Below are 57671 nucleotides of genomic sequence, written 5' to 3' on the forward strand. Positions count from 1 at the left end.
GCCGAGCTTGCGCAGCAGCCCCATCGCCACCGGGCTGAAGTTGGAACGCGGCGACTGCAGCGATTCGCTGCCGCCGTAGCCGAGCAGCATGCCGTCGTCGCTGCTGAACTCGTTGCGCTTGGCGTGGCCGCCGAAGTCGTCGTGGTTATCGATCAGCAAAATGCGCTGCTGTTCGCCCTTCAGCTGCTGCCAGAAACAGGCGGCCGCCAGCCCGCTGATGCCGGCGCCCACCACCACCAGATCGAATTCTTCAACGGCGGGCACGCTGGCGAAATCAAAGGTTTTGCCGTCACGCCCCAACTGGTGCGCATGCTCGAACGAGCCCGGATGGTTGCCCCGCAGCCCGGTCAGCGCCGGCGGGTAGTACAGGGTTTGATTGGCGGTTTGCGGCGACGCGCGCAGGATCTGCAGCGGCGTCAACCCGGCGGCGATAGTGATCGCCACCCCGTTGAGAAAATCGCGTCGGGTGATACCCATATAGGCTTCCTTTCAGTTTTCCCCGTCGCCTTGCAAGCTACAGCGTTGTAGCCTGAAATTCATAGGGGAATATTATTATCATCGACCGGCCGAAGCCGGCCCAAAGGCCGCGCTATTGTGCGGATAATTATTGTAAAATCAATGTTTGAACATCACATGACGAATCGTCGTGTAATCCTCCAGCCCATACATCGACATATCCTTGCCGTACCCCGACAGTTTCTGGCCGCCGTGCGGCATTTCGCTCACCAGCATAAAGTGGGTGTTCACCCAGGTGCAGCCGTATTGCAGGCGGGCGCTTAAGCGATGCGCGCGGCCCACGTCGCGGGTCCATAATGACGACGCCAGCCCGTAGTTGGATGCGTTCGCCCAGGCCAGCACCTGTTCTTCGTCGTCGAACGGCGTCACCGTCACCACCGGGCCGAACACTTCGCGCTGCACGATTTCATCCTCCTGACGCGCACCGGCCAGCAGCGTCGGCTGGAAGTAGTAACCCGGCCCCTTCACCTTCTCGCCGCCGGCCACCACCTGCACGTGCGGCAGCGCTTTGGCCCGCTCGACGAAACCGGCGACCCGTTCCAGATGCTGGGCGGTAATCAATGGCCCCAGCTCGGTGCTCTCGTCGTCCGGCGCGCCGATCTTCAGGCTGGCCACCGCCTCGCCCAGCCGCTTCACCAGTTCGGGATAAATGCTTTTCTGCGCGTAGATGCGGCAGGCGGCAGTGCAATCCTGCCCGGCGTTGTAGAAGCCGAAGCTGCGAATGCCGTCCACCACCTGCTGCAAATCGGCGTCGTCGAACACCAGCACCGGCGCCTTGCCCCCCAGTTCCATATGGGTACGCTTAATGCCCGCGGCGGTGTGGGCGATGATGTGTTCACCGGTGGCGATAGAGCCGGTCAGCGACACCATGCGTACCTTGTCATGCCCGGTCAACCGATCGCCGACGCCGGCGCCGCGGCCGAACAGCACGTTGAGCACGCCTGGCGGGAACAGCCCGGCGGCCAGTTCAGCCAGTTTGAAGGTGGTCAGCGGCGTCTGCTCCGAAGGCTTGATCACCACGCAGTTGCCCGCCGCCAGCGCCGGCGCCAGTTTCCAGGCCGCCATCATCAGCGGGTAGTTCCACGGGGCAATAGAGGCCACCACGCCGAGCGGATCGCGGCGGATCATCGAAGTGTGCCCGGCCAGGTACTCGCCGGCCGCCATACCGTTCAGACAGCGGCTGGCGCCGGCGAAGAAGCGAAACACGTCGGCCACCGCCGGCAGTTCGTCGTTCAACACGCAGTGATAAGGCTTGCCGCAGTTGAGCGACTCCAGCCTGGCGAAGGTCTCGGCATGCTCGTCGATCAGATCCGCCAGCTTCAGCAAATGCTCGGCGCGCTCTTTCGGCGTGGTTTGGCCCCAGGTGGCGAATGCGGCGTCCGCAGCCAGCACCGCGCGATCGACCTGCTCCGGGCTGGCTTCCGCCACCTGCGCGATCACTTCGCCGGTCGCCGGGTTATACACCGGCTGGGTCGCGCCCTGGCCATTTACCAGTTGGCCGTCAATCAACAGTTGGCTTTGCATCGGGTTATCCTTTTATCAGAGGTCGGGTAAGGAAATTATTTGCCGCTGCCGGCGACGCTTTCCCCACCTTTAGTCAGGTAGTAAGCGCCGAGGATCGGCAGCATGGTCAACAGCATCACCGACAGCGCCACCACGTTGGTGATCGGCACGTCGCGCGGGCGACCGAGCTGGTTCAGCAGCCACAGCGGCAGCGTGCGCTCGTGGCCGGCGGTAAAGGTAGTGACGATGATTTCATCGAATGACAGCGCAAACGCCAGCATGCCGCCGGCCAGCAGCGCCGAGCCGAGGTTCGGCAAGATCACATAGCGGAAGGTTTGCCACCCGTCGGCGCCGAGATCCATCGACGCTTCGATCAGGCTGTACGAGGTGCGACGGAACCGGGCGATGACGTTGTTGAACACAATCACCACGCAGAACGTCGCATGGCCGACGACAATGGTCAGGATACCCGGCTCGATGTTCAGCGCCTTGAACGCCGCCAGCAGCGCCAGACCGGTGACGATGCCCGGCAGCGCGATCGGCAGCAGCAACAGCAGCGAAATACTGTCTTTGCCGAAGAAATCGCGCCGATACAGCGCCGCCGCCGCCAGCGTGCCGAGCACCAGCGCGATGGCGGTCGCCAGGCAGGCGACCTGCGCCGACAGCAGCACCGCGTCGATGATGTCCTGCCGCCCGGCGGCGACGTTGAACCAATGCAGCGTAAACCCCTTCGGCGGGAAGCTGAAGGCCGCGTCCTCGGTGTTGAAGGCGTAGATGGCGATGATCGCCAACGGGAAATGCAGGAAGATCAGTCCGCCCCAGGCGGCCAGCTTCAGCCCTAAGGGCGCGCGTTCAGAGTGCATCGAAAGCCCCCAGACGTTTGACGATGGAAAGGTAGATGGCGATCAGGACGATCGGCACCAGCGTAAAGGCCGCGGCCATCGGCATATTGCCGATTGCGCCCTGCTGGGCGTACACCATGCTGCCGATGAAATAGCCCGGCGGCCCCACCAGCTGCGGCACGATGAAATCGCCCAGCGTCAGCGAGAAGGTGAAGATCGACCCGGCGGCGATGCCCGGCACCGCCAGCGGCAAAATGACATGGCGGAAGGTCTGCGCCGGCCGGGCGCCCAGATCCGCCGAGGCATGCAGCAGCGAAGGCGGCAGACGCTCCAGCGCCGCCTGGATCGGCAGGATCATGAACGGCAACCAGATATAGACGAACACCAGAAAACGCCCCAGCCCCGAGGTTGACAGCGTGTTGCCGCCGACGCCGGGCACCGTCAGCAATGAAGCCAACAGCGGCTCCAGCCCTAGGTGCTGCAGGAACCACTGCGCCACGCCGTCTTTCGCCAGCAGCAAGGTCCAGGCGTAGGCCTTGACGATATAGCTGGCCCACATCGGCATCATCACCGCGATGTAAAAGAACGCTTTGACGCGGCCGCTGGTATAGCGCGCCATGTAATAGGCGATCGGGAACGCCAACGCCGCGCTGGCCAGCGACACCAGCACCGCCATCGTCAGCGTGCGCAGGATGATGTCGTAGTTGGCCGGGTTGAACAGCGCCGCGAGGTTGGCGAAGGTCAGATCCGGCGTTACCGCCATGGTGAAATCGTCGAAGGTGTAAAACCCTTGCCACAACAGCGTCAGCAGAGAACCGAGGTAGACCGCGCCGAACCACAGCAGCGGCGGCACCAGCAATAGCAACAGGTACAGCGTCGGCCGGCGGTAGAGCCAGGTCGACAGCGCGCGCACTTTACCGCCGCGCGCCGAGGGGGAGTCGATGCTCATGTCCATCTCACCTCTCCTCCAGCAGCGGCACCATCGCCGCACGCGGCCAGCAGGCGACGATCGGCTGGCCGATCTGCCGCTGTTGCCCTTCGGCGATCCACTGCGGATTGGCCTGGCTGACCAGCAGCTTTTCGCCGCCGTTCAGCGCGATTTCATACCGCGTGGCCGCGCCCTGGTAATGGATTTCCTGCAGCGTGCCCTGCACCTGGATCTCGTCCTGCACCGCGCCGCCGTGTTCCAGCAGGCGGATATGCTCCGGCCGGATCGAGAAGGTCCGGCTTTCACCGAGCAGCCGCTGCGCCAGCTCGCTGCGCACCACGTTGGAGGTACCGACGAACTCGGCGACGAACGGCGTCTTCGGCCGCATGTAAAGCTCGCGCGGCGTATCCACCTGTTCGATGCGACCGTTGTTGAACACCGCCACCCGATCGGACATCGACAGCGCTTCGCTTTGATCGTGGGTGACAAAGATAAAGGTAATGCCCAGCTGGCGCTGCAGCTTCTTCAGCTCGCCCTGCATCTGCTCACGCAGCTTGAGATCCAGCGCGCCGAGCGGTTCGTCCAGCAACAGCACCCGCGGCCGATTGACCAGCGCGCGCGCCAACGCCACGCGCTGACGCTGGCCGCCCGAGAGGTGTGCGGGCTTGCGTTCGGCGACGAAACCGAGCGCCACGCTCTCCAGCGCCTCTTGCGCCCGCGCCAGCCGCTCGCGTTTGGCGACGCCCTTCACCATCAGGCCGTAGGCGACGTTTTCCAGCACCGACATGTGCGGGAACAGCGCATAATCCTGAAACACGGTGTTCACGTCGCGCTGATACGGCGGCAGGTTGGCGGCTTCCTGGCCGTGAATGCGAATCGAGCCGGAGGTAAGTTGTTCAAAGCCGGCGATCAGGCGCAGGCAGGTGGTTTTGCCCGAGCCGGACGGCCCGAGCATGGAGAAAAATTCCCCATCCTGAATGTCGATGGATACCCGATCCACGGCGCGAACATCGCCGAAAGTCCGCGAAACATCGATGAATTGCACGGCAATGGTCATTTTCTGTGCTCCATACTGATGTAATTCGGGCGCAGCGGGCTGCGCCCCGCGGCTTAGCGGCCGCCCATGATGGCGATGTAATCCTGGGTCCAGCGGCTGTACGGCACGAACTTGCCGCCCTGCGCCTGTGGCGTTTTCCAGAAGGCGATTTTGTCGAACTGGTTGAAACCGTTGGTTTCGCAGCCCTTCTCACCCAGCAGCGTGCTAGCCTTGCAGCCCGCCGGCGAAGCCGGTACCGAACCGAACCAAGCCGCCACGTCGCCCTGCACCTTCGGCTCCAGCGACCAGTTCATCCACTGATAGGCGCAGCTCGGGTGTTTGGCGTCGGCATGCAGCATGGTGGTGTCCGCCCAACCGGTCACGCCTTCTTTCGGGAATACGGTGGCGATCGGCTGGCCCTCGCCCTTCAGGGCGTTGGCCTGATACGGCCAGGCGCTGGAAGCCACCACGCCTTCGTTTTTAAAGTCGCTCATCTGCACCGATGTGTCGTGCCAATAGCGGTGGATCAGCGCGTGCTGGCTGCGCAGCAGTTTCAGCGCCGCCTGATACTGCTCTTCGTTGAGCTGATAAGGATCGCTGATGCCGAGCTGCGGCTGGGTGGCCTTCAGGAACAGCGCTGCGTCGGCGATGTAGATCGGGCCGTCGTAAGCCTGCACCCGGCCCTGGTTGCTCTTGCCGTCCGACAGGTTCTGCTGCTGGAAGATCACCGCCCAACTGTCCGGCGGCGTCGGGAAGGTTTTGGTGTTATACATCAGCAGGTTCGGCCCCCACTGATACGGCGTGCCGTAGGTTTTGCCGTCCACGGTGTACCAGGCGCCGTTCAGCAAACGCGGATCGACATTCTTCCAGTTCGGGATCAGCGCGGTATTGATTGGCTGTACCCGCTTGCCGAAGATCAAACGCAGCGAGGCGTCGCCGGAGGCGGTCACCAGATCGTAGCCACCCTTGGCCATCAGGCTGACCATTTCATCGGAGGTGGCGGCGGTCTTCACGTTCACCGCGCAGCCGGTTTGCTTTTCAAACTGGGTGACCCAGTCGTAGTTTTTATCGGACTGGCCGCGTTCGATGTAGCCAGGCCAGGCGATGATGTCCAACCGGCCTTCGCCTTTGCCCAGCGACTGCGGCAGATCGGCCGCCTGGGCCAGGCCGCACAGCACGGCGAGACAGAGCGCGGAGACGGTCGTGGTGACTGCGGTAGTTTTTCTCATCGTAATTACCCCTGTGTTGCTTATCGGTGTACGGCAGGGAACGGCTGCCGCCTGATTTTTCTTTATAGAACCGCTAGAAGCTGGCTTTGAACTTCGCCATAACGTGCCTGACAACGCTGTAATCCTGCAGCGAATCGCTGGACAGATCCTTGCCGTAGCCGGAGCGCTTCAGGCCGCCGTGTGGCATCTCGCTCGCCAAGGTGAAATGGGTGTTGATCCAGGTGCTGCCGTACTGCAGATGGGCGGCGATGTGCAGCGCCCGGTCGATATTTTGCGTCCACACCGACGAAGCCAGGCCGTATTCCGAGTCGTTGGCCCACTCGACCGCCTGCTCCAAGTGCTCGAAGCGCGTGACGCTGACCACTGGGCCAAACACCTCGCGCTGAACGATTTCGTCGCTTTGCAGGCAGCCCGCCAGCAGGGTCGGCTGGTAGTAGAACCCCGGCCCGGAGTGGGCCGCGGCGCCGGTGATCAATTCGATATGCGGTTGGCTGAGCGCCCGTTCGACAAAGCTGGCGACGCGATCGCGCTGGCGGGCGCTTATCAGCGGGCCGATCTCGTTGTCCTGGTCGCGCTTGCGGGCGAAGCGCAGGCTGGCGACCGCCTCGCCCAGCGCGTCCACCAGTTTGGGATAGATGCCCGCCTGCGCGTAGATGCGGCAGGCGGCGGTGCAGTCCTGGCCGGCGTTGTAATAGCCGTAGGTGCGAATGCCGTTGACCACTTCGTCGAGATCGGCGTCGTCGCAGACGATCACCGGCGCCTTCCCCCCCAGCTCCAGGTGGGTGCGTTTGACGCTTTTGGCCGCCGCCTGCAGGATTTTTTGCCCGGTCACGATATCGCCGGTGACCGACACCAGCCGCACCTGCGGGTGGCCCACCAGCTGGCTGCCGACCCCTTCGCCGCCGCCGTAGACGATATTCAGCACGCCCGGCGGCAGGATCTCCTGCAGCGCCGGCACCAGCGCCAGAATGGTCAGCGGCGTATGTTCGGACGGTTTGAACACCACGGTATTGCCCGCCGCCAGCGCCGGCGCGATCTTCCACGCCGCCATCATCAGCGGATAATTCCAGGGGGCGATCGAGGCGACCACGCCGATCGGATCGCGGCGGATCATCGAGGTGTGGCCCGGTACATACTCGCCGGCCAGCTGCCCTTGCTGAGTGCGCACCGCGCCGGCGAAGAAGCGGAACACGTCGACCGCCGCCGGCAGATCGTCATTGAGCGCCTGATGCAGCGGTTTGCCGCAGTTGAGGGCTTCCAGCTGCGCCAGCTGCGGCGCCTGCCGCTCGATGGCATCGGCGATGCGCAGCAACAGGGCAGCGCGCTGAGCCGGCGTAGTGCGTGACCAGTGGCCGAACGCCTGCTGCGCGGCCTTCACCGCGCTGCCGACCTGCGCCGAAGAGGCTTCGGTAAGGGCGATCAGCGTCTCGCCGTTGGCCGGATTGACGATGCACTCCTGCTGGCCTTCGCCGTCGACAAGCTGACCGTTAATGAACTGCTGACAGGACAAACCTGAGAGAACCTGCACATCTGCCATCGCCTGACGCCCCTAAGTGACAAAAACGTTAACCAAATGTGAATAAGTTAGTTTTAATCAGCCTAAGCGAGCCTCTGGCGGGCAACAAATTCTAAATACTGAACGCCGCGTTCGATTAAATCGAATGCTTAAGCCCGGCGGCGTATTTACTGCCGTTCTCGCGCGCGATGGTGAGGAACGGCGTCACCAGCTCCGGCCGCGCGCTGCCGCGCCGCCATGCCAGCCCGATATCCAGCGGCTCCAGCAGATCGTCCAGCTTGCGCGCTTCGATCATGTTGCCCTCCAGCGACCAGGCACGGTACGCCATGTCCGGCTGGATGGAGACCCCCATTCCCGCCGCCACCAGGCTGCGCACCGCTTCGGTCGAGGCGGTCTTCATGGCGATCTCCGGCTTCAGCCCGGCGCGCGACCAGATACGCCGCGCGTGCACGTCCATTTCATCGGCGTTGAGCTGGATCAGCGGCTGTTTGGCCACGTCCGCCAGGCTGATGCTTTCGTGCTCCAGCAGCGGATGCAGCGGCGGCAGCCACAGGCGATACGGCGAGTGCATCAGCACCTCGGTCTGCAGCGCGTCGCGGTCTTCGATGTTCGACAGGATCAGCACGCCGATGTCGATCTCGCCGCTGACCAGCAGGTGCTCGATATACGGGCGCTCGTCTTCGACCACCTGCACGGTGACGTTGGGATAGGCCGATTTAAAGCGCGTGAGCAGCTCCACCAGGAAGTAGCCGGCCACCAGGCTGGTGACGCCGATGGTCAGCTTACCGGTCAGGCTTTCGGTGCCGATCTGCAGGCTGCGCTTGGCGTTGTCCACCGTCGCCAGGATCAGATACGACTGGCGCAGGAACTGATGCCCCTGATGGGTCAGCGTCATGCCCTTGGCGTGGCGATCGAACAGCCGCACGCCGATCTCGGTTTCCAACTGCTGGATCGCCAGCGTCAGCGAAGACTGGGAGACAAACACCGCCTGGGCACCGGCGGAGATCGACCCGGTTTCAGCCACCGCGATGAAGTGGCGGATTTGGCGTAACGTCATCATCCCCATCGCCTTTCAAGCCGCTGCGTTGTTGTCTGCGTTCTATTACGTGGCCCATCCGTAGGCCACGCCCTAACGGGCCGCTGCAAGCAGCGTTCAAATCTGCTCCCGGCAGATTTGTCCCCCCAGTCACTTACTTGAGTAAGCTCCTGGGGATGCACGCCCTTACCGCCTAGCCGCAACTTGAAATTCATTGGGGATCACCTCAATCAAGATAGTTAGATTGATTGTAGATCCCGCGAGAAAAGCGATCGGGAAAAGTGTCAAAAACGCGATAGCGTTCGCTTTTTTAGAATGCTAGTGATGAAAATGACCAGAATTATGGAGAGGTCGGGAGATGTTCACGGAGATTGAAGGCGTAGCGAGCGCCGGCCAGATTGGGCACGGCCAGCGCGCAGGGCCCGGAGCGTACACGGAGTACGTGAGGAGGCCGAGCACTGCCCAGGCTCAAGCTGGCGGTGCTCGGTAGACGATCACATTAAATCGCTTCTTCGTCCTGCTCGCCGGTACGGATGCGTACCACGCGCGCCACGTCGAAGACGAAGATTTTGCCGTCGCCGATCTTGCCGGTCTGCGCGGTCTGCATGATGGTTTCCACGCAGGTGTCGACGATGTCGTCGGCCACCACGATCTCGATCTTCACCTTAGGCAGAAAATCGACCATGTACTCGGCGCCGCGGTACAGCTCGGTGTGGCCCTTCTGGCGGCCGAAGCCTTTCACTTCGGTGACCGTCATGCCGGTGATGCCCACTTCGGCCAGCGCTTCGCGGACGTCATCCAGTTTGAACGGCTTGATAATAGCGTCGATCTTTTTCATCTTCTTTCCTCGCGCCTACCCACTAGGCTATTTTTCTGGTCATCTTGCGCCTGGGCAGCGCTCGGGCTCCTCACGTACTCCGTGTACGCTCCGGGCCCTGCGCGCTGTCCGTGCCCAAACTGACGGCGACAATGACGCCTATTGAATAGGCGTTTCAATTACCAATTTTTGCGGCCAAAACCGGATGTGATGGGATAGCGGCGGTCTTTGCCGAAGTTACGGGCGGTAATACGCGGCCCGACGGCGGCCTGACGCCGCTTGTATTCGTTGATGTCCACCAGGCGGATCACCTTGCGCACGATCGCTTCGTCGAACCCTTCGGCCACCAGATCGGCGACCGACTTGTCGCGCTCAACGTAACCTTCCAGGATCGCGTCCAGGATATCGTACGGCGGCAGGCTGTCCTGATCGACCTGATCCGGCGCCAGTTCGGCGGACGGCGGACGATCGATCACCCGCTGCGGGATCACGTAGGAGACGGTGTTACGGTATTCGGACAGCTTGAACACCAGCGTTTTCGGCACGTCTTTCAGCACGTCGAAGCCGCCGGCCATATCGCCGTACAGCGTGGCGTAACCCACCGCCATTTCGCTCTTGTTGCCGGTGGTCAGCACGATACTGCGGCGTTTGTTGGACAGCGCCATCAGCATCACCCCGCGGCAGCGCGCCTGCAGGTTTTCTTCGGTGGTATCGCGTTCGGTGCCGGCGAACATCGGCGACAGCTGGCCCATAAAGGCGTCGAACATCGGCTCGATGGAGACGATATCGAACTCCACGCCGAGGATTTCCGCCTCTTCCTTGGCGTCGGCGATACTGATATCCGCGGTATAGCGGAACGGCATCATCAGCGCCTGCACCTTGTCTTTGCCCAACGCATCCACGGCAATCGCCAGCGTCAGCGCCGAGTCGATACCGCCGGACAGCCCCAGCACCGCGCCTTTAAAGCCGTTTTTGGTCACGTAGTCGCGCACCGCCAGCACCAGCGCCTGGTACACCTGCGCCAGCTGCGACAGCTCAGCGGCCGGATCGGCCATCGGCGCCACGTTCAGTTCATTGAATTCCACCCGCGTGACCTGCTCAGCGAAGGCCGCCAGACGGTGGGTCATGGCGCCGGCGGCGTCGAAGACCTTGGAGCAACCGTCGAAGATCAGCTCATCTTGGCCGCCGATCTGGTTAAGGTACACCAGCGGCAGTTGGGTGCGCTGGCAGTGGCCGGCCATCAGCGTTTTGCGGATATACGGCTTTTCACGGTTATACGGCGAGGCGTTGATCGACAGGATGATCTCCGCGCCGGCCGCCTTGGCGGCGTCGATCGGTTCCGGGAACCACAGATCTTCGCAAATCAGCAGGCCCAAACGGTAGCCTTTCAGCTCCACCACACAGGTGTCGCTGCCGGCGTGGAAATAGCGCTTCTCATCGAACACGCCGTAGTTCGGCAACTGTTGCTTGAAGTAGCGGGTCAGCAGGCGGCCTTCGGAGAACAGCGACAGTGCGTTGTACAGCTTGTCGCCTTCGCGCCACGGGTGGCCGACCAGGATCGCCGTTTCGGTGGAGGCCTGTTGCAGACGCAGCAGCTGCGCGTCGCAGCGCTGGTAGAAGTCATTGCGATACAGCAGGTCTTCCGGCGGATAGCCGGACAGCGCCAGTTCGGTGAACATGACCAGATCGGCTCCCGCCTTCTGCTGCTCCTGCACAATTTGCAACATGCGTTCGGTGTTGCCTTCAATGTCGCCGACCAGCAGGTTCAACTGGGCCAGGGCGATGGAAAGTGATCTGCTCATTGTTTACGATCCCGCTTAATACGTTCCATAGTGCTTTACGCCGGGGCGCGCCGCGGCGAAGAGAACGGAGTGTAAATCATTCCGCCGGATTTGTTGAGAACCTGCGTGGCAGGCACCGGCGGGAAACTGTCATTCTTTAAAATCGTTGGCGTCCAGCTCGTGGCGCGACAGCAATTTGTAAAACTCGGTGCGGTTGCGGCCCGCCATGCGTGCGGCCTGGGTCACGTTACCCTTGGTGATCTGCAGCAGCTTGCGCAGATAGTGCAATTCGAACTGGTTGCGCGCTTCGGCGAAGGTCGGCAGCGCGGTGTTTTCCCCTTCCAGCGCCTGCTCCACCAGCGCTTCGCTAATCACCGGCGCCGAGGTCAGCGCCACGCACTGCTCGATGACGTTGACCAGCTGGCGCACGTTGCCCGGCCAACTGGCAGTCATCAACCGCTTCATGGCGTCGGTCGAGAAACTGCGCACGAACGGTTTATGCCGCTGAGCCGCTTCGCGCAACAGATGATTAGCCAGCAGCGGGATATCTTCGGCACGTTCGTTGAGCGCCGGGATCTTCAGGTTCACCACATTGAGGCGGTAGTAGAGATCTTCACGGAACTCGTTCTTCGCCATCGCCTTCTGCAGATCGCGGTGGGTGGCGGAGAGGATGCGCACGTCGATGTCCAGATCGCGGTTGCTGCCCAGCGGGCGCACCTTGCGCTCCTGCAGCACGCGCAACAGCTTCACCTGCAGCGACAGCGGCATATCGCCGATCTCGTCGAGGAACAGCGTGCCGCCCGCCGCCGCCTGGAACAGCCCTTCACGGCTGCTGACCGCGCCGGTGAAAGCGCCTTTGGCGTGGCCGAACAGTTCGGACTCCAACAGCTGCTCCGGCAGCGCGCCGCAGTTGATGGCGATGAACGCCTTGCCGGCGCGCGGGCTGGCGGCGTGGATCGCCTGCGCCAACACCTCTTTACCGGTGCCGCTCTGGCCGTTAATCAGCACGCTGACGTCGGACTGCGCCACCATTTTCACCTGTTCGAGCAGGCGCAACATCAACGGGCTGCGGGTAACGATATCTTCCCGCCAGGCGTCGTCGCCGGCCGGCGACGACAGCGACAGCGCTTCATCGATGGCCTTGTACAGCGCATCGCGATCCACCGGCTTGGTAAGGAAGCTGAACACCCCCTGCTGGGTGGCGGCCACCGCATCGGGAATTGAACCGTGGGCGGTGAGAATGATCACCGGCATGCCCGGTTGATGCTTCTGGATCTCGGCGAACAGCGCCATGCCGTCCATCTCATCCATGCGCAAGTCGCTGATCACCAGATCGATCTGTTCGCGCGCCAACAGGCGCAGCGCTTCTTGGCCACTTTCGGCGGTGGTGACGTGGAACCCTTCGCTGGTCAAACGCATGCCTAACAGCTTCAGCAGGCTGGGATCGTCGTCAACCAAGAGCAGGTTGGCCGGTTTGCGTGCGGTCATTGCGCGTGGGACTCCTTATTGGCAGGGTGCGGCGTATAGGTGTCTTCCGGTTCAACCGGCAGCGCAGTGCCCTTTTCCGGTTCATCCTCAGACTCTGCGCCCTTGGCGGCCGTACCGCTTTTACCACCAGCCTCGCTTTTTAGCTGGCCTGCGCTGTTTTCCGGGATCTCCCCTTGCAGCTGCTTGCGCGAAGAGAGCTGACGCTCGATATCGGTCAGGTTCTCCAGCTTGCGCGAGGTGTCCTGCAACTGCGATTGCAGACGCGCCTGGTTCTGGCGCAGCGAATCGATCTGGCTGTCGCTGCTCTCCTGCAGATGCTGGTAGCGCGCTTTTTCATCGAACAAGGTGATCTGCAGCGTCTGCTGCTGACGCCACAGCTGCATCAGCGGGCGCAGCGAACCGGGAACTTCCATCCGATAGCTGTTGATCCGATCGATCATCTGGCGGCGTTCACCCGACGTCGGTTGCGCGCTGCCCAGCAGAATGCTTTGTTTGAAAATGCCGGACCAGCTGTCTCCCGGCACGGTTTGCGCCAGCGCGCGCGCCTGGGTCGAGCCGATACGATCGGCGCAGTCCATCGCGCGCAGCCAGTAGAGTGAGTTATCCAGCGCGTCCTTGTCGTCCAATTGCCACAGGGTATCGCAAGCCGCGGTGCGGTAATCGATCACCTTGGTATCCGGGATCGCTTCTTGCCGCTGGGGGCTCAACCCGCCGCTGACGGCGCGATCGACACAGCCCGCCAGCAACAGCGGCATAAACAAAACGGCGCCCAACCAGCGGGTCGGGCGTTTGCCGAGCGGCGCTCTGTGCGTGGCACGCGGTGAACGTTCGGTCTGTGAGAGACGAAGGCGTTTAGACCATGTGTACATTATTTATTCATTCTCGGCGGTTAACGGCAGTTCAATGCGGAAGCAAACGTCTGCACCGGCGACCGTCGCCAGTTGCAGCTCACCGCGCATGCGGCGGATACAGTCCTGAGCGATGCTCAACCCCAGTCCGCTTCCTTTTACCGCCCCTTTTCGCTGGTGACTACCCTGGAAAAAAGGCTCGAAAATCATGGCTCTTTCAGCCTCGGGGATCGGCGTGCCGGTATTGGCGACGTCGATTTGCACCCGTTGTCCAACCTGACGGCTGCGGATCCAAATGTTACCGGATTCCTTGCCGTAGTGCACCGCATTGGAGTAGAGATTATCCAGTACGCGCATTAATAGCGTAGGCTCTGCCCAGCAGATTTCCGCCTCCAGCGAAATTTCGGTGGCGATCATTTTCGCCCGCGCCGGCAAACTGTGCGCGGCGACTACCAGATCGACCATCTCGCGCAGCTCGACGTTCTCGTGTTCCGCCGGGCCATCGGCCAGTTTGCGGTTGTAATCCAGCAACTGTTCAATCAACTGCTGCAGATGGCGGCTACTGTTGTCGAGGATCGCCACCACCTCTTTCTGATCGGAAGTGAGCGGCCCCGCCACCTCGTCGGCCAGCAGTTCGGTGCCTTCGCGCATGCTGGCCAGCGGCGTTTTCAACTCGTGCGAGATATGGCGCAAGAACTCGTGGCGCTGCGACTCCAGCCACGCCAGCCGTTCACTCAGCCAGATGATGCGCTGCGCCAGCGAACGCAGCTCGCGCGGCCCCTTGAACGACGCAGTGCTGCCCAGCGCGCGCCCTTCTCCCAGGCGGTTGATCATCCGCTCCACGGCCTTGACCGGCCCGATGATCATGCGGGTAAACAGCACCACCAGCAGCACGCTGACCAGGAACAGCAGCAGCGCCTGCCAGCCGAAGAACTGGCCGCGTTCGGCGATGGCCTGTTGCAACTGTTGACCGCGCGAGAACACCACCGCGCGCGTGGCCTGCACCATTTCGGCATTGGATCGCGAGAACGACTCGAGTAAGGCGGAAGCGTCTTTGTCCGGCCCGCTGTTTTGGCATTTGATCGCCGCCAGCTGAGTCAGCAGCTGACGCAGCGTTTGGTAGTAGCGCTCATCCGGCAGAATCGGCGCGTGGGCGTCCAGCATCTGCGAATACTGCTTGCGCTGGTTTTGGTACAGCTTCTGCAGCGTGGGATCGACCAGCACGCAATATTGACGATAGCTACGCTCCATCTCCAGCGCCACGCTGGTCATCGCCTCGCTGCGCCGCGCATCCGCCAACGTGGTACGGTTGATGTCCGCCGCCTGCGCGCTGAGGTGATCCAGGCTCTGGTACGCCTGGTAGGCCAGCACCAGCAGCGGCAACAGCACCAACAGGAACGCCAGCAGCACCAGTTGCCGCAGCGAACGTGGGAACAAACGCCATTTTTTCAACGAAATCATCTCACTCTCTCAGTGTCTGTCACGATGCTAACTGACTCGCCGGAAAGAGAAAAGCCCAGCAAGGGAGAATCCTGGAACTGCGCGCACAGGCCCGGCCTGCCGACGGCATGCGGCATCAGAAAAAGAGATCGGAACGAAGGTAAAAATCTTTGGATGGCGTCTGCATTCGAGGGCATAGGCAACGAAACAGGGATAAGCGCAGCGTTGAGAATTGACGCCGGGGCAAGAAGTTTGCCCCGCCGCAAGGAAAGTGTGGATGCCCTTGAATCTCGTCCCCGGGGTGATGTAGCGCAGCGGCTGGCATCGAACAGGACGAATAGCATCCGTAAGTATCCTGGATTGATGAACCCTTCATCACAGTTGGATACAGGCGGTGCCTCACTCCACGTGTCGCCCGATGCTTGATAAAGCCGCTTGCGCAGTCTGTTATCGGTTTGGTTGGACGATAGGCACCATTTCTTTGGCATCATTCGGAGGCTTATGAGGCGATTTGCCGTCTAATTACGGCGCCGTCATAAAAAGTTGAATGAGCAGCCGCCGAGAATAATGCACGTTGCGTGCCAACTTTGCAATAAAAATCACAACGCAATGATTTTATTTAAAAATAAAACAAAAATCATAATCTCACTCCCTCATTGCGCGCCGGTTGGCGATGAAAAAAACACCACCCTGTCGCCAAACACAGACAACTAAAGCCAAACTCGCTTACCACCAATAAAATCAATAAATTAAATGTCGCCATTTGGCGACACGGAAAATAGCCCTTGTCGCAAAAAGCAGACACTACCGCCCAACGGCGAACATCGGCCACAAAAAAGGGCGCAATTGCTTGCGCCCTCTGTACGGTGGAGGCCATTTTAGCCCAGTTGTTTACGGGCGTTGCGGAACATGCGCATCCACGGGCTGTCCTCGCCCCACTCTTCCGGGTGCCAGGAGTTGCTGACGGTGCGGAACACGCGTTCCGGGTGCGGCATCATCACCGTGGCACGCCCGCTGGCGCTGGTCACGGCGGTAATGCCGTTCGGCGAACCGTTCGGGTTGGCCGGGTAAGCTTCCGTCACCTGACCGGCGTTATTGACGAAACGCAGTGCCACCAGGCCGTGGCTTTCCAGCGCCGCCAGATGTGCCGCATCGCGCACTTCGACAAGCCCTTCACCGTGGGAAACGGCAATCGGCATACGCGAGCCGGTCATACCCTGCAGGAACAGCGACGGGCTGGCCGCCACTTCCACCAGGCTGAAGCGCGCCTCGAAACGATCCGACAGGTTGCGCACGAAGCGCGGCCAGTGTTCGGCCCCCGGGATCAGCTCGCGCAGGTTCGACATCATCTGGCAGCCGTTGCACACGCCCAACGCCAGCGTCTGCGGACGGTGGAAGAACGCTTCGAACTCATCGCGCACCCGCTCGTTGAACAGGATAGACTTCGCCCAGCCTTCGCCGGCGCCCAGCACATCGCCGTAAGAGAAACCGCCGCAGGCCACCAGCGTGTGGAAATCCTGCAGATCGCGGCGCCCCGCCAGCAGATCGCTCATGTGCACGTCCACCGCGTCAAAGCCGGCACGGTGGAACGCCGCTGCCATTTCAACGTGGGAGTTCACCCCCTGCTCGCGCAGCACCGCCACTTTCGGGCGAGCGCCCTTGGCGATGTACGGCGCAGCGATGTCTTCCTGCGGCGCAAAGCTCAGCTTCACGTTCAGGCCGGGATCTTGTTCGTCCTGCTTGGCATGATGTTCCTGATCGGCGCACGCCGGGTTGTCGCGCAGACGCTGCATCTGCCAAGTGGTTTCCGCCCACCAGGTGCGCAGCGTATTGCGGCTTTCGCTGTACAGCGCCTTGCCGTGTTGGTTGATGACGAAACGATCGCCGGCCTGCGCGCTGCCGATGTGATGCACGTTGTCGGTCAGACCATGCTGAGCGAACGCCTGCTTCACGTCGTCGAGACGTTCGGCGCTCACCTGGATCACCGCACCCAACTCTTCGTTGAACAGCACCGCCAGCGCATCGTCGCCGAGGCCGTCGAGATTAACTTCCACGCCGCAGTGACCGGCGAAGGCCATCTCCGCCAGCGTCACCAGCAGGCCACCGTCGGCGCGGTCGTGATAAGCCAGCAGCGCGCGATCGGCCACCAGCTGCTGCATGGCGTTGAAGAAGCCCGCCAGCTGCGCGACGTTGCGCACGTCGGCCGGCTTGTCGCCCAGTTGGCGATAAACCTGCGCCAGCGCGGTGGCGCCCAGGGCGTTATGGCCATTGCCGAGATCGATCAACAGCAGCGCACTGTCGCCTTTATCGGTACGCAGCTGTGGCGTCATGGTGTGGCGCACATCTTCCACGCGGGCGAAGGCGGTGATGACCAGCGACAGCGGCGACGTCATCTCACGCTGTTCGTTACCTTCCTGCCAGCGGGTTTTCATCGACATGGAGTCTTTGCCCACCGGAATGGTGATACCCAGCGCCGGGCACAGCTCTTCACCCACCGCTTTCACCGCTTCGTACAGGCCGGCATCTTCACCCGGGTGGCCGGCGGCGGCCATCCAGTTGGCGGACAGCTTCACGCGTTTCAGGCTGCCGATTTCCGTGGCGGCCAGGTTGGTCAGCGCTTCCCCGACCGCCAGGCGACCGGAGGCGGCAAAGTCCAGCAGCGCCACCGGCGCACGTTCGCCGATCGACATCGCTTCGCCGTAATAGCTGTCCAGGCTGGCGGTGGTGACCGCACAGTCGGCCACCGGGATCTGCCACGGGCCGACCATCTGGTCGCGCGCCACCATACCGGTAACGGTACGGTCGCCGATGGTGATCAGGAAGGTTTTCTCCGCGACGGCCGGCAGATGCAGCACGCGTTTCACCGCGTCGGCCAGCGTGATGTTCTCGCGCTGCACCGCCTGGCCGCGCGCCTGCAGACGGGTAACGTCACGGGTCATCTTCGGCGTCTTGCCGAGCAGCACGTCCAGCGGCATGTCGATCGGTTGGTTGTCGAAGTGACGGTCGGAAAGCAGAAGGTGCTGTTCTTCGGTCGCTTCGCCGATCACCGCGTAAGGTGCGCGCTCGCGGCGGCAGATCTCGTCGAACTGCGCCATCTGCGCCGGGGCGATCGCCATCACGTAACGTTCCTGCGATTCGTTGCACCACACTTCCAGCGGGCTCATGCCCGGTTCGTCGTTGAGGATGTCGCGCAGTTCGAAACGGCCGCCGCGGCCACCGTCGCTCACCAGCTCCGGCATGGCGTTGGACAAGCCGCCGGCGCCGACGTCATGAATAAACAGAATTGGGTTCTGGTCGCCCAGCTGCCAGCAGCGGTCGATCACTTCCTGACAGCGGCGCTCCATTTCCGGGTTGTCGCGCTGCACCGAAGCGAAGTCCAGATCGGCGTCGGACTGGCCGGAAGCCATCGATGACGCCGCGCCGCCGCCCAGGCCGATATTCATCGCCGGGCCGCCCAGCACCACCAGCTTGGCGCCGACGGTGATTTCCCCTTTCTGCACGTGATCGGCACGGATGTTGCCGATGCCGCCCGCCAGCATGATCGGTTTATGGTAGCCGCGCAGCTCGACGCCGTTATGGCTGTTGACGCGCTCTTCATAGGTACGGAAGTAGCCCAGCAGCGCCGGACGACCGAATTCGTTGTTGAACGCCGCGCCGCCCAGCGGGCCTTCGGTCATGATATCCAGCGCGGTGACGATGCGTTCCGGCTTGCCGAAATCCTGCTCCCACGGCTGTTCAAAGCCGGGAATGCGCAGGTTGGACACCGAGAAGCCCACCAGACCGGCCTTCGGCTTGGCGCCGCGGCCGGTGGCGCCCTCGTCGCGGATCTCGCCGCCGGAGCCGGTCGCGGCGCCCGGCCACGGCGAGATCGCCGTCGGGTGGTTGTGAGTTTCCACCTTCATCAGGATGTGCGCTTCTTCCTGATGGTAATCGTACTTGCCGTTCTCCGGCGCGGCGAAGAAGCGGCCGACCTGCGAGCCTTCCATCACCGCGGCGTTGTCTTTATAAGCCGACAGCACATAGTCCGGCGTCTGCTCATAGGTGTTCTTGATCATTTTGAACAGCGATTTAGGCTGCTGTTCGCCGTCGATGATCCAATCGGCGTTGAAAATCTTGTGGCGGCAGTGCTCGGAGTTGGCCTGCGCGAACATATAGAGTTCGATATCCGTCGGGTTGCGCCCCAAACCGGTAAAGGCATTCAGCAGGTAGTCGATCTCGTCTTGCGCCAGCGCCAGGCCGAGCCGGACGTTGGCCTGCTCCAGCGCGGTACGCCCTGCGCCCAGCACGTCGACCGACTGATACGGCGCCGGCTGATGGTGCGCGAACAGCTGTTCGGCCTGTTGCAGCTCGCTGAAGACGGTTTCCATCATGCGATCGTGCAACAGCGCGGCGAGCTGGCGCCATTGAGCTTCCGTCAGCTCAGGTGCCTTGACGTAGAACGCCAGGCCGCGCTCCAGGCGCACCACCTGTTGCAAACCGCAGTTGTGGGCGATGTCGGTGGCTTTGGAAGACCAGGGAGAAATGGTGCCCGGACGCGGCGTTACCAGCAGCAGCCGGCCTTCGGGGGCGTGTTCGGCGAGAGAAGGACCGTACTTGAGCAGCCGCTGAAGTTTGGCGTGTTCTTCGGCACTTAGCGGTGCGCTAACATCGGCAAAGTGGACGTACTCGGCGTAGATATCACTGACGGGCAGGTGGGCTTCCTGGCAACGGGACAGCAGTTTGGTAATGCGAAAAGCCGATAAAGCGGGCGAACCACGCAGAATTTCCATAATCAAAGTTCTCTCGTCTTCGAAGCGACGGATAAGACGCTTCATTGGGCGCAACAGGGGAAAACGCGCGTCATTATAGAGAATCCTCGCCGCCGACGAAACCGTTTGCGTAGGGATTATTGATAAAAGCGTGCCGCACCGTCGAATTGTCATAACGTGTCAATAAAGTTGCACACTGGCGTTTTGTTGCGCAAAATGCCCCCCGCACTGGTGATTTAACCATGAGAAAAGTCGCGGTTGTCATCGCCGGTGTACCTGTGCCACCACTGGATAACTATTTGAAACGTCTTAAAATAAACTACATCCTCATCGGCGTTGTCACCCTGCTTCTGGCTCTCGCTCTGTGGCCCAATATCACCTGGCGCAGCGGCCAGGGCGGGCAACTCCAGGAGATCATTTCCCGCGGCGAGTTGCGTATCAGCACGCTGAATTCACCGCTGACCTATTTCAACACCAAGCAAGGGCCGGGTGGGCTCGACTACGAACTGGCGAAACGCTTCGCCAACTACCTCGGGGTGAAGCTGGTGGTGATCCCCCATAAGAACATCAATGATCTGTTCGACGATCTGGACGACGACGACGCCGACCTGCTGGCAGCCGGCCTGATCTACAACCAGGAGCGCCTCAGCCGTGCGCGCACCGGCCCGGCCTACTATTCCGTTTCCCAACAGCTGGTGTACCGGCTGGGCACCCCGCGGCCGAAAAGCTTCGCCGACATTAAAGGCAAGCTGGCGGTTGCCTCCGGTTCCGCGCACGTCAGCACGCTAAAGCAGCTCAAACAGGATAAATACCCGGATCTCGCCTGGGAGTCTTCGAGCGATCTCACCTCCAAAGAGCTGTTGGAACGGGTTGCTGACGGCAAGCTGGACTACACCCTCGGCGATTCGGTGACCATCGCGTTGCTGCAGCGCATCCATCCACAGCTGGCAGTGGCGTTCGACGTCACCGATGAAGAGCCGGTCACCTGGTATATGAAACGCGACGGCGACGACAGCCTGTACGCGGCGATGCTGGATTTCTACAGCCAGATGGTGGATGACGGCACCCTGGCGCGGCTGGAAGAGAAGTACCTCGGCCACGTCGGCAGCTTCGACTATGTGGATACCAAAACCTTCCTGTCGGCCATCGACTCGGTGCTGCCCAACTTCCGGCCGCTGTTCGAGAAGCACGCCAACGAAATCGACTGGAAGCTGCTGGCGGCCATCGCCTATCAGGAATCGCACTGGAACCCGCAGGCCACCTCGCCCACCGGCGTGCGCGGCCTGATGATGCTGACCCGCGCCACCGCCGACGGTTTGGGCGTCAACGACCGTCTCGATCCAGAAGAGAGTATTCAGGGCGGCGCGCTCTATCTGCAGCGACTGATGGCCAAGGTGCCGGACAGCGTGCCGGAAGACGAGCGCATCTGGTTCTCGCTGGCGGCCTACAACATGGGCTGGGGCCACATGCTGGACGCGCGTAAGCTGACCAAAACGCAGAAAGGCAATCCGGACAGCTGGGTCGACGTTAAACAGCGCCTGCCGATGCTGAGCCAAAAGCGCTACTACCCGCAGTTGACCTACGGCTATGCGCGCGGGCGCGAAGCCTACAACTATGTGGAAAACATCCGCCGCTACCAGGTGAGCCTGGTGGGCTATCTGCAGGAAAAAGAGAGAAAGGCGGCGCAAGCGGCCGCCGAGCAGGAGGCATTGGGGAAAGGCTATCCGACGGTGATGCCGGAACTGGCGCTCAACTACTGATTATTCCGGTTTATCCGCCGCCCGCTGCGCCAGCCTGAGCGCTTTTTTCTGTTCACGGCGCAGGCGGAAGAAATTGCTCAGGGTGGCGGCGCATTCGTCCGCCAGCACGCCTGACACGATCTCCACCTGATGATTCATGCCCGGATGGCGCAGAATGTCTACCAGCGAACCGGCCGCGCCGGTTTTCTCGTCGGCGGCACCATACACCAGCCGGCGGATGCGGCTGTGCACCATCGCGCCGGCGCACATCACGCAGGGCTCCAGCGTGACGTACAGCGTGGCGTTCAGCAGGCGATAATTTTGCAGTACCGCGCCACCCTGGCGCAGTGCCATGATCTCGGCGTGCGCGGTGGGATCGTGCCGGCCGATCGGCCGGTTCCAGCCTTCGCCGATCACCTGATTGTCCAGTACCAGCAGCGCACCCACCGGCACTTCACCTTCTTCCTGCGCGCGCAGGGCCAGCTGCAATGCCTGACGCATCCAGTATTCATCGTTATATTCAGTCATCGCATAATTCCTCGTGCGCTTTTGCGGCGGGCATTATACACACTAGCCCCCCTTTGTCGTAGCCGCCCGGCAATGGCTATACTGGCCGAATAAGCGTGTGATTCAGGGACAAGAGGCATGAAACTCAGTAAAAAGAACGCCGTCGTGGTACGCAAAGCGCTGGACGGCTGGGTCAGCGAAGGCGCGTTGACCCCCGAACAACGGCTGCAACTGCTGCAGCATGTGGATGTGCAGCCTTTCGACTGGCGGCGGCTGGCGCGCTATGCGTTTCTCGCCGCCCTGGCCTCGTTGCTGATCGCCGTCACCAGCCTGTTCGCCGACAGCGAACTGCTTGCCTGGCTCAGCGGGCTGTTCCGCTTCGACGCACCGGTACGCATGGCAATCGCCGGCGTACTCGCGGCGCTGGCCTACGTCTGGGCATTGCGCCGCCGCCGGCGGCACCCGGAAAAACGTTACGGCAACGAGGCAGCGCTGTTTGTCGCCGTGTTGCTTACCGCCTGCGCCTTATGGCAGCTGGGCGTTTGGCTGGATAACGGCAGCGGCCGGGTTTCCGTGTTGCTGCTGTTCGCCGCGCTGCTGTACGGCGCGATCGGCTGGTTCAGCCGTTCCGGGCTGGTGTGGTGGTTCGCCCTGCTGTCGCTCGGCAACGCCTTTGGCGCCGAGACCGGTTACCTGTCCGGCTGGGGCGCCTACTGGCTCGGCATGAGCTACCCGATTCGCTTTATCGCCTTCGGCGCGGTGCTGATCGCCGCCGCGCTGCTGCTGCGGCCGCTGTTGGCGCAACGCGGCCTGCTGCGGGTATCGCTGGCGATGGGCCTGCTGTACCTGTTCATCGCCCTGTGGCTGCTGTCGATCTTCGGCAACTACGGCGATCTCGACAGTTGGTATCGCGCACGCCAGATCGAGCTGTTCCACTGGAGCCTGCTGTTCGGGCTGGCCGCCTTCGCCGCCATCTGGCTGGGGTTGAAGCATGACGATGCCATGCTGCGCGGTTTCGGGCTGACCTTCCTCGGCATCAACCTGTATACCCGTCTGTTCGAGTTTTTCTGGGACAGCATGCCGAAGGCGGTTTTCTTTGTGCTGCTCGGCCTGAGCCTGTGGGTGCTGGGGCATTATGCGGAGAAAATCTGGCAACTGGGGCGCAAGCCGCACGACGTGACCGACGACTGATCGCAGCGCCAATAATGCGCAAGGGCGGATAATCCGCCCTTTTCTTATTCCAGCTGTTGCAGCTCACCCTGCTTGCTTACCCGCCAACGATGCTCGCAAAAAAACAGCAACGGATTATCCTGCTTACTGTCGCTGTAACCGCTGTATAGCTTCAGCGGCGCGCCGAGCCGTTGCTCCAGCTGCGCCACTTTTTGCACGCCCAGGCAGCGCAAGGTCAAGACCCAACCGCCGCAACGGCGCGTGATGCGGCTGCCGATCAACTGCACCCGCGGTAGAAACGCCGAATCGCGATACACCTGCGCCACCAGCTGTTCCGGCGAGCCGGTAATCAGCCATACCTCGGCATCGTGCTCTTCCAAATACTGCCGCAGCCGCATTTGCACCACCGGAAACGCGGTGACCTTCTGGCGGAAGTCTTCGATAAACTGCCGCTCCAGCACCTTCAGCTTCGCTTCGGAACGCCCGAAGGTGATGGCCCACAGCAGCAGGCTCATCGGCCAACGCGCGGCGCGCCCCATCAGCAGCAGCGCCAAGCCGATCGGCAGCAGCAGCGGTATCACCAGCAACAGGTTCAGCGGCAAACGGCGCAGCAGAAAACGCAAGAAACTGCCGAACATATCCTCCTGATGCAGGGTGCCGTCCAGATCGAAAAAGACCACGCGGCGCCCCTCTGCGGCCGGTTGTTGCTGCTTGTCGCTCAAACGCTACTCCTCGGGATCGTTGAACCCCATCATCCAGGTGAAGAGAAAACCGGCGATAATCGTAATCAGCATCCCCGCCAGATACAACATCACCTTACCCGAGACGATGGTCAACGCCAAAGGCAACCCCGAAATGCCGAAGGTAATCACCGTTGCCACTTTCCAGTAGCTGATTAGCGCGCCACCGACCGCACCGCCGAGGCAGGCGCCGATAAACGGCCGGCCCAGCGGCAGCGTCACCCCGAAGATCAACGGCTCGCCGATGCCGAGAATGCCGACCGGCAGCGCCCCTTTGATCACCTTCTTCAGCCGCGCGTTACGGGTTTTCAACAGCACCGCCAGCGCCGCCCCCACCTGGCCGACGCCGGCCATCGCCAGGATCGGCAGCAGCGGGTTGGAACCGTGCGCCTGCACCAGTTCGACGTGGATCGGCACCAATCCCTGATGCAGGCCGGACAGCACCAGCGGCAGGAACAGCCCCGAAAGCAGCGCCCCCACCAGCAGCCCGCCCTTGTCGATCGCCAGATTGGCGCCGTGGGCGATGGCGTCGGAGATATAACCGCCGATCGGCTGCAAAATCAGGATCGCCAACGAGGCGGTCACCAGCGTGGTCAGCAGCGGGTTGAGGATCAGTTCGACCGATTCAGGCAGCAACGCGCGCAGGCGTTTCTCCACCCAGCACATCAACGCGACCACCAGCAGCACGGCGATCACCCCGCCGCGCCCCGGCTGCAGCGCCTCGCCGAACAGCGTGATCTGCGCCAGCGCCGGGCTGGAGAGAATGCCGGCCATCACGCCGCCCATCGCCTGGGAACCGCCGAACACCCGTGCGGCGTTGACCCCGACCAGAATGTTCATGATGGCGAACACCGCGCTGCCGAAAATCGCCAGCAGCCCCAGAACGTTCGGGTAATCCAACGCCAGCTGGCCGGCGATGTCGGGCCGTTTCAGCAGATTGATGATGCCGGTGATCAGCCCCGAGGCGATAAACGCCGGGATCAGCGGAATGAAGACATCGGCCAGCTTCTTCAGTGCGCCGCTCATCGGCGCAGCGTATTTTTGCTTGGCCTGCGCCTTGGTGCGGGCGGCGTCACCGACGGCAGTGACGGGTTGCGCACTGCCGCTCAGCAACCCGCGCATGGCGTCCACCACCTTGGCGGCGGCGCCCGGCCCGACGATAAACTGATGCTGTTCACCCTGCTTGATATAGCCCTTCACGCCGGGCAGTTGCTTGAGGGCGGCCAGATCCAGACGCTGTTCGTCGCTGACCTCGACGCGCACCCGCGTCATGCAGTTCTCCAGTTTGAGGATATTGCCCTCGCCCCCTACGCCCGCCAGGATCTGTGTCGCCAATGCCGTTGTCTTGTCCATCGCCCGCCCCCAGTGTGGATTAACGCGCCAACGCCGCGCGCAGGTAGCCGTCGTGCCGCTGCAGCCGCTGCAGCGCCTCTTCGGCGCCGACGCCGGCCAGAATCATCAGGATCGCCGGTTTGACTTCGAAACCGGTCTGCGCCAGCGCCGCCTCCGCCTGAGCGCGTTCGGCGCCGGTGGCCTCCACCACGATGCGGCAGGCGCGATCCACCAGTTTGACGTTGGTGGCCTTCACGTCCACCATCAGGTTTTGGTAGACCTTGCCCAGCTTGACCATCGCGCCGGTCGACAGCATGTTGAGCACCAGCTTCTGCGCGGTGCCGGACTTCATGCGCGTCGAGCCGGTCAGCGCCTCCGGCCCCACCACCGGCGAGATCGCCACCTGCGCTTCATGCGCGATCGGCGAATCCGGGTTGCAGGAGATGGCCGCCGTCGGGCAGCCCAGCCCGCGCGCATAGCGCAATGCGCCAATCACATAAGGCGTGCGCCCGGAGGCCGCCAACCCCACCACCATATCGACGGCGGTGAGGTTCAGCGCCCGGAGGTCGGTTTCGCCCAGGGCTTCATCGTCTTCCGCCCCTTCCACCGCTTTGAGCAGCGCGCCCGGCCCGCCGGCGATCAGCCCCACCACCACGCCGTGCGGCACGCCGAAGGTCGGCGGGCACTCGGAGGCATCCAACACGCCCAAGCGGCCGCTGGTGCCGGCGCCCAAATAAATCAGCCGCCCACCGGCTTTCAACGCCGCCGCGGCCAAATCAACCGCCTGCGCGATCGCCGGCAGCACCTTTTCGATCGCCTCCGGTACTTTGCGATCTTCCTGGTTAAAGCTGCGGACCATCTCCAGCGTCGACATCTCATCCAGCTCCATGGTGGCCGGGTTGCGGGTTTCCGATACCAGTGCGCCTAAGTTCATCTGTTCACCTTTGAATTTTTAATTCACAAAACTAAATCAATATTTGAATATTTTATTCAACAAAGCGAGCGCTATTTGCTATTTTAACGACGAGCTCACAAAAATTTTCACCGCGCGTTTTTGCCACCTGCGTGGCAAAATGGCCGCTGGTTTCCAGGGAAATATCAATGAGTACCCTTCTGCGCATTCGCCAGATCTATCCGACACTGGCGCAAAACGACCGCAAGCTGGCGGATTTCTTGCTGAACAACGCCGAGCAAGCGCGCCATCTCAGCTCGCAAAAGCTGGCCCAGCTGGCCGGTATCAGCCAGTCGAGCGTGGTGAAGTTCGCCCAAAAGCTGGGTTATAAAGGTTTCCCGGCGCTGAAGCTGGCGCTGAGCGAAACGCTGGCCCAGCCACAGGTTGAACCAGTGGTGACCGTCCACAACCACATCCTCAGCAGCGATACGCTGAAAACCGTCGGGGAAAAACTGCTGGCGGAAAAGCAGGCGGCGCTGCGCGCGACGCTGGACATCAACAGTGAAGAGCGGCTGCATCAGGCGCTGGACATGTTGCGCCAGGCGCGCCGGGTGATGCTGATCGGCATCGGCGCCTCCGGGCTGGTAGCCAAGGATTTTTCCTTCAAGCTGCTGAAAATCGGCGTGATGGCGGTGGCCGAAGCGGACATGCACGTTCAGTTGGCGGCGGTGCAAGCACTGGACAAACGCGACCTGCTGCTGGCGATCTCATTCAGCGGTGAACGGCGCGAGGTCAATCTGGCGGCGGAAGAGGCGCGCCAGGCCGGCGCCCGGGTGCTGGCGCTGACCAGCTTCTCTCCCAACGGCCTGCAGCAGCGTGCAGATCACTGCCTCTACACCATCGCCGAAGAGCCCCGCACCCGCAGCGCGGCCATCTCCTCCAGCACCGCCCAGTTCGCCCTCACCGATCTGCTGTTTATGGCGCTGATCCAGCACGATCTCGATCATGCGCGCGATCGCATCAGGCACAGTGAACAGTTGATGAAAAAGTTGGTCTGACGCGTATAATGGCGGCCAATAAAAAGCCGCCACCTCAATTATTTCCATTCTCTGCATTCGAAAAATAATGTGCGGGCGGCTATTTGCTCAGTTATCACACGATAACTGGACATGCATGGACAGCATTATTTGGCGATACCATTATGAATACACACACAGTCATTTTAGATAAGTTACGAGACTCCGTGACTCATCCGATTCTGCGCGCCTTTTTATTTTATGTCATCACGGCATTGATATTAATCAAAGCGATGGGATACAGCGGCGGAAAAGGCATTGATATTCTTTTTATTGCGCTTACCTTACTATTATTATCTACCCATTCGGTTACCCGTTACGGCTTAATCATTCCATTTATTTTACTGTGCGCGCTGTATGCACCGGTCGGGGCCATTTACGGCACCCCTTCCGCTGCCGTGATGTCCGCTCTGCTGCAAACCAACTTCATGGAGGCCAGAGAGTTCTTGCATACTCTCCCGGCCAGTTGCTATCTGTTGCCGGCCGTCATTCTGATGACGCTGTTCATTCTCGGTCGGTTTATTTGGCGACAGGCCATTTCAAAGAAAGCACTATTTCCCTTACTGGCCCTGCTTGCGGTAATCGTCATCGTCAGAATGTTCAGCGGCGGATTGGCTAACCTTAAACTGCCCGACTTCTTTTTATCCATTTACTCTGCATACCATCAATACCAACAGCAAATTGATGAGTTAAACGCCAATACCGCAGCGCCAAGCAATTGGTCGGTGACAGCCGGAGCAGCAGCTAACGAGAATTATGTCATTATCGTCGGCGAAAGCATGCGCAGGGATCATATGTCCTTATTTGGTTATCCTGTGGCCACTACGCCTTTTCTGGATAATGCCAACGGTCGGTTTTACAGCAATTATATTTCCACCGCGCCGAATACGTTCGAATCGCTTCCCCGCACGCTGGCGTTAAGCCACGGTCGCAACATCGCCATTGGGGATAATATCATCACCCTGGCAAAAGCCGCCGGTCTCAAAACCCACTGGCTGTCCAATCAGGGCATGCTCGGGCAATTCGATACGCCGGTGTCAAAAATCGCCATGTTCAGCGATAACCATTACTTCTTGAAGAAAGGTGACTACCAGTCGCGTGACACCGACGATGACGCGCTGTTGCCGATACTTGACCAATTATTAAGCCACCAGGAGCCAGGCAACCTGTATGTGCTGCATCTGATGGGCTCGCACGCCGACTTTTGCGAGCGGCTTAACGGTGAGCCACCCAGCGTCGAGTCACCGAATAAGGAACTGGCCTGCTATCTCTCCACCTATCGCAAGACCGACCGTTTTATCGAGCAGGCTTATCGGATGCTGAAACAGAACGGCGCGCCTTTCAAGCTGTTCTACTTCTCCGATCACGGCCTTTCCCATAAGGATATCGGCGGCGGCCGCTCTCTGCGCCACGGCGGCGATACCCGGCAAAATTACCAGGTGCCGTTGCTGGTGCTTTCCGACCGTGACCAACAGCATCAGGTCATTGATGAGCCGTTGAACGCTTTTGATTTTCTCGGTTTATTTGCTCAGGAGGCGGGGATTCGAGTTGCCCATCCCGAGATGACGCGCATGGCGGATTCGAACACGCGCTGGGTGTTTGACGGGCAGACAATGGTTGATTTCGATCAGTTGGCTGACGACCCGCCTGAGTTACCCTAAGCGGTAAGATGACGAAAAAACGCCCGTCGCACGGTGATTGTATGATAGATTGCGCGCCTGCCCGAGCACACCGATGGAAAGATAACTGAAGATGGCACTGCTGATTACCAAGAAATGTATCAACTGCGACATGTGCGAGCCGGAATGCCCGAACCAGGCGATTTCGATGGGCGAGAATATCTACCAGATCGACACCGATCGCTGCACCGAGTGCGTCGGCCATTATGATACGCCGACCTGCCAACAGGTCTGCCCGATCGACAACACCATCATTACCGATCCGCAGCATTGCGAAACCAACGAGCAGCTGTGGGACAAGTTCGTGGTGTTGCACCACGCCGATCGCATTTAATCCGCCGCAGAACCGACAAGGGCGCCTCAGGGCGCCCTTTGCATTTTCAGCTTTCGACGATCACCGTCGCGCAGGCATAGCGCCGTTCATCGGCCAGCGAAACGTGGATCGCGGCGACCCCCATCTCCCCCGCCAGCTCGGCGGCGCGGCCGTGCAGACGAATATTCGGCTTGCCCAGCGCATCGTTGAACACTTCGAACTGGTTGAACGCCAGACCGTTGCGGATCCCGGTGCCAAACGCCTTGGCGGCGGCCTCTTTTACGGCGAAACGCTTAGCCAGGAAACGTATCGGCTGCTGGTGCTGCTGATACAACGCCCACTCGGCGTCGCTCAGCACGCGACGCGCCAGACGATCGCCGCTGCGCTCCACCACCGCTTCGATACGCGCTATCTCGACGATGTCGGTACCCAGCCCGAGTACCGCCATTAACGGCGCGCTTCCCGCATCAGAACTTTCATGTCGGCGACCGCCGCCGGCAGGCCGCTCATTACCGCCTGGCCGATAATCGCATGGCCGATGTTCAGCTCATGCATTTCCGGCAGCGCGGCGATCGGCTGCACATTGTGGTAAGTCAGACCGTGGCCGGCGTTGACCTTCAGCCCTTTCTCCGCCGCGTAGGCCGCAGCCACCGCGATGCGGCGCAGCTCGGCCTGTACCGCCAGCTCGCCCTGCGCTTCAGCGTAGGCGCCGGTGTGGATTTCGATATAGGGGGCGCCCACCGCCACCGCCGCGTCAATCTGGCGATGATCGGGATCGATGAACAACGAGACCAGAATGCCCGCCTGCGCCAGACGCTCGACCGCCACGCTCATTTTGTCCAGCTGGCCGGCAACGTCCAGGCCGCCTTCGGTGGTCACTTCTTCGCGCTTTTCCGGCACCAGGCAACAGAAATGCGGCTTCAGCTCAATGGCGATGTCCAGCATCTCGTCGGTCACCGCCATCTCCAGATTCATGCGCGTCTGGATGGTCTGACGCAGCAAACGCACGTCGCGGTCGGTGATATGGCGGCGATCCTCGCGCAAATGCACGGTAATGCCGTCAGCCCCCGCCTGTTCGGCAATGAATGCCGCCTGAACCGGATCCGGGTATTGGGTTCCGCGCGCGTTACGTAACGTGGCGATGTGATCGATATTGACGCCCAGCAGCAAATCAGCCATGACAACCTCTAAATACGATTTTCAGTGCCAGCAGTGTACACGCGGGCGCAGGACGGCAAAAGGGGAAAAGGTCAGGCGTCGTCCACCGGCGTGTTCGGCTGCTTGCGCACGAACTGGCGGAACAGTTCGCGGCTCTTCAGCGGTTTGCCGCCGAGGTAGGGTTTCAGCGCCATGCGGGTGAAACGCTTGGCGGCGCGCAGCGTCTCGGCGTCGGGAAACTGACGCTCCGCCAATGCGCGCAGCTCGCGGCCGGTGAAGCTGTAGTGATCCACCACCAGGCTGGCGATAAAGCCTTTCTCTTCGCGGTAGCGGTAGGTCATGGCGTCATCCACCGGTAGGCCGCTGCCGGCGCAGTGCAGGAAATCCAGGCCGTAGCCCAAGTGGTGCAGCAAGGCCAACTCGAACTGCCGCAGCGCCTGTTCCGGCGAGCTGTCTTCCGCCGCCAGCGCCTGCAGGCATTGCAGATAGTCGAAGAACAGTACCGAGTAGTTGGTTTCCTGCTCCAACACGCGCGCCAGCAATTCGTTCACGTACAGGCCGCTGTAAAGCATCATGCCGCTGAGGGGTAAACCGAGGGAGACCGCTTCGGCGTTGCGCAGCGTTTTCACTTCGCCGCGGCCGCCCCAGCGCACTAACAGGGGGGTAAAGGGCTGCAGGCAGCCCTTCAGATTGGAGCGGCGGCTGCGCGCGCCTTTCGCCAGCAAGCGCACCCGCCCATGACCTTCGGTAAACAGATCCAGCATCAGACTGGTTTCACTGTACGGCCGCCCATGCAGGACGAAAGCGCGCTCCCAGCCGTCCACGAATCGTTACTTCAGATCGTCAACATAGCCCAGGCTGCGCAGCGCACGTTCGTCGTCCGCCCAACCGGATTTCACTTTCACCCACAGTTCCAGATGCACTTTAGCGTCGAACATCTGTTCCATGTCCTGGCGCGCTTCGATGCCGATGGTTTTGATCTTGGCGCCCTTGTTGCCGATGACCATTTTCTTCTGGCCTTCGCGCTCGACCAGGATCAGGCCGTGCACATCGTAACCGCCGCGATCGTTAGCCACGAACTGTTCGATTTCTACCGTCACCGAATACGGCAACTCTTCGCCCAGGAAACGCATCAGTTTCTCGCGGATGATTTCAGACGCCATAAAGCGCTGGGAGCGATCGGTGATGTAATCTTCCGGGAAGTGGTGTTCCGCTTCCGGCAGCAGCTTGCGCACGATGCCGGCGATGGTGTCGACGTTCATCCCTTTCTCGGCGGAGATCGGCACCACGTCGAGGAAATTCATCTGCTGGCTGAGAAACGCGATGTGCGGCAGCAGCTTGGATTTGTCGGTGACGTTATCGACCTTGTTGATCGCCAGCAATACCGGGCAGCGCAGGCTGCGCAGTTTGTTGACTACCATTTCGTCGTCGGCGGTCCAGTTGGTGCCTTCGACCACGAAGATCACCAGTTCGACGTCGCCGATCGAGCTGCTGGCCGCGCGGTTCATCAAGCGGTTGATGGCGCGTTTTTCTTCGATGTGCAGCCCTGGGGTGTCGACGTAGATCGCCTGATAGGCACCATCGGTGTCGATGCCCATGATGCGGTGACGGGTCGTCTGCGGCTTACGCGACGTAATGGAAACCTTCTGCCCCAGCAGTTGGTTCAGCAACGTCGATTTGCCCACGTTCGGACGGCCGACGATAGCGATAAAACCGCAGTGTTGTTTTACTTCGCTCATTCAAGCTCCAGCTTTTTCAGCGCTTGTTCCGCTGCCGCCTGCTCGGCTTTACGGCGGCTCGAGCCGGTGCCCACCACGGGCTCGCTCAAACCACTCACCTGGCAGTGGATGGTAAACTCCTGGTCGTGCGCTTCACCGCGAACCTGCACTACCAAATAAGAAGGCAACGGCAGATGACGGCCCTGTAAAAACTCCTGCAAGCGGGTTTTCGGGTCTTTCTGCTTATCGCCGGGGCTGATTTCGTCCAACCGGCTGCGATACCAGTCCAAAATCAGTCGTTCAACGGTTTGAATATCGCTATCCAGGAACACGCCGCCGATCAATGCCTCCACCGTATCCGCCAGGATTGACTCGCGGCGGAACCCACCACTTTTCAATTCGCCCGGCCCAAGCCGCAGACATTCGCCCAGGTCAAACTCGCGCGCCATCTCCGCCAGCGTGTTGCCGCGCACCAATGTGGCGCGCATGCGGCTCATATCGCCTTCGTCTACGCGAGGAAAACGGTGATAGAGCGCATTGGCGATGACAAAGCTCAGAATCGAGTCACCCAGAAACTCAAGACGTTCATTGTGCTTACTGCTGGCGCTGCGGTGAGTCAAAGCCTGCAGTAAAAGCTCCTGCTGTTGAAAAGTGTAGCCCAGCTTCCGCTGCAGCCTGTTTATTACGATGGGGTTCATGAGTTACCAATAGATCAAGAATGCGTCAAAAACTTGCAGCATACGGAACAGGCCTGCTTCGCCGAAAGCCGATCCAAAGCTGTTTCGTTTGCAGTGGCTCCCAACAGGGAACCAACTTTTTATCGCTCGAGAAGGTATTCTACAACGAGTGGAAACATAATGCTGCGTTTATATCCCCTTCATCTTTCACGCCGCAACCTAATGCGGCGTGAAAGTTATCGGACATAAATCAGCGATTAATGAATGCCGCCGATCCGGCTGAAACGTACGCCGGTAGGCCACTCACCTTCCTGCTTTTCAAAGCTCATCCAGATGGCCGTGGCTTTACCCACCAGATTCTTCTCCGGCACAAAGCCCCAGTAACGGCTGTCCGCGCTGTTGTCGCGGTTGTCGCCCATCATGAAGTAATGCCCGGCCGGCACCACCCACTCCGCCAGCGGTTTGCCCGGCTGTTGGTAGTAAGCGCCCACCTGATCCTGCGTGCCCGGCACGGTCAGGATACGGTGTGTTACGTTGCCCAGGCTTTCCTGGCGCTCACGCAGGCGAATGCCACCTTGCGGTACGTTGTCGCTCAGCGGGATCGAATAGAAACCGTTGCTGGCCTCCCCCATACCGCTGCGGCTGAACAGCTGCACGAAATCGCTCGGCTGCGCGTCGGCGTAAGTCACCGCCAGCGCGGTGTCGCAAGACTGCCCGCTGTTGCAGGACGGCTGCACGGTCACGCGCTTATTCACCGGATCGTAAGTAATACGATCGCCCGGCAGGCCGATCACGCGCTTGATATAATCCAGTTTCGGATCCAGCGGGTATTTAAATACCGCAATATCGCCGCGCTTCGGATGACCGGTTTCAATGAGCGTGGTTTGGGTGATCGGATCTTTAATGCCGTAAGCGTATTTCTCCACCAGGATGAAATCGCCGATCAACAGCGTTGGCATCATCGAGCCGGACGGGATCTGGAACGGTTCGTAAATAAACGAACGCACCACAAACACCAGCAGCAACACCGGGAAGACCGATGCACCGGTCTCCACCCAGCCTGGCTGCTTGGCTACTTTCGCCAGCGTTTTATCGTCCACGGCGCCCGCGGTCTGTGCGTTGACCGCCGCGATCTTCGCGCGGCGGGCCGGTGCCCATTTAAAGCGCTCGAAGCACCAGATGATCCCGGTGACCAGCGTGGCCAATGCCAGGATCAGGGCAAACATATTCGCCATGCAAACTCCCTCGTTTCGCGAACCCGTCGCGGTTACTTGCCGTCTTTGCCGACGTGCAGAATGGCCAGGAACGCTTCCTGCGGCAGCTCGACGTTGCCGACCTGCTTCATGCGTTTCTTACCGTCTTTCTGTTTCTGCAGCAGCTTTTTCTTACGGCTGACGTCACCGCCGTAGCATTTCGCCAGCACGTTTTTACGCAATTGCTTCACGGTGGAGCGCGCAATGATGTGCGTGCCGATCGCCGCCTGAATCGCGATGTCGAATTGCTGGCGCGGGATCAGATCTTTCATCTTCTCCACCAGTTCACGGCCGCGATACTGCGAGTTTTCGCGGTGGGTGATCAGCGCCAGCGCATCCACGCGCTCGTTGTTGATCAGCACGTCCACGCGCACCATGTCGGAAGCCTGGAAGCGCTTGAAGTTGTAATCCAACGACGCATAACCGCGCGACGTGGACTTCAGGCGGTCGAAGAAGTCGAGCACCACTTCAGCCATCGGGATTTCATAGGTCAACGCCACCTGGTTGCCGTGGTAGACCATGTTGGTCTGCACGCCGCGTTTCTCAACGCACAGGGTGATGACGTTGCCCAGGTACTCCTGCGGCATCAGCATGTGACATTCGGCGATCGGTTCGCGCAGTTCCTGGATGTTATTCAACGGCGGCAGCTTGGACGGGCTGTCGACGTAAATCACTTCTTTGCCGGTGGTTTCCACTTCGTAGACAACCGTCGGCGCGGTGGTGATCAGATCCAGATCGTATTCACGTTCCAGACGCTCCTGAATGATCTCCATGTGCAGCAGGCCGAGGAAGCCACAGCGGAAACCGAAGCCCAGCGCGGTGGAGCTTTCCGGTTCGTAGAACAGAGAAGCGTCGTTGAGGCTCAGTTTGCCCAGCGCATCGCGGAAGGCTTCATAGTCGTCGGAGCTGATCGGGAACAGACCGGCGTACACCTGCGGCTTCACTTTCTTGAAGCCCGGCAGCGCTTTATCCGCCGGCTGACGCGCCTGCGTCAGGGTATCGCCCACCGGCGCACCAAGGATGTCTTTAATCGCACATACCAGCCAGCCTACTTCGCCGCAGTTCAGCACGTCGCGATCGACCTGCTTCGGCGTGAAGATACCCAGACGATCGGCGTTATACACCTGGCCGGTACTCATGACCTTGATCTTGTCGCCCTTGCGCAGCGTACCGTTCTTGACGCGCACCAAAGACACAACGCCCAGATAGTTATCGAACCAGGAATCGATGATCAGCGCTTGCAGCGGTGCATCCGGATCGCCCTGCGGCGGCGGAATGTCGCGCACCAGGCGCTCCAGCACGTCGGGCACGCCGACGCCGGTTTTGGCCGAGCAACGCACCGCATCGGTGGCGTCGATGCCGACGATGTCTTCAATCTCCTGCGCGGCGCGATCCGGATCGGCGGCCGGCAGGTCGATTTTGTTCAATACCGGCACCACTTCCAGATCCATTTCGATCGCGGTGTAGCAGTTGGCCAGCGTCTGGGCTTCTACGCCCTGCCCGGCGTCCACCACCAGCAGCGCGCCTTCGCAAGCTGCCAGCGAGCGGGAAACTTCATACGAGAAGTCAACGTGGCCGGGGGTATCGATAAAGTTGAGCTGATAGGTCTGCCCATCCTGCGCTTTATAATCCAGCGTGACGCTCTGCGCCTTGATGGTGATACCGCGCTCGCGCTCCAGATCCATCGAATCGAGCACCTGCGCAGCCATTTCACGGTCGGTCAAGCCACCGCAGATTTGGATAATGCGGTCAGACAGCGTCGACTTACCGTGGTCAATGTGGGCAATAATGGAGAAGTTTCTTATTTGATTCATTTAATTGAAGTTTTCTCAGATTACACGCTTAAGTTGTTAATCGGTGGATACAGCGATGGACACAAATCCACAACTCCCCACATAGCATGGGGCGCATCTTACACTGTATATGCGCTGCGTGAAAGCCAACACCGGCAACGGTTTGTCAGGTAGCCCATGTTTGGCGGCAATCCGGTGATACCCGGCTATTGCGAGTAGATAATGCGATTTTCTGTACAAAAACCAGACTCCCCTCCCGAAAAAAGATGGCACTTTTCCTAAAACCACCAAAAAAATCAACGCCAAATAAACAAAAAATTAACTTATTTATTTTTTTAAATCAATTGATTAGGCCATTTCCATTTAATTTAAAAGATTAAATATCAGCGTTAATTTTATTCGTCACCCGAAAAAGCCACCATCAATTAGGTACAATCGTAAAATTGAGCCGTATTAATTCATTGTCGGTATTAAAGCTAAATCAATATTATTAGGCCACTAAGGGTAGCGCATGTCTCTGCATGAAAGGAAAAACGAAATCCTCTGGATAAATACGCTGAAAGGATTCTGCATCTTACTTGTGGTCCTCCACCATGCGGTCATTACCACCCTAATACCCTCTATTGATCACCTTTCCGCCGGCCAATTACCGGCTAAAATATGGGTCTTATTCAATCAGGTGGTTTCGCCACTGAGAATGCCTGCGTTCTTCTTCGTTTCCGGTCTGCTCGCGGCCAACGCGATAAGCAAGAAAAAGTGGGCAGATATCTTTACCAAAAAAGTCTCAAATTTAATTTATCTGTATATCCTCTGGGGCGTTATCCAGTGGTTCTTTATTAAACTCGTTATCTCCGCCATCTCGGGGATACAGCTGTCCGATGCAGAGAATAGCGCCTATTCGGTAACGCCCTCTGAATTCATCACGCTGCTGCTGATGGCAAAAACCAGCCTGTGGTACCTGTATGCCTTGGCCGGTTATTTCGTCATTGCCAAGCTGTTCCAGCGCGTCAAATATCTGTTGCTAATCCTGGCCGTTGCTTTTAACTATGCGGCAGCATTGGGCATCATCCCCGGATGGGGCATGGTCAGCTTGTCACAGAACATGATCTTCTTCTTGATTGGCGCATTTCTTAGTGATTTGCTGACTCAGGCCAGTGAAGTCAATAAGAAAAACATCCTATTGTGGATTGGGCTGGCTGTTTTGGGCCTCATCAATATCAAGCTCGGTATTGGCAAGAACATTTTTGTTTGCCTGCTGGCGATCATATCAGCGATTATCATTTGCAGAATTTTAAATAATCACTTCAACATGGCGTGGTTGAATTGGGTCGGCAAAAACACCCTGCAAATATACGTTATTCACAGAATTATAATCGAGGGGATCGGCGTAACCGCTCTGGGTGTCGGAGTTGAAAGCGGCATGTTCAAAAATAATCATCTCTCTTTGATATGGAGCATCACCTTCCCCGCTTTCGCGGTCGCATTTTGCACCGTGTCCTCATTAATCATCTGGACCTTGTGTAATCGCGGCGTAGGTAAATCACTCTTCGCCTATCCGTCAATAATCAAGAAAGATGAAGTAAGAAGTTTGGAAAAATAACAGACGAGAAACCCAAACGGCGCCTTATTTAGCAATTCGGCGCCGCCTCTTCTCCCCAAGAAAACCCCATCACCACGGGACAGCAAACACAACCCCCCCTCAAGAAAAGCAGTAATTGTCCCTCGACAGACAAGGGTCGGTTACAGCGCTAATCCTTAACGCCTGGTTAAGCCATATTATTCAGCCAAGCTCGGTCAACACATTTTATCAATACGCGAAAATTGCATGCCCGCCGGGTGTTTAGGAAAAACCCCATATACGCCACCACCGCCCCTCGGATAGAAAGAGCGTGAACTCCGCGACAAAACATTATTCAGGGCACTACATCGGCAGCCCACCGGAGTTCAACAGCATATCTGCGTACGTTGATTGGAAGGTGCATCATGATCGATAAAGGGCAAATGCTGAGCCGGCACGATTTTTCGAAGGTCAACTGGGGCATTCTGGTCGCGGCGGCGCTGCTGTTTAGCGTGGGGGCCGCGCTGTTGGTACTGCCGCTGCTGAGCAGCATTGATGAGAGCGAGGTCATGACGCTGTTGCAGGCCGGCGCGGGCACGGTTTTACTCGGCTGTACGCTGCTGGCGCTGCGGCATTATCTGCGTCCTACGCTGACCTATCGTCTTTACGAACACGGCGTGCGGGTCTTTGACAGTCATAACCACAAAGAGCGTTTTATCCCCTTTGAAAGAATCGGCGACATTTATCGCTTTCGCGGCGGCAAGGCCTTTGGCGGGCTGTTCGACGTCACGGCGTTTCGCACCGGTGCGGATCAGCCTTGGTGTACGGTCTTCAGCAATGTCGCCCATTCGTGGCGGCTGGCGGACGTGATCGTCGACCAACAGCTGCAGCAACGCGGGCCGCTGGCGCTGAATGCGCTTTATCAGGGGGAGGTGGTGCCGTTTCACACCGTTGGCGGCGACGCGCGCTGGTTGTGGCGGCTGCTGTTGGGCAAGCCACAAAGTACGCCGACCGAGACGCTGCAGCTGAGTGCCACTGCGCTGACGACCGGACAAGGAAGTATACCGATCGAGCAAATTCGCACGTTGGAAAACCACCCGCAGCGCGGCATCCGCCTGCTGGACGGCCAGGGAAATACGCTGTTCGCGATCGGCAATGATTCGCTGCTCAGCGCAGATCTATTCATCGCGCTGCTGGAACATATGATCCACAACCGCATCCCCGCTTATCACAACCCGGCGATGACGCGGCTGTCGTTTTAAATCAGCGGAGAATTTTCGCTCTGCATGCGCATCGCGGTAGGCGGTAAACCTATCTGCAGCACCACCGGCTGATAATCAGCCTGCTCACCCAGACGGCGGGCCAACCGGCGCGCCAGCATGAAGGCCGCACCGCCGCCCAGCGCGGCACCGATCGCCGCCGAGGCGTCGCTGCCAAGCCAGTATTGCAGCAGGCTGCCGCCGATCATCATGCCCAGCAGCGGCGTCAGATAAACCAGCATGGCGGAGCGCAGCAGGCTGCCTTCCGCGATGCCGACCTCGACCCGCTGCCCCGGTTCGAGCGGCTGATCGATATGCACCTGAAGCTGGTGTTCGGTTTCCGGCACCAGCTCGTTCAATGCGCGCGCGCCGCAGCCGGAACGCGCGGTGCAGCTGCCGCAGCCGGCCTTGGGTTCACAGCGCAGCAATGCGACGCCCTGTTGCCACGAAACCACCGTGGCCCACTCTTTCATCATTACGGCGATACCTTGAAAGAAATGCTGTCGGCGATGCGCTTGGCCGTAGCCGGCGGCAGTTCGCCCACGATGGTAATCTCGTTGCCCGCGCGCACTTCGGTCTGAATGGTGCGGCGCCCCTGTCGGTAATACTGCTGCCCGGCCCCGCTGCCCGCCGGGCTGACGTTGACCGAGAAGCTGAACAGGCCGTCGCTGTACAGCCGGGATTCGACCGGCACGGCGACGTTCGGCAATTTGCGGCGATTGCGCGCCACTTCGTCCACCCCGGCAGGTAACCAGCCGGTGCTCCAGCTCAGCTGTACATTTTCCACCGCCGGCAGCGACAGCAGCGGCGGCAGATTGGCTTTGAGCAGCCCCTGCATCACGCCCTGCACGCCGGAACCGACCGCAAAGGAGATCACCCGATACTGCTCCAGCGTTTCGCCATCGCGATCGAGCAGATCGACCCGCAACGGCAGCTTGGTGTCTTCGTCCATCCAGACGATGTAGCTGTAGCGGGAACCATCGCGCGCCACCACGCGCAACACTTCACACGGCCGATCGGCAATGCGGGTGCTGCCCACGGAGATGAAGTCGTAATACTTGGCCAGGCGGTTGAAATCGGCGTAAACGATCGCCGGCAGCGCATCGACGATGTGATCGCCGGTAAGCGTGAACGGTTCCAGGCCAGGTTCGAAATAGCTGATCCCGTCGCCGCGCTGCAGCACTTCACGGCGCGGGCCGTCCATGTGCAGCAACTGGCCGAGCGATACGTTGCCGATCACCGCATGGCGATAGCGCAACGACTCGATTCCCTGCTTGCTGATGCTGATGTAGGCGAGCTCGTAATTGAGAGAACGGCCGGCGCTGCTCATCTGTTGCAACAACGCCCCGGACGCAGTCGGCTGCGCCGGGGCGATGTTTGAGTAGAGCAGGCTGCCCGTCAATAAACAAACGGAGAACCAAATTTGCTTCATTACTGCTGTTGCATTCCTAAAGACTGAGTTCCGGGAACCTGAATAGCAGCCTGCTGCGGGTTGCTTTGTTCAAGCTGCAGCTGATCCGAATGCAGGCGACGTTGCAGTTCATAGTCCTGCAGCATAGCGTTGATGCGCTTGCGCTGTTCCTGCACCTGCTGCTGTTGGCCGCTGCCGGTGGAGAAACTGTCGGCCGGCACGCCCAGGCTGACCGGCGACGCCTGGCCCATGATAGGCAGGGTCGTGAACGCCGGCGACTCGGCAGCGCCTGATGGCGCGGACGGTTGGTTATAGTGCTGTACGCCGACGATCACCGCCAACGACACGCAGGCCGCCATACCGATTTGCGTAATCTGGCTCGCCCAAGGACGCACTTTGTCCCAGAACGGCATTTTCTGCCAGGTGTGAGGCTGCGGCTGAGATTCCTGAACGGCGGAAGGAACCAGCCGAGCAGGTTCTTTCTCAAGCGCAGCGGCCACGCGATCGGCGATATCGAGATGCATCACTTGTCCGATATCACCCCGCAGTGTGTCACGAATCAGGTGATAGCTCTGCCAGCTTTGCTGAAGCGTTCGATCTTGCGACAGAGAACTCAACAGCTCGCTGTCGAACGATTCACCATCCATCAGAGCGGAAAGCTTTTCTTTCTGCATGCCTAAGTACCCTTCCTGTGCCCGCCATTGCTAACGCTGGATCAGCGGTTGAACTTTATTATCGATAGCTTCCCGGGCGCGGAAAATACGCGAACGTACGGTTCCGACCGGGCAATCCATGATGGCGGCTATTTCTTCGTAGCTTAGGCCATCCAACTCCCGCAGGGTAATCGCCATGCGAAGATCCTCTGGGAGCGACTCAATGGTACGGAAAACTATCTGTCTCAGCTCTTCTGACAACATTAAGTTCTCAGGGTTCGAAATTTCTTTCAGCGCGCTCGCACTTTCGTAATTTTCCGCATCGTTGGCATCCACATCACTGGATGGCGGACGGCGCCCCTGAGCAACCAGATAATTCTTTGCCGTGTTCACGGCGATTCGATACAACCAGGTATAAAAAGCGCTATCGCCACGGAACGATTCCAGTGCTCGATAGGCCTTGATAAACGACTCCTGCACCACATCGGGCACATCGCCCTGCGGCACATAGCGGGAAACGAGACTCGCCACCTTATGCTGGTAACGCACTACCAGTAGGTTAAACGATTTCTGGTCGCCCTTTTGGACCCGCTCAACCAGAACTTGATCCGTTAACTGCTCGCTCATCCGAGGTAAACTCTCCCCAAATCCGTCTCCACGCGTAAAATTGTACTGCCAGCCATACATTATTTTCCTGAGCAAGCACTCGCTTGGAGTTCATATAGAACACGAAGTTCCATATCGCCATTGTTTTTTCTGCTGATGTCGCCCTATCCGTGGCTTTTGCCCGGACAGTTAGGCTAACATGAATTTCACTCTTCTTCTGCACACATCATACGTTATGCAACCATCATCTGAACATGTTAGCGATGTACTGATCGTCGGCAGCGGCGCTGCTGGCCTGTCACTGGCGCTGCGCCTGGCGCAGCATTGCAAGGTTACCGTCCTCAGCAAGGGGCCGCTCAGCGAGGGGGCCACCTTTTACGCCCAGGGCGGGATCGCCGCGGTGTTCGATGAGACGGACAGCATTGCCTCACACGTTGATGACACTTTGATTGCCGGGGCCGGTCTGTGTGACAAAGAGGCCGTCGAGTTTATCGCCGGCAACGCACGCCACTGCGTGCAGTGGCTGATCGATCAGGGCGTGCTGTTCGACACCGAGGTCAACGCGCAGGGTGAGGAGCACTATCACCTCACGCGCGAAGGCGGCCACAGCCACCGCCGTATCCTGCACGCCGCAGACGCTACCGGTAAGGAAGTAGAGACCACACTGGTGGGGAAAGCAAGCGCTCACCCCAATATTTGCGTGATGGAACGCCGCAACGCGGTCGACCTTATCACCTCGAACAAAATCGGCCTGCCGGGCACCCGCAGAGTCGTGGGCGCTTACGTCTGGAACCGCGAGTTGGAGCGGGTGGAAACTTACCGCGCCAAAACGGTGGTGCTGGCCACCGGCGGCGCGGCCAAGGTGTACCAATACACCACCAACCCGGACATCTCCTCCGGCGACGGCATCGCCATGGCCTGGCGCGCCGGCTGCCGGGTCGCCAACCTGGAATTCAACCAGTTCCACCCAACCTGCCTGTTTCATCCGCAGGCGCGCAACTTCCTGCTGACCGAAGCGCTGCGCGGCGAAGGCGCTTACCTGAAACGGCCGGACGGCAGCCGCTTTATGCCGGATGTCGACCCGCGCGGCGAGCTGGCCCCGCGTGATATCGTCGCCCGCGCCATCGACCATGAAATGAAGCGCCTGGGTGCCGACTGCATGTATCTGGACATCAGCCACAAACCGGCGGAGTTCATTACTCAGCATTTCCCGATGATCCACGAGAAGCTGCTGACGCTGGGCTTCGATCTGACCCAACAGCCGATCCCGATCGTCCCGGCGGCGCACTATACCTGCGGCGGCGTGATGGTCGATCAACACGGCCGCACCGATCTCGACGGGCTGTACGCCATCGGCGAGGTCAGCTACACCGGCCTGCACGGCGCCAACCGCATGGCGTCGAACTCGCTGCTGGAGTGCCTGGTTTACGGCTGGTCGGCGGCGGAAGACATTCTGCAGCGCCTGCCGTTCATCCAGCAGGCCAAACAGGTGCCGCAGTGGGATGAAAGCCGGGTTGACGATGCGGACGAACGGGTGGTGATCCAGCACAACTGGCACGAGCTGCGGCTGTTCATGTGGGATTACGTCGGCATCGTGCGCACCACCAAGCGGCTGGAGCGCGCCCTGCGCCGTATCAACACGCTGCAGGCGGAAATTGACGAGTACTACGCCCACTTCCGCATCTCCAACAACCTGCTGGAGCTGCGCAATCTGGTGCAGGTGGCAGAACTTATCGTGCGCAGCGCGATGGCGCGCAAAGAAAGCCGCGGCCTGCACTACACGCTGGACTACCCGGATTTGCTGCCGGAAGCGCTGCCGACTATTTTGCAGCCTTAAACAAGGCGACAGGGCGCCTTATCGGCGCCCTTTTCTTTTCAGTAGAACAGGTAGAAGTCAGCGATCAACCGGCGGAAATCGTCGGTATAGCTGCCGTCGGCCTGTTTGATCGCCAGCGCCTGCTCCTGCAGCGGCGTTTCCTGCCGCGTCAGCGCCAGCAGTACCCGGTGCAGCGGCGTGTCGGCCCGATCGCTGACGTTCACTTTCGCCGCCGTGTGCCAGCCGCTTTGCTGAGCCAGACGTTCGAATTCTGCGCCGATATCGTGCGGCAGTACCACGCAGAACGTCCCCAGCTCCGCCAACAGCTGCGCCGCACAGGCCAACAGCGCCTCATGAGTCAGGGTTTCGGTGTAGCGCGCGTTGTGGCGCGCCTGGTCGCGGCAGGCCACCGCCGGCTCAAAATAAGGCGGATTACTGACGATCAGATCATACTCAGCAACATGCTGCTGCGCATAATGGTGAATATCCTGCGCATGCACCCGGATCCGCCGCGGCCACGGCGATTCCGCCGCGTTTTCGCACGCTTGGCCGGCGGCGGCTTCATCCAGCTCCACCGCGTCGACGGTCACCTCATCGCCGCTGCGCTGCGCCAGCATCAGCGCGATAAGCCCGCTGCCGCTGCCGATGTCCAGCACCCGGCGCGCCTGCCCCAGCGGTGCCCAGGCGCCGAGCAGCACCCCGTCGGTGCCCACTTTCATGGCGCAACGATCGTGGGCGACAAAGAATTGTTTAAAGGTAAAACCCCCGCGGCGCGGGGTAAAATCGGCTTTCGATCGCTTGCTCACACTCACCACCTGGCTATAAAACTGGCGTAGCATAAGGCAATCTGATGGGCGGGAAAAGAGAGGCTTTCCGCTTAAATAGGTGAAGAACGCGGCCAACCCGTCTATAATCGGCGCCCCAAGTAGAGGTAGACCATGACAGCAACCAATTTTTCCGAACTCGAACTCGATGATCGCCTGATCGACGCGCTGCGCGACAAAGGCTACGATCGCCCCACCGCCATTCAGGCCGCTGCGATCCCGCCGGCAATGGACGGGCGCGACGTCTTAGGTTCGGCTCCGACCGGCACCGGCAAAACCGCCGCCTTCCTGCTGCCCGTGTTGCAGCACCTGCTGGACTTTCCACGCAAGAAATCCGGCCCGCCGCGCGTGCTGATCCTGACGCCGACGCGTGAACTGGCGATGCAGGTCGCCGACCAGGCGCGTGAATTGGCTGCTCATACCTCGCTGGATATCGCCACCATCACCGGCGGCGTCGCTTACATGAACCACGCGGAAGTGTTCAGCGAAAACCAGGACGTGGTGGTCGCCACCACTGGCCGTTTGCTGCAATACATTAAAGAAGAGAACTTCGACTGCCGCGCGGTGGAAACCCTGATCCTCGACGAAGCCGACCGCATGCTCGACATGGGCTTCGCGCAGGACATCGAAACCATCTCCGCCGAAACCCGTTGGCGCAACCAGACGCTGCTGTTCTCCGCCACGCTGGAAGGTGAAGCGATCCGCGAATTCGCCGAGCGCATTCTGAAAGAGCCGGTGGAAGTGGAGGCCGATCCGTCGCGCCGCGAACGTAAAAAGATCCTGCAGTGGTACTACCGCGCCGATGACGTGCAGCACAAAACCGCACTGCTGATCCATCTGCTGAAACAGCCGGACGTGCAAAAATCGGTGATCTTCGTGCGCAAACGCGAGCGCGTGCACGAGCTGGCCACCTGGCTGCGCGAAGCGGGCATCAACACCTGCTATCTCGAAGGCGAAATGGTGCAGGCCAAACGCAACGAAGCGGTCAAACGCATGATGGATGGCCGGGTTAACGTGCTGGTCGCCACCGACGTTGCCGCGCGCGGTCTGGATATCCTCGATATCACCCACGTGTTCAACTTCGACATGCCGCGCACTGCGGACACCTACCTGCACCGCATCGGCCGTACCGGCCGCGCCGGGCGCAAAGGCACCGCCATTTCGTTGGTGGAAGCGCACGACCACCTGCTGCTGGGTAAAGTGGGCCGTTACCTGAACGAACCGCTGAAAGCGCGCGTGATCGACGAACTGCGGCCAAAAACCAAGGTGCCGAACGAGAAAAGCAACGGCAAGCCGTCGAAAAAAGTGCTGGCCAAGCGCGCGGAAGATAAGGCGAAGAACAAAGAAAAGGCCAAGGTGAAAGTGCGTCATCGCGATGCCAAAAACGTCGGCAAGCGCCGCCAGGCGAAGGCCAAACCGGCCGGCGACGCGGAATAACCGTCACCCTATAAGAAAAACCGCCTTCACAGGCGGTTTTTTTATGGGCGTTTACTGCTGCGCGTAGTGCGTGGCCAGCCGGTGCCCCTGCAACCATTGGTCCAGTTCGCGGAACTGCGCCTTCAGCTCGTCGTTCTGCAAATGCGCCGGCGTTTGCGAGAAGTAAAACTGGAACGCGACGCCCTGCTGATTGCGCGCCCGAGCGTCGGCCCCGGCCTGCAACAGCAGCAGCGCCAGGTGCGGCGCGTTGATCTTCGCCGCCAGATGCAGCGGGGTATCCCCCAGCCGATCGCTCAACGTGGAGTCCGCCCCGGCCGCCAGCAACAGCCGCAGCTGCTCCTCGCGCCCGGCCAGCACCGCCGCCGCCAGCGGCGTGGCGCCGGTGACGGCATTACGTACGTTCACCTGCGCACCCTTAGTCAGCAGCAACCGCAGGTACTGCGCATCTTGCAACATCGCCGCGGTGTGCAGCGCACTGTTGCCGTCCAGCCCCGCCGCCGAAACGTCGGCGCCGAGATCCAGCAACGCCTGCACGCTGCCCGGCTGCTGCGCAAGCACCGCCCACTGCAACAGCGTGACCTGCCGATCGCCCCGCTCGCGCAAGCGCTCCTGCGTGGCCTGCGCCTTGATGCCCTGCGCATCGCCGCGCGCCACCGCCTGAGCCAGCGCCAGATTGCTCCGGCCGTCAAACGGCGAAATCTCCTGCCCCATCTGTTGCTCCTTAGCCATCATCAGTAAACCGGTCACTGCGACCAGCGCCAGTAAGGCTATCGCCAGCGCCCGCCGCAAGCGACGCCCTTCAGGCATTGGCCTTCGCCTCCCACGGCTTTTGTTCCGCCATCGAGCTTATCACCTTGTCGATGCCGTGCGCCGTCAGGCTGCGATCCAGATGCTTGCTCGGCCGCCAGTCATCGATGCCGGTCAGGGTATCGTTGTTGGCCAGGGTGATGTTGTGGCCGATGGCGTCCGGGATCAGCGAGGTCGACTCCTGGGTGCTGGTCAGCATGTCATATTGCTCGCTGTAGCGGCGGATGCCGCCGGCTTCGGCATCTTTCTTCGCCGCCGCCGGATCGATGCCCAGACGATTCAGGGTGTAATCCGAAACCCCGGCCGCGTTGAAGGTGACCGCCACGGTACCGGTCGCCAGCGCCGCCGTGGCCGCCAGACCGCCGCCAAGCGAATGGCCGGCGATCACCAGCGCATCGCCGAACGCCGCCTTGGCGCTTTTCGCGGCGGCGACCGCCTGATTGTACTGCACATCGTCATAGCCCGTCGCCTGACGCACGTTGCTCAGCCAGTCGCGCCAGTCGTTGGTGCCGGCAAAAGCCAACACATACTGCTTGTCGTTGCTGTAGATCCCGGCCTGGAAACCGCTGCCCGCGTCATGCAGGCTGGCGGGATCGATACCGAAGCCGAGCAGCGCGCTGTCGCTCAGGCGGTTAAACCCGGCGGCGCCCTGGCCGTTTAGCGAATAAACGTCCTTGGCCAACAGCGCCAACGCATAATCACCCTCCTGCGATTGTTTCCCCCGCGTCACACCCGGCGCTGCCGTCGCCGTCGGCGCCGCCGCTGAGATATCGCTGACCAGCGTATTCAGCAGATTTTGCGCGTTAAGCGTGTTCTGAGAGGGAGTGGCCACCGCCGCCGGGTTTGTCGGCGCTGCCGCGGGCTGCGCCGCCGTCGCCGTCTCGGCAACGGCCCGAGCTGTAGGGATCGCGGGCACCGGGGATACTGCAGAGGTAAAACTTAAAGACATACTCATGCCGACTCCTTGTCGATAGACTTTTTTATTCAGCACCTGAATAGGCACTGCTTTAGCTATCGGCAGGTCGGATGAGTTCTGTATTACGAATGCTTATCTTTGCGCAGAATGTGATCCGCGTTCAGTTTTCAACCGTCAGACGTAAAAAAGGGAGCCGAAGCTCCCTCATTATTGACTGCACCGCAAATTACAGGCTTTCGGTAAAGGTGCGGGCGATGACGTCGCGCTGCTGTTCCGGCGTCAGGGAATTGAAGCGCACCGCATAACCGGACACGCGGATGGTCAACTGCGGGTATTTTTCCGGGTGCTTGACCGCGTCTTCCAGGGTTTCACGGCGCAGCACGTTGACGTTCAGATGCTGACCGCCTTCCACGCGCACGGTCGGTTGCATTTCAAGCGGCACTTCACGGTATTCGATCTGGCCCAGATCGCTCACCGCGACAACCTGATCTTCCGCGTAGTTGGCCTTGGCGCACACGCAGCGAGCTTCCGCTTTTTCATCGTCCAGCAGCCAGAAAGAATTCACCAGCGCCTGGTCGTTCGCTTTGGTAATTTGAATACCGGTAATCATTATGTTGCCTCCGTACAAGGGCGTAAAAATTCACGTCGTGAGAAAACCCAATTCTGGTTTCGGCCATTTGGTAAAACCATTGTTGTCTTGTTGTTCTGTATACCAGCCTGACCGGGCCAGTTCCTTGATTAAAGTCAATTTTTACCGGGTAGGCACAAGGCGTGAAGGGGCAAATTTATGTTTTATATCAATTTTCCCACTGCGGCAAAAACCAATTATTTTTGTAAATTTTCAAAAATAATTGCATAAAGCACGGCGGCGAGAAATGAAAAGCGGGTTTCGCTACGCGTGCCGAAACGGTAAGCTATAGCCCATGAATTGCTAAAGAAAACAAAGGAGAGCGTTTATGGCCACCTCCCTCACCTGGCATGACGTGATCGGCAAAGAGAAAGAGCAGCCCTATTTTGTTGAAACGCTCGCCTTTGTTGCCGCTGAGCGCCAGGCCGGTAAGACCATTTATCCACCGCAGAAGGACGTGTTCAACGCTTTCCGCTATACCGAGCTGGCGGACGTCAAAGTCGTCATCCTCGGCCAGGATCCGTACCACGGCCCCAATCAGGCGCACGGCCTCTCTTTCTCGGTGCGCCCCGGCGTGCCGGCGCCGCCGTCGCTGGTGAATATGTATAAAGAGCTGGCGACCGACATTCCCGGCTTCGAGCGCCCGGATCACGGCTGCCTGCAAAGCTGGGCCGAACAGGGCGTACTGCTGCTCAACACCGTGCTGACGGTGGAAGGCGGCCGCGCGCACTCGCACGCCAATCTGGGCTGGGAAACCTTTACCGACAAAGTGATCGCCGCTCTGAACGAGAACCGTGAAGGCGTGGTGTTTCTGCTGTGGGGCTCGCACGCGCAGAAGAAAGGTAACTTTATCGACCGCAACCGCCACCACGTGCTGAAAGCGCCGCACCCGTCGCCGCTCTCCGCCCACCGCGGTTTCCTCGGCTGCCACCACTTCTCGCAGGCCAATCAGTTGCTGGAACAGCAAGGGCTGGCACCTATCGACTGGATGCCACGCCTGCCGCAGGCGTAATTCAGAGACAAAAAAGGCACCCTCGGGTGCCTTTCTTTATGCTTTCCGCCGGGGCGATTACGCCTTGGCTTTGGAGACCGCCACCATCGCCGGGCGCAGCAAGCGGCCGTTCAGCGTGTAGCCTTTCTGCATCACCATCATCACGTGGTTCGGTTGGTGATCGGCGGATTCCATCATGCTCATCGCCTGATGCACTTCCGGGTTGAACGGCACGTTGACGTCGCCGACGATTTCAATGCCGTACTTGCGCACCACGTCCAGCAGCGATTTCAGCGTCAGTTCGATGCCTTCGATCATCGCGGCCAGTTCCGGATTGTTTTTATCCGCCAGCTCCAGCGCGCGCTCCAGGTTGTCGATCACCGGCAGCAGATCGCCGGAGAATTTCTCCAGGGCGAACTTGTGCGCTTTCTCGACGTCCAGTTCGGCGCGGCGACGGATGTTTTCCGCTTCCGCTTTGGCGCGCAGCAGGCTGTCGCGCTCGCGCTGTTGAGCTTCCGCCAGTTGAGTTTCCAATTCGGCGATACGCGCATCGCGCAGATCGACGCCTTCCGCCGCTTCCGGCAGCGTATCCTCGTGATGAGCGTGTTGTTCCATTTCTTCCGAGACTTGCTCGTTTGGCGTCTTCTGTTCTTTACTACTCATGAATATCTCCGCGTTTTAGCATTAATCTCGCAACTTGGCTTATTATGGGGATCAAAACCGGGGTTTCAAGTCAACCGGTCACAATGTGGGGCATAAACGGGTCCCGGTGAGGAAAATCACAACAAATGAATAAAAAATTCGCCTGTATAGGCATTGTTGGCCACCCGCGTCACCCTTCTGCGCTGGCAACCCACGAGATGCTGTTCCACTGGCTGGTCGCCCGCGGTTATTCGGTGATGGTCGAGCGCCAGATCGCCCATGATCTGGGGCTGAAAGACGCCGTGACCGGCAGCCTGGCGGATATCGGCCAGCGCGCTGACCTGGCGGTGGTGGTCGGCGGCGACGGCAACATGCTCGGCGCCGCGCGCGTGCTGGCGCGTTACGACATCAAGGTGATCGGGGTCAACCGCGGCAACCTCGGCTTCCTCACCGATCTCGATCCCGACAACGCCCTGCAGCAGCTGGCGGACGTGCTGGAGGGCGAGTATATCGACGAACAGCGTTTCCTGCTGGAAACCATCGTGCATAAAGAGCACCAGCAGTGCCGCATCAGCACCGCCATCAACGAAGTGGTGCTCCACCCCGGCAAAGTGGCGCACATGATCGAATTCGAAGTGTATATCGACGATCGCTTCGCCTTCTCGCAACGCTCCGACGGCCTGATCATCGCCACGCCGACCGGTTCCACCGCCTACTCGCTCTCCGCCGGCGGGCCGATCCTCACCCCGTCGCTGGAAGCGATCGCGCTGGTGCCGATGTTCCCGCACACCCTTTCCGCCCGGCCGCTGGTGATCAACGGCGACAGCACCATCCGATTGAAGTTTTCGCAGATCGGCAGCGATCTGGAAATCAGCTGCGACAGCCAGATCGCGCTGCCGATACAGGAAGGTGAAGAAGTGCTGATCCGCCGCAGCGATTTCCACCTTAATCTGATTCACCCGAAGGACTACAGCTATTTCAACACGTTAAGCACCAAGCTGGGTTGGTCGAAAAAATTGTTCTAAAATCTGCGCCGGCCACTTTACTGTATATAAAACCAGTTTATACTGTATGAAACTACAGTTATGTGTTTATACACAGGAAGGTTCCCATGCTGGCGCAATTAACCATCAGCAACTTTGCTATCGTTCGTGAGTTGGAAATCGATTTTCAACCGGGTATGACGGCGATCACCGGTGAAACCGGCGCCGGCAAATCCATCGCCATCGATGCCCTGGGGCTGTGCCTCGGCAACCGCGCCGACGGCAATGTGGTGCGTCTGGGGGCCGCCCGCGCCGACATCTGCGCCCGCTTCTCGCTGGCGGACACCCCGTCCGCGCGCGAGTGGCTGGAGCAGAACCAGCTGGACGACAGCAACGAATGCCTGCTGCGCCGGGTGATCAACGCCGACGGCCGTTCGCGCGGCTTTATCAACGGCACCGCCGTGCCGCTGTCACAGCTGCGCGAGCTGGGGCAACGCCTGATCCAAATTCATGGTCAACACGCCCATCAGCTGCTGCTCAAGCCGGAGCACCAAAAAACGCTGCTCGACGCCTATGCCGACGAACCCGCCCTGTTGGCGGCAATGAGCCAGGCCTATCAGCGCTGGCACCAAAGCTGCCGCGAGCTGGCGCACCATCAGCAGCAGTCCATCGAGCGCGAAGCGCGCAAGCAGCTGCTGCAATACCAATTGAAAGAGCTGAACGAATTCGCGCCGCAGGCCGGCGAGTTCGAACAGACCGACGCCGAGTACAAGCGCCTGGCCAACAGCGGCCAGCTGCTGACCCTCAGCCAGCAGACATTGCAGCTGCTGGCCGACAGCGACGAGAACAACATGCTCAGCCAGCTCTACAGCGCCAAACACCTGCTGCTCGAGCTCGCCGGGCTGGACGACAAGCTCAGCGGCCTGCTGGACATGCTGGAAGAGGCCTCGATCCAAATCAGCGAAGCCAGCGACGAGCTGCGCCATTACGCCGATCGCATGGATCTCGATCCCAACCGCCTGCACGAGCTGGAGCAGCGCCTGTCGCGCCAAATCAGCCTGGCGCGCAAACACCAGGTCGCACCGGAAGAGTTGCCGCAGCTGCATCAACAGTTGCTGGATGAACAGCAGCTGCTGTCGCAGCAGGAAAGCGATCACGAGCATCTGAACGAGGCGGTCACTCTGCATCACCAGCAGGCGCTGGAACTGGCGGAGCAGCTGCACCAGAAACGCCTGCATTACGCCGCCGAGCTGACCACGCTCATCACCGACAGCATGCAGGCGCTCTCCATGCCGCACGGCAAATTCAACATCGACGTGCGCTTCGAACCACAGTATCTGAGCGCCGAAGGGGCCAGCCGCAGCGAGTTCTGCGTCTCCACCAACCCAGGCCAGCCGCTGCAGCCGCTGGCGAAGGTTGCCTCCGGCGGTGAGCTGTCGCGCATCGCGCTAGCCATTCAGGTGATCACCGCTCGCAAGATGGAAACCCCGGCGCTGATCTTCGACGAAGTGGACGTGGGCATCAGCGGCCCAACCGCCGCCATCGTCGGCCGCCTGCTGCGCCAGCTCGGCGAATCCACCCAGGTGATGTGCGTGACCCACCTGCCGCAGGTGGCCGGGTGCGGGCATCAGCACCTGTTCGTCAGCAAGCAGACCGACGGCACGGTCACCGAAACCCAAATGGCACCGCTGGATAAACGCGCGCGGCTACAGGAGCTGGCGCGCCTGCTCGGCGGCAGCGAAGTCACCCGCAATACGCTGGCGAATGCCAAAGAACTGCTGGCGGCATAAAAAAGCTCAACTTTTTCACTTTCCTGCGGTCTGACAGTGACGCTGTTGGCCCGAGAAATATCTAAAGCGCGGCGCAGCGGTGATCTGAAGCCTCCTCAACGGCCTGAAACAGGCCAAGCGCTTGAGGTGCTGAAGGAAAGCCAACGCGCCGCAACTTGAAAGATGAAGGGTATAAAGGTTTCCAACTGCCGCAAGGTCTATTATCATCGGCATCCTATGCCCTAAAGGAATGTGATTACTATGCGCTGTAAAACGCTGACTGCCGCCGCTGTAGTTCTTGTGATGCTGACTGCAGGCTGTTCTACTTTTGAAAAGGTGGTTTATCGTCCTGACATCAACCAGGGGAACTACCTGACGTCGACCGACGTGGCGAAAATCCAGAAGGGGATGACCCAGCAACAGGTCGCTTACACATTGGGCACCCCAATGCTGCAAGACCCGTTCGGGACTCAGACGTGGTTCTATGTGTTCCGCCAGCAGCCTGGCCATGAAGATATCACCCAGCAAACGCTGACGCTGACCTTCAACAGCGCAGGCGTGTTGACCGATATCCAGAACAAACCGGCGCTGACCAAGTAATCGGCGCCGCCCGCTCTTCCGGCCCATGAGGGGGCATGACGTTCCTCATGACAGTCGCAGGCTGCAACGCGGAAGAGAATAATCAGTTTCAGATAAAAAAATAAGGCGCTATAAGCGCCTTATTTTTTTTGCCTTTTCTGCCCGTTGCCGGCGCAGTTCTTTCGGATCGGCGATCAGCGGCCGGTAGATCTCCACCCGGTCGCCGTCGTTCAGCGTATCACCCAGCTTGGCCGGTCGGCTGTAGATGCCGATTTTGTTGCTCTTAAGATCGATATCCTGGCGCAGCTCCAGCAGGCCAGAAGCCTGAATCGCCTGCTCGACGCTGCTGCCCTCGGCCAGCTTTACCTTGCGCAGGTACTGGCGCTCCGGCAAGGCATACACCACCTCGACCCGAATGTCAGACACTGTAGACCTCTTTCGCCCGCTGGGTGAAGGCCTGCACCATGCTGCCCGCCAGCTCTTTGAACACCTTGCCGAACGCCAACTCGATCAGTTTGTTGGTAAACTCGAAGTCCAGGTGCAACTCCACCTTGCAGGCCTCTTCGCTCAGCGGCGTGAACTGCCAGCCGCCCATCAGCTTGCGGAACGGACCATCGACCAGCTGCATATTGATGCTCTGGTTATCCAGCAGCGTATTGCGCGTAGTGAAGGTCTTACTGATGCCGGCCTTGGCGACGTCCACCGCGGCGGTCATTTCGTTGGAGGTAGCGTTAAGCACCCGGCTGCCGGTGCAGCCTGGCAGAAAATCGGGATAAGAATGAACATCGTTAACCAACTGATACATCTGCTCGGCGCTGAACGGCACTAATGCAGACCGACTGATCTGGGGCATATCATTTCCTGTAAGACATAAAACGTACAGATAATACCATTTATCTGGCGGCAAACAAAAAATCTGCTACGGGATGGCGGCGCCAAAAATGCGAAAAATTGCGCAGGTGCTGAACGGGAAAGGATTTCTTTCGCTGAAGCATCCAGTATAATGAACGCACTATGACAAAGAAAAAAGCACACAAACCCGGTTCCGCCACCATTGCCCAAAACAAGCGCGCGCGTTTCGAATACTTCATTGAAGAAGAGTTCGAGGCGGGCCTGTCGCTGCAAGGGTGGGAAGTTAAATCGCTGCGTGCCGGCAAAGCCAACCTCAGCGACAGCTACGTGACGTTCCGTGACGGTGAAGCCTATCTGTTTGGCGCCACCATCACCCCGCTCAACGTGGCTTCGTCGCATGTGGTGTGCGATCCGACGCGTACCCGTAAACTGCTGCTGAACCGACGCGAGCTGGACACCCTGCTCGGCCGCGTCAACCGCGATGGCTACACCGTGGTGGCCTTGTCCCTGTATTGGAAAAATGCCTGGAGCAAGATCAAGATCGGTGTAGCCAAAGGCAAGAAAGAGCACGACAAACGCGATGACATCAAAGATCGCGAATGGCAGACGGCGAAAGCCCGTATCATGAAGCACGCCAATCGTTAAGCCGCTGGCTTATCGAAGTAAACTTCTGGTATACTGCACAAAGTTACTTGGGGCTGATTCTGGATTCGACGGGATTTGCGAAGCCCTAGGAGCATGCCGAGGGGCGGTTGGCCTCGTAAAAAGCCGCAAAAAAATAGTCGCAAACGACGAAAACTACGCACTAGCAGCTTAATAACCTGCTTAGAGCCCTCTCTCCCTAGCCTCCGCTCTTAGGACGGGGATCAAGAGAGGTCAAACCCAAAAGAGATCGCGTGGACGTCCTGCCTGGGGCTGAAGCGTTAAACTTAATCAGGCTAGTCTGTCAGTAGCGTGTCCATCCGCAGCTGGCCGGCGAATGTAAAGATTGGACTAAGCATGTAGTGCCGACGGTGTAGTAATTTCGGACGCGGGTTCAACTCCCGCCAGCTCCACCAAAATTCTCCATCGGTGATTACCAGAGTCATCCGATGAAGTCCTAAGAGCCCGCACGGCGCAAGCCCTGCGGGCTTTTTTGTGCCCTCAATTTGTCCCGCGAAGTCCGAAGAGAACTAATTAAATCCGAACCTTTTAGGCCCATTGATAGGCCCAACGAAAAGCTCTATTGTTTTCGTTGGGCCTAAACGCATGGAGATTCCCCATGGCAAGAAAAACCAAGCCGTTAACCGATACGGAAATCAAAGCCGCCAAACCTAAAGATGCCGATTACCAGCTGTATGATGGTGATGGGCTTACTCTATTAATCAAGTCCAGTGGTAGTAAGCTCTGGCAGTTCCGTTACTATCGACCGCTGACAAAACAGCGAACCAAACAGAGCTTCGGTGCCTACCCTGCTGTCTCCCTTTCTGATGCGCGTAAACTCAGAGCTGAATCTCGAGTTTTGTTGGCGAAAGATATTGATCCTCAGGAACATCAGAAAGAACAGGTAAGAAATTCTCAAGAGGCTAAAACCAACACTTTCCTGTTAGTTGCCGAGCGTTGGTGGAATGTGAAGAAAGCCAGCGTAACAGAGGACTATGCCGACGATATCTGGCGCTCGCTTGAGAGAGATGTTTTCCCAGCAATCGGCGATATCAGTGTCACTGAGATTAAGGCTCATACTCTGGTTAAAGCTGTTCAGCCGGTTCAGGCCAGAGGTGCATTAGAGACTGTTCGCCGCCTTTGTCAGCGTATTAACGAAGTCATGATTTATGCGCAGAACACAGGCCTGATTGATGCAGTTCCCAGTGTAAATATCGGAAAAGCATTTGAGAAACCGCAAAAGAAAAACATGCCAAGCATCCGCCCGGATCAACTTCCGCAGCTAATGCAGACTATGCGTACGGCAAGTATCAGCTTGTCCACAAGATGCCTTTTCATGTGGCAACTTCTCACCATCACCCGCCCTGCCGAGGCCGCTGAGGCTCGATGGGGTGAGATCGATTTCAATGCTAGCGAATGGAAAATTCCTGCAGCTCGAATGAAGATGAACCGGGACCATACGGTTCCACTATCCGATGAGGCTCTTTCTATTCTGGAAATGATGAAGTCACTCAGTGGTGGACGAGAGTTTATCTTTCCCAGTCGCATCAAACCAACCCAGCCAATGAACAGCCAGACAGTGAATGCAGCACTCAAGCGTGCTGGCTTAGGAGGCGTACTCGTATCACACGGTCTACGTTCTATCACTAGTACGGCACTCAATGAGGAAGGATTTCCACCTGATGTCATTGAAGCAGCACTGGCTCATGTAGACAAAAATGAGGTACGTCGCGCTTATAACCGCAGTGATTACCTTGAGCAACGTCGCCCTATGATGCAATGGTGGGCTGATTTCGTGATGGCAGCGGATCGCGGAAGCGTGATTGCAGATGGGATAAAAGGGATGCGGTTAGTGGGATGATAAGAATGGGTTAAGTCCAGCTCAGATTTTCCCTATAGATAGGTTAATACTTTATTTTTGAATCAAATACTTACTGGATCTGACCGTCCTTAACTGGACTAACCCTACCTCATTAGGCATATTCTGTCCTCACGACGAAACCGGTTCTTAAGCCTCCGGACTGACGCCTCCGAGGTTGCTTTGAACCGCTCCAAGTTTCCGGGAGAATGTTGAACCTGTAAACTCAGCCACGGGACCGCTCAACCTACTATCGAACATCTGGTATGAACTTTGCCTCCATAGACGATGGAACCTCCGCCAGCCCACGAAAACTGCTCCTATGTGCTTGTTCCGATGACACAGATACTAAGTCTATGGGGGCGATTCCAGCTCATGGCATATCGGTCCGCCCCCTAGTGTATCACTCACGTATTTTTCTTGATTAAATATAACTGCTATGATCGGCACAACTATTCTGATGGTATAGAATAAATTGCAATTCGTAATATTAAAACATTAATGGACGAGGAAATAATATGCAAGGTTTAAATTACCTTTCAGAAATTGAAAAATTAAAGCTTTTCAAAAACATTCGAATTGGAATGAGTTCAGAAGAAGAATTTGAGGCTTTCCTTACCTCTGTAGGGAATGATGAAAATAAAAATGAAATAAAAAGGCGAATTAACGGTTTGTTTTTAGAGGATGAATTCGCTTTGCTGTGCTTTTTCATGGAAGTATGTACAAGTCTAACCTCTTTAGGTCAATCACCAGTAAATAACACTGGCATTAAGGTGCCAGATTATCTGGCTAGTTTTAATATGCCAAAAGGGAAGGAATTAAAATGTTTTATTGAGGTGAAGACGAGCAATGCTCTAGAAACTAAAAAAATATCAGGCTCTTTCTTAAATAAGTACAGTGAGTTTTGTCATAGATTCCGACACCCTTTATTTATAGCATCACGCATACATCAAAACAATCTTCTTTTCTGGATATTGCAAAGCGAGAGCGAGTTTATAAACTCTGGTCGAAAAGTAGATGTGAGTAATATAACAAATAATAGTGGATGTATTCTTTTGGATGATTGGTTTATTTCCTCAATTAATGCTTTAACAGTGACAATTCATTTTAGCGAACACCCTTTAGTATCCCAGGCCAGATATGAGGATAAGGGGTATTTACATCAAATTACCGTATCACAGAAGCATGAAGGAAATACTTTCGAATTTAATCTTAACGAGAAGGAATTCGTTTTAAATGCATTCCTAGATGAGTTTCAGTCTAATGATACTTATCATAAAGAAAAAAATATATTAGTAAGAGAAATACCTGAACACTCTTCTAATCTAATAAGCAGTTTATTACTAAAAATGAACATGCGAGTAATTGATTCAGAAAGTCCAGATGACAGATTGAATGCCAGTAGAATGTTGGCGAAAATAGAATCAGGTTATAGTACTTACATAAACAAAAGTTATCTTAAAAAAATAATAGATAGTTTGAATAAAAAATCAATCGTAAGTGGTGCTGGTATTATTTTTGCCCCAATGGGGCTTGGGAGTAGCCATGATAGAAAAAAGAAATTGGGTGAATTACTCAAAATTTCTAGATGATCTAATTATGTACTTAGATGTCTGATGTCCAAGGTTTCTGTTCTGCGCCTTTATTGGCGCTTTTTTTCTTTAG

At 59.0% G+C, this 57671-nt stretch carries 53 protein-coding genes and 1 other RNA gene (1 of these 54 running past the window's edge); 17 read left to right on the forward strand and 37 right to left on the reverse strand.

Annotated features, from left to right (window positions below; all coding sequences use genetic code 11):
* The 14 genes from BHU62_RS16915 to purL all read right to left on the reverse strand — a co-directional run.
* A partial coding sequence (locus BHU62_RS16915) for an NAD(P)-binding protein (RefSeq protein WP_139282293.1) occupies window positions 1-477 on the reverse strand: 477 nt, incomplete at its 3' end.
* Window positions 478-615: 138 nt separating this feature from the next.
* Window positions 616-2040: an aminobutyraldehyde dehydrogenase gene (patD, locus tag BHU62_RS16920; RefSeq protein ID WP_073533042.1), complete on the reverse strand. Its 1425-nt coding sequence runs from the start codon at window positions 2038-2040 to the stop codon at window positions 616-618.
* A 35-nt stretch (window positions 2041-2075) separates the two neighbouring features.
* Complete coding sequence (locus tag BHU62_RS16925) at window positions 2076-2882, reverse strand: ABC transporter permease (RefSeq protein WP_073533043.1); 807 nt, start codon at window positions 2880-2882, stop codon at window positions 2076-2078.
* On the reverse strand, window positions 2872-3816 hold the full coding sequence (locus tag BHU62_RS16930) for an ABC transporter permease (protein WP_073533044.1): 945 nt from the start codon (window positions 3814-3816) through the stop codon (window positions 2872-2874). Before BHU62_RS16930 ends, BHU62_RS16925 begins: the two co-directional genes overlap by 11 nt.
* Before the next feature lies 1 nt (window position 3817).
* A complete protein-coding gene (locus BHU62_RS16935) occupies window positions 3818-4846 on the reverse strand; it encodes an ABC transporter ATP-binding protein (RefSeq protein WP_073533045.1) in 1029 nt (342 codons plus the stop codon).
* A gap of 53 nt (window positions 4847-4899) precedes the next feature.
* Window positions 4900-6054 carry a putative ABC transporter substrate-binding protein YdcS gene (gene ydcS / locus BHU62_RS16940; RefSeq protein ID WP_073533046.1) on the reverse strand — a complete coding sequence of 385 codons (1155 nt, stop codon included), beginning with the start codon at window positions 6052-6054 and terminating at the stop codon, window positions 4900-4902.
* Between the two features lie 73 nt (window positions 6055-6127).
* Window positions 6128-7591: a gamma-aminobutyraldehyde dehydrogenase gene (locus BHU62_RS16945; RefSeq protein WP_073533047.1), complete on the reverse strand. Its 1464-nt coding sequence runs from the start codon at window positions 7589-7591 to the stop codon at window positions 6128-6130.
* Window positions 7592-7706: 115 nt separating this feature from the next.
* Window positions 7707-8630 (reverse strand): LysR substrate-binding domain-containing protein, encoded by a 924-nt coding sequence (locus BHU62_RS16950; RefSeq protein ID WP_073533048.1) that lies wholly within the window; start codon window positions 8628-8630, stop codon window positions 7707-7709.
* Window positions 8631-9105: 475 nt separating this feature from the next.
* Window positions 9106-9444, reverse strand: coding sequence for a nitrogen regulatory protein P-II (glnB, locus tag BHU62_RS16955; RefSeq protein ID WP_004847623.1), 339 nt, complete (start codon window positions 9442-9444; stop codon window positions 9106-9108).
* Between the two features lie 158 nt (window positions 9445-9602).
* On the reverse strand, window positions 9603-11225 hold the full coding sequence (locus BHU62_RS16965) for an NAD+ synthase (RefSeq protein WP_073533050.1): 1623 nt from the start codon (window positions 11223-11225) through the stop codon (window positions 9603-9605).
* Window positions 11226-11354: 129 nt separating this feature from the next.
* Complete coding sequence (glrR, locus tag BHU62_RS16970; protein ID WP_073533051.1) at window positions 11355-12692, reverse strand: two-component system response regulator GlrR; 1338 nt, start codon at window positions 12690-12692, stop codon at window positions 11355-11357.
* Window positions 12689-13561 (reverse strand): two-component system QseEF-associated lipoprotein QseG, encoded by an 873-nt coding sequence (qseG, locus tag BHU62_RS16975; protein ID WP_073533052.1) that lies wholly within the window; start codon window positions 13559-13561, stop codon window positions 12689-12691. Before qseG ends, glrR begins: the two co-directional genes overlap by 4 nt.
* A 3-nt stretch (window positions 13562-13564) precedes the next feature.
* Window positions 13565-15001: a sensor histidine kinase gene (locus BHU62_RS16980; RefSeq protein ID WP_073533053.1), complete on the reverse strand. Its 1437-nt coding sequence runs from the start codon at window positions 14999-15001 to the stop codon at window positions 13565-13567.
* An 857-nt stretch (window positions 15002-15858) separates the two neighbouring features.
* Window positions 15859-19752, reverse strand: coding sequence for a phosphoribosylformylglycinamidine synthase (purL, locus tag BHU62_RS16985; protein WP_171971332.1), 3894 nt, complete (start codon window positions 19750-19752; stop codon window positions 15859-15861).
* A 275-nt stretch (window positions 19753-20027) separates the two neighbouring features.
* Here purL and mltF point away from each other — a divergent pair, with 275 nt between their 5' ends.
* Window positions 20028-21488: a membrane-bound lytic murein transglycosylase MltF gene (gene mltF, locus BHU62_RS16990; RefSeq protein WP_073533054.1), complete on the forward strand. Its 1461-nt coding sequence runs from the start codon at window positions 20028-20030 to the stop codon at window positions 21486-21488.
* Here the strand turns inward: mltF and tadA are convergent, their stop codons facing one another.
* Entirely contained in the window at window positions 21489-21995 is a 507-nt protein-coding gene (gene tadA / locus BHU62_RS16995) for a tRNA adenosine(34) deaminase TadA (protein ID WP_015378796.1), read from the reverse strand.
* Between the two features lie 117 nt (window positions 21996-22112).
* Here tadA and BHU62_RS17000 point away from each other — a divergent pair, with 117 nt between their 5' ends.
* Entirely contained in the window at window positions 22113-23165 is a 1053-nt protein-coding gene (locus tag BHU62_RS17000; protein ID WP_073533055.1) for a DUF2157 domain-containing protein, read from the forward strand.
* A gap of 44 nt (window positions 23166-23209) precedes the next feature.
* Here the strand turns inward: BHU62_RS17000 and yfhb are convergent, their stop codons facing one another.
* The 3 genes from yfhb to murQ are packed head-to-tail and all read right to left on the reverse strand — an operon-like array spanning window position 23210 to window position 26150.
* The gene (yfhb, locus tag BHU62_RS17005; protein WP_073533056.1) at window positions 23210-23866 is read right to left on the reverse strand and encodes a phosphatidylglycerophosphatase C; all 657 of its coding nucleotides are present in this window, start codon (window positions 23864-23866) and stop codon (window positions 23210-23212) included.
* Between the two features lie 3 nt (window positions 23867-23869).
* Window positions 23870-25237, reverse strand: a complete 1368-nt coding sequence (locus tag BHU62_RS17010) for a PTS transporter subunit EIIC (protein ID WP_073533057.1) — start codon at window positions 25235-25237, stop codon at window positions 23870-23872.
* Between the two features lie 19 nt (window positions 25238-25256).
* The gene (gene murQ / locus BHU62_RS17015) at window positions 25257-26150 is read right to left on the reverse strand and encodes an N-acetylmuramic acid 6-phosphate etherase (protein WP_073533058.1); all 894 of its coding nucleotides are present in this window, start codon (window positions 26148-26150) and stop codon (window positions 25257-25259) included.
* Window positions 26151-26317: 167 nt separating this feature from the next.
* Here murQ and BHU62_RS17020 point away from each other — a divergent pair, with 167 nt between their 5' ends.
* The 3 genes from BHU62_RS17020 to BHU62_RS17030 all read left to right on the forward strand — a co-directional run bounded on the left by BHU62_RS17020 (window position 26318) and on the right by BHU62_RS17030 (window position 29197).
* Complete coding sequence (locus BHU62_RS17020; protein ID WP_073533059.1) at window positions 26318-27166, forward strand: MurR/RpiR family transcriptional regulator; 849 nt, start codon at window positions 26318-26320, stop codon at window positions 27164-27166.
* Window positions 27167-27351: 185 nt separating this feature from the next.
* Entirely contained in the window at window positions 27352-28845 is a 1494-nt protein-coding gene (locus tag BHU62_RS17025; protein WP_236720686.1) for a phosphoethanolamine transferase, read from the forward strand.
* Window positions 28846-28936: 91 nt separating this feature from the next.
* The gene (locus BHU62_RS17030) at window positions 28937-29197 is read left to right on the forward strand and encodes a YfhL family 4Fe-4S dicluster ferredoxin (RefSeq protein WP_073533061.1); all 261 of its coding nucleotides are present in this window, start codon (window positions 28937-28939) and stop codon (window positions 29195-29197) included.
* Window positions 29198-29243: 46 nt separating this feature from the next.
* On the opposite strand, the gene acpS is transcribed toward BHU62_RS17030, so the two are convergent.
* From acpS to lepA, 7 genes are all read right to left on the reverse strand, one after another.
* Window positions 29244-29624, reverse strand: coding sequence for a holo-ACP synthase (gene acpS / locus BHU62_RS17035; RefSeq protein WP_073533062.1), 381 nt, complete (start codon window positions 29622-29624; stop codon window positions 29244-29246).
* Window positions 29624-30355: a pyridoxine 5'-phosphate synthase gene (pdxJ, locus tag BHU62_RS17040; protein WP_025303943.1), complete on the reverse strand. Its 732-nt coding sequence runs from the start codon at window positions 30353-30355 to the stop codon at window positions 29624-29626. Before pdxJ ends, acpS begins: the two co-directional genes overlap by 1 nt.
* 71 nt (window positions 30356-30426) lie before the next feature.
* A complete protein-coding gene (gene recO / locus BHU62_RS17045) occupies window positions 30427-31158 on the reverse strand; it encodes a DNA repair protein RecO (protein ID WP_004929165.1) in 732 nt (243 codons plus the stop codon).
* A gap of 6 nt (window positions 31159-31164) precedes the next feature.
* The gene (gene era / locus BHU62_RS17050; RefSeq protein WP_004929162.1) at window positions 31165-32073 is read right to left on the reverse strand and encodes a GTPase Era; all 909 of its coding nucleotides are present in this window, start codon (window positions 32071-32073) and stop codon (window positions 31165-31167) included.
* A complete protein-coding gene (rnc, locus tag BHU62_RS17055) occupies window positions 32070-32750 on the reverse strand; it encodes a ribonuclease III (protein ID WP_004929158.1) in 681 nt (226 codons plus the stop codon). Before rnc ends, era begins: the two co-directional genes overlap by 4 nt.
* A 236-nt stretch (window positions 32751-32986) precedes the next feature.
* Entirely contained in the window at window positions 32987-33964 is a 978-nt protein-coding gene (lepB, locus tag BHU62_RS17060) for a signal peptidase I (RefSeq protein ID WP_073533063.1), read from the reverse strand.
* Window positions 33965-33996: 32 nt separating this feature from the next.
* Window positions 33997-35796 (reverse strand): translation elongation factor 4, encoded by a 1800-nt coding sequence (lepA, locus tag BHU62_RS17065; protein ID WP_073533064.1) that lies wholly within the window; start codon window positions 35794-35796, stop codon window positions 33997-33999.
* A 490-nt stretch (window positions 35797-36286) separates the two neighbouring features.
* On the opposite strand from lepA, the gene BHU62_RS17070 reads away from it, so the two are divergent.
* On the forward strand, window positions 36287-37375 hold the full coding sequence (locus BHU62_RS17070) for an acyltransferase family protein (RefSeq protein WP_073533065.1): 1089 nt from the start codon (window positions 36287-36289) through the stop codon (window positions 37373-37375).
* Window positions 37376-37758: 383 nt separating this feature from the next.
* Window positions 37759-38595 (forward strand): hypothetical protein, encoded by an 837-nt coding sequence (locus BHU62_RS17075; RefSeq protein WP_073533066.1) that lies wholly within the window; start codon window positions 37759-37761, stop codon window positions 38593-38595.
* On the opposite strand, the gene rseC is transcribed toward BHU62_RS17075, so the two are convergent.
* From rseC to rpoE, 4 genes are read right to left on the reverse strand one after another with little or no spacing between them, the layout of a single operon-like run.
* On the reverse strand, window positions 38592-39068 hold the full coding sequence (gene rseC, locus BHU62_RS17080; RefSeq protein WP_073533067.1) for a SoxR-reducing system protein RseC: 477 nt from the start codon (window positions 39066-39068) through the stop codon (window positions 38592-38594). The two genes, BHU62_RS17075 and rseC, sit on opposite strands and share 4 nt — an antisense overlap.
* Window positions 39068-40024 carry a sigma-E factor regulatory protein RseB gene (gene rseB, locus BHU62_RS17085; RefSeq protein WP_073533068.1) on the reverse strand — a complete coding sequence of 319 codons (957 nt, stop codon included), beginning with the start codon at window positions 40022-40024 and terminating at the stop codon, window positions 39068-39070. Before rseB ends, rseC begins: the two co-directional genes overlap by 1 nt.
* Window positions 40024-40677 carry an anti-sigma-E factor RseA gene (gene rseA, locus BHU62_RS17090; RefSeq protein WP_073533069.1) on the reverse strand — a complete coding sequence of 218 codons (654 nt, stop codon included), beginning with the start codon at window positions 40675-40677 and terminating at the stop codon, window positions 40024-40026. The genes rseB and rseA overlap by 1 nt, the downstream gene beginning before the upstream one ends.
* A 30-nt stretch (window positions 40678-40707) precedes the next feature.
* Window positions 40708-41283, reverse strand: a complete 576-nt coding sequence (rpoE, locus tag BHU62_RS17095) for an RNA polymerase sigma factor RpoE (protein ID WP_073533142.1) — start codon at window positions 41281-41283, stop codon at window positions 40708-40710.
* Window positions 41284-41497: 214 nt separating this feature from the next.
* Here rpoE and nadB point away from each other — a divergent pair, with 214 nt between their 5' ends.
* Complete coding sequence (gene nadB / locus BHU62_RS17100; RefSeq protein ID WP_171971330.1) at window positions 41498-43099, forward strand: L-aspartate oxidase; 1602 nt, start codon at window positions 41498-41500, stop codon at window positions 43097-43099.
* Window positions 43100-43137: 38 nt separating this feature from the next.
* On the opposite strand, the gene trmN is transcribed toward nadB, so the two are convergent.
* Window positions 43138-43917, reverse strand: coding sequence for a tRNA(1)(Val) (adenine(37)-N(6))-methyltransferase TrmN (gene trmN, locus BHU62_RS17105; protein WP_073533071.1), 780 nt, complete (start codon window positions 43915-43917; stop codon window positions 43138-43140).
* A gap of 99 nt (window positions 43918-44016) precedes the next feature.
* Between trmN and srmB the strand changes: the two genes are divergently transcribed.
* A complete protein-coding gene (gene srmB / locus BHU62_RS17110; protein WP_073533072.1) occupies window positions 44017-45339 on the forward strand; it encodes an ATP-dependent RNA helicase SrmB in 1323 nt (440 codons plus the stop codon).
* A gap of 51 nt (window positions 45340-45390) precedes the next feature.
* Here srmB and BHU62_RS17115 read toward each other — a convergent pair whose 3' ends face one another.
* From BHU62_RS17115 to grcA, 3 genes are all read right to left on the reverse strand, one after another.
* Complete coding sequence (locus tag BHU62_RS17115) at window positions 45391-46146, reverse strand: ankyrin repeat domain-containing protein (RefSeq protein WP_073533073.1); 756 nt, start codon at window positions 46144-46146, stop codon at window positions 45391-45393.
* On the reverse strand, window positions 46139-47101 hold the full coding sequence (locus tag BHU62_RS17120; RefSeq protein WP_073533074.1) for a DUF2974 domain-containing protein: 963 nt from the start codon (window positions 47099-47101) through the stop codon (window positions 46139-46141). The genes BHU62_RS17115 and BHU62_RS17120 overlap by 8 nt, the downstream gene beginning before the upstream one ends.
* 187 nt (window positions 47102-47288) lie before the next feature.
* Window positions 47289-47672, reverse strand: a complete 384-nt coding sequence (gene grcA, locus BHU62_RS17125; protein ID WP_004929114.1) for an autonomous glycyl radical cofactor GrcA — start codon at window positions 47670-47672, stop codon at window positions 47289-47291.
* A 346-nt stretch (window positions 47673-48018) separates the two neighbouring features.
* On the opposite strand from grcA, the gene ung reads away from it, so the two are divergent.
* Entirely contained in the window at window positions 48019-48702 is a 684-nt protein-coding gene (gene ung / locus BHU62_RS17130) for a uracil-DNA glycosylase (RefSeq protein ID WP_073533075.1), read from the forward strand.
* Between the two features lie 57 nt (window positions 48703-48759).
* Here the strand turns inward: ung and grpE are convergent, their stop codons facing one another.
* Entirely contained in the window at window positions 48760-49344 is a 585-nt protein-coding gene (gene grpE, locus BHU62_RS17135) for a nucleotide exchange factor GrpE (protein WP_073533076.1), read from the reverse strand.
* 125 nt (window positions 49345-49469) lie between these two features.
* Here grpE and nadK point away from each other — a divergent pair, with 125 nt between their 5' ends.
* The 3 genes from nadK (at window position 49470) to bamE (ending at window position 52675) form a co-directional block, all read left to right on the forward strand.
* Complete coding sequence (gene nadK, locus BHU62_RS17140; RefSeq protein ID WP_019452304.1) at window positions 49470-50348, forward strand: NAD(+) kinase; 879 nt, start codon at window positions 49470-49472, stop codon at window positions 50346-50348.
* Window positions 50349-50434: 86 nt separating this feature from the next.
* On the forward strand, window positions 50435-52096 hold the full coding sequence (gene recN, locus BHU62_RS17145) for a DNA repair protein RecN (protein WP_073533077.1): 1662 nt from the start codon (window positions 50435-50437) through the stop codon (window positions 52094-52096).
* A 240-nt stretch (window positions 52097-52336) separates the two neighbouring features.
* On the forward strand, window positions 52337-52675 hold the full coding sequence (gene bamE, locus BHU62_RS17150; RefSeq protein WP_037422134.1) for an outer membrane protein assembly factor BamE: 339 nt from the start codon (window positions 52337-52339) through the stop codon (window positions 52673-52675).
* 108 nt (window positions 52676-52783) lie between these two features.
* Here the strand turns inward: bamE and BHU62_RS17155 are convergent, their stop codons facing one another.
* On the reverse strand, window positions 52784-53080 hold the full coding sequence (locus BHU62_RS17155) for an RnfH family protein (protein WP_073533078.1): 297 nt from the start codon (window positions 53078-53080) through the stop codon (window positions 52784-52786).
* Window positions 53073-53507, reverse strand: coding sequence for a type II toxin-antitoxin system RatA family toxin (locus BHU62_RS17160; RefSeq protein WP_004929096.1), 435 nt, complete (start codon window positions 53505-53507; stop codon window positions 53073-53075). The genes BHU62_RS17155 and BHU62_RS17160 overlap by 8 nt, the downstream gene beginning before the upstream one ends.
* A 161-nt stretch (window positions 53508-53668) precedes the next feature.
* Here BHU62_RS17160 and smpB point away from each other — a divergent pair, with 161 nt between their 5' ends.
* The 4 genes from smpB to BHU62_RS25015 all read left to right on the forward strand — a co-directional run bounded on the left by smpB (window position 53669) and on the right by BHU62_RS25015 (window position 57598).
* Window positions 53669-54151 carry an SsrA-binding protein SmpB gene (smpB, locus tag BHU62_RS17165; protein WP_016929804.1) on the forward strand — a complete coding sequence of 161 codons (483 nt, stop codon included), beginning with the start codon at window positions 53669-53671 and terminating at the stop codon, window positions 54149-54151.
* A 49-nt stretch (window positions 54152-54200) separates the two neighbouring features.
* Window positions 54201-54564, forward strand: a transfer-messenger RNA (tmRNA) gene (gene ssrA / locus BHU62_RS17170).
* A gap of 203 nt (window positions 54565-54767) precedes the next feature.
* On the forward strand, window positions 54768-56009 hold the full coding sequence (locus BHU62_RS17175; protein ID WP_073533079.1) for an integrase: 1242 nt from the start codon (window positions 54768-54770) through the stop codon (window positions 56007-56009).
* A gap of 515 nt (window positions 56010-56524) precedes the next feature.
* Entirely contained in the window at window positions 56525-57598 is a 1074-nt protein-coding gene (locus BHU62_RS25015; RefSeq protein ID WP_139282294.1) for a hypothetical protein, read from the forward strand.
* Between the two features lie 13 nt (window positions 57599-57611).
* On the opposite strand, the gene BHU62_RS24625 is transcribed toward BHU62_RS25015, so the two are convergent.
* Window positions 57612-57671 carry the 3' portion of a hypothetical protein gene (locus tag BHU62_RS24625; RefSeq protein WP_078062082.1) on the reverse strand. The gene runs 705 nt beyond the window's last position, so only the last 60 of its 765 coding nucleotides appear in the window; the start codon falls outside the window, past its right edge; its stop codon occupies window positions 57612-57614.

Source organism: Serratia marcescens (assembly GCF_001902635.1).
GTDB classification, from domain to species: domain Bacteria; phylum Pseudomonadota; class Gammaproteobacteria; order Enterobacterales; family Enterobacteriaceae; genus Serratia; species Serratia marcescens_F.

Coding starts and splice junctions, on each gene's coding strand:
- patD (WP_073533042.1), bottom strand. CDS start 2,040: ATGCAAAGCCAACTGTTGATTGACGGCCAACTGGTAAATGGCCAGGGC.
- BHU62_RS16925 (WP_073533043.1), bottom strand. CDS start 2,882: ATGCACTCTGAACGCGCGCCCTTAGGGCTGAAGCTGGCCGCCTGGGGC.
- BHU62_RS16930 (WP_073533044.1), bottom strand. CDS start 3,816: ATGGACATGAGCATCGACTCCCCCTCGGCGCGCGGCGGTAAAGTGCGC.
- BHU62_RS16935 (WP_073533045.1), bottom strand. CDS start 4,846: ATGACCATTGCCGTGCAATTCATCGATGTTTCGCGGACTTTCGGCGAT.
- ydcS (WP_073533046.1), bottom strand. CDS start 6,054: ATGAGAAAAACTACCGCAGTCACCACGACCGTCTCCGCGCTCTGTCTC.
- BHU62_RS16945 (WP_073533047.1), bottom strand. CDS start 7,591: ATGGCAGATGTGCAGGTTCTCTCAGGTTTGTCCTGTCAGCAGTTCATT.
- BHU62_RS16950 (WP_073533048.1), bottom strand. CDS start 8,630: ATGATGACGTTACGCCAAATCCGCCACTTCATCGCGGTGGCTGAAACC.
- glnB (WP_004847623.1), bottom strand. CDS start 9,444: ATGAAAAAGATCGACGCTATTATCAAGCCGTTCAAACTGGATGACGTC.
- BHU62_RS16965 (WP_073533050.1), bottom strand. CDS start 11,225: ATGAGCAGATCACTTTCCATCGCCCTGGCCCAGTTGAACCTGCTGGTC.
- glrR (WP_073533051.1), bottom strand. CDS start 12,692: ATGACCGCACGCAAACCGGCCAACCTGCTCTTGGTTGACGACGATCCC.
- qseG (WP_073533052.1), bottom strand. CDS start 13,561: ATGTACACATGGTCTAAACGCCTTCGTCTCTCACAGACCGAACGTTCA.
- BHU62_RS16980 (WP_073533053.1), bottom strand. CDS start 15,001: ATGATTTCGTTGAAAAAATGGCGTTTGTTCCCACGTTCGCTGCGGCAA.
- tadA (WP_015378796.1), bottom strand. CDS start 21,995: ATGACTGAATATAACGATGAATACTGGATGCGTCAGGCATTGCAGCTG.
- BHU62_RS17000 (WP_073533055.1), top strand. CDS start 22,113: ATGAAACTCAGTAAAAAGAACGCCGTCGTGGTACGCAAAGCGCTGGAC.
- BHU62_RS17010 (WP_073533057.1), bottom strand. CDS start 25,237: ATGGACAAGACAACGGCATTGGCGACACAGATCCTGGCGGGCGTAGGG.
- murQ (WP_073533058.1), bottom strand. CDS start 26,150: ATGAACTTAGGCGCACTGGTATCGGAAACCCGCAACCCGGCCACCATG.
- BHU62_RS17020 (WP_073533059.1), top strand. CDS start 26,318: ATGAGTACCCTTCTGCGCATTCGCCAGATCTATCCGACACTGGCGCAA.
- BHU62_RS17030 (WP_073533061.1), top strand. CDS start 28,937: ATGGCACTGCTGATTACCAAGAAATGTATCAACTGCGACATGTGCGAG.
- acpS (WP_073533062.1), bottom strand. CDS start 29,624: ATGGCGGTACTCGGGCTGGGTACCGACATCGTCGAGATAGCGCGTATC.
- pdxJ (WP_025303943.1), bottom strand. CDS start 30,355: ATGGCTGATTTGCTGCTGGGCGTCAATATCGATCACATCGCCACGTTA.
- era (WP_004929162.1), bottom strand. CDS start 32,073: ATGAGCGAAGTAAAACAACACTGCGGTTTTATCGCTATCGTCGGCCGT.
- rnc (WP_004929158.1), bottom strand. CDS start 32,750: ATGAACCCCATCGTAATAAACAGGCTGCAGCGGAAGCTGGGCTACACT.
- lepB (WP_073533063.1), bottom strand. CDS start 33,964: ATGGCGAATATGTTTGCCCTGATCCTGGCATTGGCCACGCTGGTCACC.
- lepA (WP_073533064.1), bottom strand. CDS start 35,796: ATGAATCAAATAAGAAACTTCTCCATTATTGCCCACATTGACCACGGT.
- BHU62_RS17070 (WP_073533065.1), top strand. CDS start 36,287: ATGTCTCTGCATGAAAGGAAAAACGAAATCCTCTGGATAAATACGCTG.
- BHU62_RS17075 (WP_073533066.1), top strand. CDS start 37,759: ATGATCGATAAAGGGCAAATGCTGAGCCGGCACGATTTTTCGAAGGTC.
- rseC (WP_073533067.1), bottom strand. CDS start 39,068: ATGATGAAAGAGTGGGCCACGGTGGTTTCGTGGCAACAGGGCGTCGCA.
- rseB (WP_073533068.1), bottom strand. CDS start 40,024: ATGAAGCAAATTTGGTTCTCCGTTTGTTTATTGACGGGCAGCCTGCTC.
- rseA (WP_073533069.1), bottom strand. CDS start 40,677: ATGCAGAAAGAAAAGCTTTCCGCTCTGATGGATGGTGAATCGTTCGAC.
- rpoE (WP_073533142.1), bottom strand. CDS start 41,283: ATGAGCGAGCAGTTAACGGATCAAGTTCTGGTTGAGCGGGTCCAAAAG.
- nadB (WP_171971330.1), top strand. CDS start 41,498: ATGCAACCATCATCTGAACATGTTAGCGATGTACTGATCGTCGGCAGC.
- trmN (WP_073533071.1), bottom strand. CDS start 43,917: ATGCTACGCCAGTTTTATAGCCAGGTGGTGAGTGTGAGCAAGCGATCG.
- srmB (WP_073533072.1), top strand. CDS start 44,017: ATGACAGCAACCAATTTTTCCGAACTCGAACTCGATGATCGCCTGATC.
- BHU62_RS17115 (WP_073533073.1), bottom strand. CDS start 46,146: ATGCCTGAAGGGCGTCGCTTGCGGCGGGCGCTGGCGATAGCCTTACTG.
- BHU62_RS17120 (WP_073533074.1), bottom strand. CDS start 47,101: ATGAGTATGTCTTTAAGTTTTACCTCTGCAGTATCCCCGGTGCCCGCG.
- grcA (WP_004929114.1), bottom strand. CDS start 47,672: ATGATTACCGGTATTCAAATTACCAAAGCGAACGACCAGGCGCTGGTG.
- ung (WP_073533075.1), top strand. CDS start 48,019: ATGGCCACCTCCCTCACCTGGCATGACGTGATCGGCAAAGAGAAAGAG.
- grpE (WP_073533076.1), bottom strand. CDS start 49,344: ATGAGTAGTAAAGAACAGAAGACGCCAAACGAGCAAGTCTCGGAAGAA.
- nadK (WP_019452304.1), top strand. CDS start 49,470: ATGAATAAAAAATTCGCCTGTATAGGCATTGTTGGCCACCCGCGTCAC.
- recN (WP_073533077.1), top strand. CDS start 50,435: ATGCTGGCGCAATTAACCATCAGCAACTTTGCTATCGTTCGTGAGTTG.
- bamE (WP_037422134.1), top strand. CDS start 52,337: ATGCGCTGTAAAACGCTGACTGCCGCCGCTGTAGTTCTTGTGATGCTG.
- BHU62_RS17160 (WP_004929096.1), bottom strand. CDS start 53,507: ATGCCCCAGATCAGTCGGTCTGCATTAGTGCCGTTCAGCGCCGAGCAG.
- smpB (WP_016929804.1), top strand. CDS start 53,669: ATGACAAAGAAAAAAGCACACAAACCCGGTTCCGCCACCATTGCCCAA.
- BHU62_RS17175 (WP_073533079.1), top strand. CDS start 54,768: ATGGCAAGAAAAACCAAGCCGTTAACCGATACGGAAATCAAAGCCGCC.
- BHU62_RS25015 (WP_139282294.1), top strand. CDS start 56,525: ATGCAAGGTTTAAATTACCTTTCAGAAATTGAAAAATTAAAGCTTTTC.